Origin of the sequence: Ventrimonas sp. (assembly GCF_048380235.1) — a bacterium.
Taxonomy (GTDB): domain Bacteria; phylum Bacillota; class Clostridia; order Lachnospirales; family Lachnospiraceae; genus Brotaphodocola.
Genome location: NZ_DBFCCJ010000080.1, coordinates 1 through 52,837, shown reverse-complemented (window position 1 = coordinate 52,837; position 52,837 = coordinate 1). Strand labels below are relative to the sequence as shown.

General features: G+C 49.8%; 45 protein-coding genes. 33 read left to right on the top strand and 12 right to left on the bottom strand.

The window, feature by feature from the left end; all coding sequences use genetic code 11:
* Nucleotides 1–145 precede the first annotated feature (145 nt).
* Complete coding sequence (locus ACMP1L_RS13085; protein WP_418453283.1) at nt 146–1,930, bottom strand: S8 family peptidase; 1,785 nt, start codon at nt 1,928–1,930, stop codon at nt 146–148.
* Nucleotides 1,931–2,099: 169 nt separating this feature from the next.
* Between ACMP1L_RS13085 and ACMP1L_RS13080 the strand changes: the two genes are divergently transcribed.
* On the top strand, nt 2,100–2,609 hold the full coding sequence (locus tag ACMP1L_RS13080) for a signal peptidase II (protein WP_418453282.1): 510 nt from the start codon (nt 2,100–2,102) through the stop codon (nt 2,607–2,609).
* A 36-nt stretch (nt 2,610–2,645) separates the two neighbouring features.
* Nucleotides 2,646–3,959, top strand: a complete 1,314-nt coding sequence (locus ACMP1L_RS13075; RefSeq protein WP_177304437.1) for an HlyC/CorC family transporter — start codon at nt 2,646–2,648, stop codon at nt 3,957–3,959.
* Between the two features lie 159 nt (nt 3,960–4,118).
* Here ACMP1L_RS13075 and ACMP1L_RS13070 read toward each other — a convergent pair whose 3' ends face one another.
* Nucleotides 4,119–4,478, bottom strand: a complete 360-nt coding sequence (locus ACMP1L_RS13070; RefSeq protein ID WP_118733060.1) for a TIGR04086 family membrane protein — start codon at nt 4,476–4,478, stop codon at nt 4,119–4,121.
* Between the two features lie 245 nt (nt 4,479–4,723).
* Here ACMP1L_RS13070 and rpsL point away from each other — a divergent pair, with 245 nt between their 5' ends.
* The 5 genes from rpsL (at nt 4,724) to ACMP1L_RS13045 (ending at nt 11,053) form a co-directional block, all read left to right on the top strand.
* Nucleotides 4,724–5,149 carry a 30S ribosomal protein S12 gene (gene rpsL / locus ACMP1L_RS13065; RefSeq protein WP_118733059.1) on the top strand — a complete coding sequence of 142 codons (426 nt, stop codon included), beginning with the start codon at nt 4,724–4,726 and terminating at the stop codon, nt 5,147–5,149.
* Between the two features lie 167 nt (nt 5,150–5,316).
* Nucleotides 5,317–5,787, top strand: coding sequence for a 30S ribosomal protein S7 (rpsG, locus tag ACMP1L_RS13060; protein WP_118531413.1), 471 nt, complete (start codon nt 5,317–5,319; stop codon nt 5,785–5,787).
* 15 nt (nt 5,788–5,802) lie between these two features.
* Complete coding sequence (gene fusA / locus ACMP1L_RS13055) at nt 5,803–7,923, top strand: elongation factor G (RefSeq protein WP_418453281.1); 2,121 nt, start codon at nt 5,803–5,805, stop codon at nt 7,921–7,923.
* A 183-nt stretch (nt 7,924–8,106) separates the two neighbouring features.
* Complete coding sequence (gene tuf, locus ACMP1L_RS13050; RefSeq protein ID WP_118733057.1) at nt 8,107–9,300, top strand: elongation factor Tu; 1,194 nt, start codon at nt 8,107–8,109, stop codon at nt 9,298–9,300.
* A 235-nt stretch (nt 9,301–9,535) separates the two neighbouring features.
* Nucleotides 9,536–11,053: a S8 family peptidase gene (locus ACMP1L_RS13045; protein WP_418453280.1), complete on the top strand. Its 1,518-nt coding sequence runs from the start codon at nt 9,536–9,538 to the stop codon at nt 11,051–11,053.
* 129 nt (nt 11,054–11,182) lie between these two features.
* Here ACMP1L_RS13045 and ACMP1L_RS13040 read toward each other — a convergent pair whose 3' ends face one another.
* On the bottom strand, nt 11,183–12,592 hold the full coding sequence (locus ACMP1L_RS13040; protein ID WP_418453279.1) for a D-alanyl-D-alanine carboxypeptidase family protein: 1,410 nt from the start codon (nt 12,590–12,592) through the stop codon (nt 11,183–11,185).
* Between the two features lie 326 nt (nt 12,593–12,918).
* Here ACMP1L_RS13040 and nrdD point away from each other — a divergent pair, with 326 nt between their 5' ends.
* The 19 genes from nrdD to ACMP1L_RS12945 all read left to right on the top strand — a co-directional run bounded on the left by nrdD (nt 12,919) and on the right by ACMP1L_RS12945 (nt 37,252).
* Nucleotides 12,919–15,108, top strand: a complete 2,190-nt coding sequence (nrdD, locus tag ACMP1L_RS13035) for an anaerobic ribonucleoside-triphosphate reductase (RefSeq protein ID WP_177304435.1) — start codon at nt 12,919–12,921, stop codon at nt 15,106–15,108.
* Nucleotides 15,109–15,274: 166 nt separating this feature from the next.
* Nucleotides 15,275–16,189 carry a LysR family transcriptional regulator gene (locus ACMP1L_RS13030; RefSeq protein ID WP_418453278.1) on the top strand — a complete coding sequence of 305 codons (915 nt, stop codon included), beginning with the start codon at nt 15,275–15,277 and terminating at the stop codon, nt 16,187–16,189.
* 227 nt (nt 16,190–16,416) lie between these two features.
* Nucleotides 16,417–17,487 carry a tripartite tricarboxylate transporter substrate binding protein gene (locus ACMP1L_RS13025; protein ID WP_418453277.1) on the top strand — a complete coding sequence of 357 codons (1,071 nt, stop codon included), beginning with the start codon at nt 16,417–16,419 and terminating at the stop codon, nt 17,485–17,487.
* Nucleotides 17,488–17,503: 16 nt separating this feature from the next.
* Entirely contained in the window at nt 17,504–17,938 is a 435-nt protein-coding gene (locus ACMP1L_RS13020; RefSeq protein WP_118531399.1) for a tripartite tricarboxylate transporter TctB family protein, read from the top strand.
* A 28-nt stretch (nt 17,939–17,966) separates the two neighbouring features.
* A complete protein-coding gene (locus ACMP1L_RS13015) occupies nt 17,967–19,457 on the top strand; it encodes a tripartite tricarboxylate transporter permease (protein WP_118733052.1) in 1,491 nt (496 codons plus the stop codon).
* Between the two features lie 42 nt (nt 19,458–19,499).
* Nucleotides 19,500–20,699, top strand: a complete 1,200-nt coding sequence (locus ACMP1L_RS13010; protein WP_118531395.1) for a mandelate racemase/muconate lactonizing enzyme family protein — start codon at nt 19,500–19,502, stop codon at nt 20,697–20,699.
* Between the two features lie 258 nt (nt 20,700–20,957).
* Complete coding sequence (locus tag ACMP1L_RS13005) at nt 20,958–22,337, top strand: ABC transporter ATP-binding protein (RefSeq protein WP_118733051.1); 1,380 nt, start codon at nt 20,958–20,960, stop codon at nt 22,335–22,337.
* 74 nt (nt 22,338–22,411) lie between these two features.
* The gene (locus ACMP1L_RS13000; protein WP_418453276.1) at nt 22,412–26,398 is read left to right on the top strand and encodes a glycosyltransferase; all 3,987 of its coding nucleotides are present in this window, start codon (nt 22,412–22,414) and stop codon (nt 26,396–26,398) included.
* Nucleotides 26,399–26,414: 16 nt separating this feature from the next.
* Nucleotides 26,415–27,140, top strand: a complete 726-nt coding sequence (locus ACMP1L_RS12995; RefSeq protein ID WP_118733049.1) for a nucleotidyltransferase family protein — start codon at nt 26,415–26,417, stop codon at nt 27,138–27,140.
* Nucleotides 27,134–28,204, top strand: coding sequence for a GHMP family kinase ATP-binding protein (locus ACMP1L_RS12990; RefSeq protein ID WP_118733048.1), 1,071 nt, complete (start codon nt 27,134–27,136; stop codon nt 28,202–28,204). Before ACMP1L_RS12995 ends, ACMP1L_RS12990 begins: the two co-directional genes overlap by 7 nt.
* A 9-nt stretch (nt 28,205–28,213) precedes the next feature.
* On the top strand, nt 28,214–28,795 hold the full coding sequence (gmhB, locus tag ACMP1L_RS12985) for a D-glycero-beta-D-manno-heptose 1,7-bisphosphate 7-phosphatase (RefSeq protein WP_418453275.1): 582 nt from the start codon (nt 28,214–28,216) through the stop codon (nt 28,793–28,795).
* Entirely contained in the window at nt 28,761–29,414 is a 654-nt protein-coding gene (locus ACMP1L_RS12980) for a D-sedoheptulose-7-phosphate isomerase (RefSeq protein WP_418453274.1), read from the top strand. The genes gmhB and ACMP1L_RS12980 overlap by 35 nt, the downstream gene beginning before the upstream one ends.
* 4 nt (nt 29,415–29,418) lie before the next feature.
* Nucleotides 29,419–30,207 carry a glycosyltransferase family 2 protein gene (locus tag ACMP1L_RS12975; RefSeq protein ID WP_177304429.1) on the top strand — a complete coding sequence of 263 codons (789 nt, stop codon included), beginning with the start codon at nt 29,419–29,421 and terminating at the stop codon, nt 30,205–30,207.
* 84 nt (nt 30,208–30,291) lie between these two features.
* Nucleotides 30,292–32,169, top strand: coding sequence for a hypothetical protein (locus ACMP1L_RS12970; RefSeq protein WP_418453273.1), 1,878 nt, complete (start codon nt 30,292–30,294; stop codon nt 32,167–32,169).
* Nucleotides 32,170–32,198: 29 nt separating this feature from the next.
* Nucleotides 32,199–32,975, top strand: coding sequence for a glucose-1-phosphate cytidylyltransferase (rfbF, locus tag ACMP1L_RS12965; protein WP_118733043.1), 777 nt, complete (start codon nt 32,199–32,201; stop codon nt 32,973–32,975).
* 60 nt (nt 32,976–33,035) lie between these two features.
* The gene (gene rfbG / locus ACMP1L_RS12960) at nt 33,036–34,094 is read left to right on the top strand and encodes a CDP-glucose 4,6-dehydratase (protein ID WP_418453272.1); all 1,059 of its coding nucleotides are present in this window, start codon (nt 33,036–33,038) and stop codon (nt 34,092–34,094) included.
* A gap of 14 nt (nt 34,095–34,108) precedes the next feature.
* Nucleotides 34,109–35,446: a lipopolysaccharide biosynthesis protein RfbH gene (gene rfbH, locus ACMP1L_RS12955; protein ID WP_418453271.1), complete on the top strand. Its 1,338-nt coding sequence runs from the start codon at nt 34,109–34,111 to the stop codon at nt 35,444–35,446.
* 22 nt (nt 35,447–35,468) lie between these two features.
* The gene (locus ACMP1L_RS12950; RefSeq protein WP_118733040.1) at nt 35,469–36,314 is read left to right on the top strand and encodes a LicD family protein; all 846 of its coding nucleotides are present in this window, start codon (nt 35,469–35,471) and stop codon (nt 36,312–36,314) included.
* Nucleotides 36,314–37,252: a glycosyltransferase family 2 protein gene (locus ACMP1L_RS12945; protein ID WP_418453270.1), complete on the top strand. Its 939-nt coding sequence runs from the start codon at nt 36,314–36,316 to the stop codon at nt 37,250–37,252. Before ACMP1L_RS12950 ends, ACMP1L_RS12945 begins: the two co-directional genes overlap by 1 nt.
* A gap of 22 nt (nt 37,253–37,274) precedes the next feature.
* On the opposite strand, the gene ACMP1L_RS12940 is transcribed toward ACMP1L_RS12945, so the two are convergent.
* Complete coding sequence (locus tag ACMP1L_RS12940; RefSeq protein WP_418453269.1) at nt 37,275–38,831, bottom strand: BCCT family transporter; 1,557 nt, start codon at nt 38,829–38,831, stop codon at nt 37,275–37,277.
* 83 nt (nt 38,832–38,914) lie between these two features.
* On the opposite strand from ACMP1L_RS12940, the gene ACMP1L_RS12935 reads away from it, so the two are divergent.
* On the top strand, nt 38,915–40,102 hold the full coding sequence (locus ACMP1L_RS12935) for a ComEC/Rec2 family competence protein (protein WP_418453268.1): 1,188 nt from the start codon (nt 38,915–38,917) through the stop codon (nt 40,100–40,102).
* A gap of 20 nt (nt 40,103–40,122) precedes the next feature.
* Here ACMP1L_RS12935 and ACMP1L_RS12930 read toward each other — a convergent pair whose 3' ends face one another.
* From ACMP1L_RS12930 to ACMP1L_RS12920, 3 genes are all read right to left on the bottom strand, one after another.
* Complete coding sequence (locus ACMP1L_RS12930; RefSeq protein ID WP_118733036.1) at nt 40,123–40,482, bottom strand: type II toxin-antitoxin system RelE family toxin; 360 nt, start codon at nt 40,480–40,482, stop codon at nt 40,123–40,125.
* The gene (locus ACMP1L_RS12925) at nt 40,479–40,829 is read right to left on the bottom strand and encodes a type II toxin-antitoxin system Phd/YefM family antitoxin (protein WP_118733035.1); all 351 of its coding nucleotides are present in this window, start codon (nt 40,827–40,829) and stop codon (nt 40,479–40,481) included. The genes ACMP1L_RS12930 and ACMP1L_RS12925 overlap by 4 nt, the downstream gene beginning before the upstream one ends.
* 200 nt (nt 40,830–41,029) lie before the next feature.
* Nucleotides 41,030–41,818, bottom strand: coding sequence for a LuxR C-terminal-related transcriptional regulator (locus ACMP1L_RS12920; protein ID WP_418453267.1), 789 nt, complete (start codon nt 41,816–41,818; stop codon nt 41,030–41,032).
* A 200-nt stretch (nt 41,819–42,018) separates the two neighbouring features.
* Here ACMP1L_RS12920 and ACMP1L_RS12915 point away from each other — a divergent pair, with 200 nt between their 5' ends.
* From ACMP1L_RS12915 to ACMP1L_RS12900, 4 genes are read left to right on the top strand one after another with little or no spacing between them, the layout of a single operon-like run.
* Nucleotides 42,019–43,587, top strand: coding sequence for an acyl CoA:acetate/3-ketoacid CoA transferase (locus ACMP1L_RS12915; RefSeq protein WP_418453266.1), 1,569 nt, complete (start codon nt 42,019–42,021; stop codon nt 43,585–43,587).
* 32 nt (nt 43,588–43,619) lie between these two features.
* Nucleotides 43,620–44,387, top strand: a complete 768-nt coding sequence (locus ACMP1L_RS12910; protein WP_177304421.1) for an enoyl-CoA hydratase/isomerase family protein — start codon at nt 43,620–43,622, stop codon at nt 44,385–44,387.
* Between the two features lie 34 nt (nt 44,388–44,421).
* Entirely contained in the window at nt 44,422–44,751 is a 330-nt protein-coding gene (locus ACMP1L_RS12905; protein ID WP_418453265.1) for a YhdT family protein, read from the top strand.
* Between the two features lie 27 nt (nt 44,752–44,778).
* Nucleotides 44,779–46,269 carry a sodium:solute symporter family transporter gene (locus ACMP1L_RS12900; protein ID WP_177304420.1) on the top strand — a complete coding sequence of 497 codons (1,491 nt, stop codon included), beginning with the start codon at nt 44,779–44,781 and terminating at the stop codon, nt 46,267–46,269.
* Nucleotides 46,270–46,342: 73 nt separating this feature from the next.
* Here ACMP1L_RS12900 and ACMP1L_RS12895 read toward each other — a convergent pair whose 3' ends face one another.
* From ACMP1L_RS12895 to ACMP1L_RS12875, 5 genes are all read right to left on the bottom strand, one after another.
* Nucleotides 46,343–47,323 carry a zinc dependent phospholipase C family protein gene (locus ACMP1L_RS12895; protein ID WP_118733034.1) on the bottom strand — a complete coding sequence of 327 codons (981 nt, stop codon included), beginning with the start codon at nt 47,321–47,323 and terminating at the stop codon, nt 46,343–46,345.
* A gap of 108 nt (nt 47,324–47,431) precedes the next feature.
* Nucleotides 47,432–48,622: a MalY/PatB family protein gene (locus tag ACMP1L_RS12890; RefSeq protein WP_177304419.1), complete on the bottom strand. Its 1,191-nt coding sequence runs from the start codon at nt 48,620–48,622 to the stop codon at nt 47,432–47,434.
* A 15-nt stretch (nt 48,623–48,637) separates the two neighbouring features.
* The gene (locus tag ACMP1L_RS12885) at nt 48,638–49,498 is read right to left on the bottom strand and encodes a hypothetical protein (RefSeq protein ID WP_418453285.1); all 861 of its coding nucleotides are present in this window, start codon (nt 49,496–49,498) and stop codon (nt 48,638–48,640) included.
* Nucleotides 49,462–50,040 carry a hypothetical protein gene (locus ACMP1L_RS12880; RefSeq protein WP_418453264.1) on the bottom strand — a complete coding sequence of 193 codons (579 nt, stop codon included), beginning with the start codon at nt 50,038–50,040 and terminating at the stop codon, nt 49,462–49,464. Before ACMP1L_RS12880 ends, ACMP1L_RS12885 begins: the two co-directional genes overlap by 37 nt.
* A 180-nt stretch (nt 50,041–50,220) precedes the next feature.
* Entirely contained in the window at nt 50,221–50,733 is a 513-nt protein-coding gene (locus ACMP1L_RS12875) for a MarR family winged helix-turn-helix transcriptional regulator (RefSeq protein ID WP_418453263.1), read from the bottom strand.
* A gap of 134 nt (nt 50,734–50,867) precedes the next feature.
* On the opposite strand from ACMP1L_RS12875, the gene ACMP1L_RS12870 reads away from it, so the two are divergent.
* Both ACMP1L_RS12870 and tnpA read left to right on the top strand, forming a co-directional pair.
* Nucleotides 50,868–52,187: an alanine/glycine:cation symporter family protein gene (locus tag ACMP1L_RS12870; RefSeq protein ID WP_418453262.1), complete on the top strand. Its 1,320-nt coding sequence runs from the start codon at nt 50,868–50,870 to the stop codon at nt 52,185–52,187.
* Nucleotides 52,188–52,454: 267 nt separating this feature from the next.
* A partial coding sequence (tnpA, locus tag ACMP1L_RS12865) for an IS200/IS605 family transposase (RefSeq protein WP_418453284.1) occupies nt 52,455–52,837 on the top strand: 383 nt, incomplete at its 3' end.

The window sequence follows — 52,837 nt, the reverse complement described above, 5'->3', positions numbered from 1 at the left end:
ACGCAGGGCGTGCGAGTTTGGGTCGCAGGTCTGACAATAAGCGGCGCAGTGAACAAAGCGCAAAATTCCACCGTTTCTGCGTTTCTGTACGCGGTTTCCGGAACTTCGGACCTTTTAGTGGTTCCGTCTCAATATTTTTATATTGTTATTCCCGCATCAGCAGAAATGCCCGGTACAGATTCAATGTTCCGTACCCCCACTGGGAATTGGGATAGCGGAACGCTTCCTTGCGTTCTGCCCCGCGGATGAGAATGGATTTTACGGAAATGCTGGTGAGGGTTGTGTCATTTCCCTGGGTGAACCCCCAGGAGAAGAGGCAGGCCACAGCTCCGGCGGTGATGGCGGCGGCTATGGAGGAGCCTGTTTTCCGGGTGAGAGAAATGGAGCTGGACGGCGGGACATCTTCACGGACGGCGCTGTCTGTCTGCCGGGGCAGGCGGGAAGTGCCGGGCAAAATCCCCGGTCCCTGCACGTTGACGCCGGGGGCAGCAAGGTCCGGCTTGATCTGTCCGGTGGCGGTGAAGCCGCGGCTGCTGTGGATGTAGAGGATGCCGGTGACATGATTGTATGTGCTGACGGTCAGAAGCAGCGGCGCATTTCCCGGATCGGTGATGGTGATGTCCGGGTCCGGACGGAGAAAGCCGGTGTCCTCCGCGAGAAATCCCTGCATGGGGAGCCAGATATGAAATTGCCCGGAGATAAGCAATGTGGGATAGACCCGGATATGCCAGATACCGGGAGCCGGAGCGGTAAAGCGCAGGAAGGCTAAAAAGCGCCCGGAGGAGGATTCGGTGATCTGATAGCTGATAAAAATGCTGGAAGCATCAAGCTTAAAAGAGAATGTATTTTCCTCACCCACAGACATGGGAACCCGTTCGATGACTTCCCCGGAGGGCGAGATGAAGCCTAATGTGTAAAGCTCCGAGGCATCGGCCCACAGCTCCATGGAAAAGCCGGAGGTGGAATCAGCCACGCGAAGCTCTACATCATCATAGTTCTGATCCGGGGAAAGCTTCCCCAGATAGTGACGCCGGAATCCGGATTCATTGCCGGCCCCGGTGACGCAGGCGAAGCCCCGGGTTCCGCTTAAGGCCTGCAGCTGCATGGCAAGGGGAGAGATTCCGCTGTGGCTTCCCTGGCTGGTGCCTACACCGAGGCAGAGTACCAGAGGCATCCGGTACTGTCCGGCTACACCCAGCAAAAATGCGGCTGCGGTCATGATATCATTTTCCTGGTAAGCGTCAGCGTCAGCCGCCACTGCAAAGAATTCCCGCAGATACTGCTTGGCAGGCTTTAACCGGACCACCGCCAGCATGGCATCCGGCGCGGCACCGGAAAATGCGGACGGGTTCTGTATCTGGCGGCCTGCGGCAACTCCGGCCAGAAAGGTACCGTGTCCGTTGGTATCAGTGGATGGCACCAGCTCAAAAGGATTTTCCGAGGCCAGGGCACGGTTTATCTCTTCCCGGCGGTAGACGGTGCCGTAGAATGGCTGAAATCCTGCCACCGGCTCAGGCGGATTTTCGCTTTCCAGGGTCTGATCCCAGATGCGTAAGATCCGACTGGTGCCGTCCGGATTTTGAAACAGTGGATTTGTATAATCGATCCCGGTATCGATCAGCCCGATCAGGACGCCCTGGCCGGTGCTCATGAGATTTGGCTGGGAAAAGACCGGGAGGATTCCGGAGGCTTCCGGTGCCGTAGTATCCTGAAGACCGTAAAGCTTGGGAATCGCTGAGTAGGTGTGATGCGCGAAGCTTAAAGGGAGGACACCGGAAAGCGGCACATGGACAATGGCGTATTCCTGGCTTACCAGATTCACACACCGGGTCCGGGCCAGCTCATAGAGCGATTCTACAGCCCGCGGAGAATAGCGGACGATGAAATCGGCAACATCTTCTGAGGCGGGTGAAATATTGCAGGAAATCATGGAAACTCCCAGAGGTTTTTCCTGATAGTATATGACGAAAGATCAGAACTGTTACGGATAGATTGCGATTTGACGGCATTGCGTTTCAATAGTACAATAAGAGTAACTGCGCGGCAGCCTGCCGCTTTCAAAATCGCAGGAATTTTTGAAAATAAGGAGGAATCTGTCTATGCTCTATACAGGAATCATTGCAGCACTTTCATCACTGGATCTGGGGATCAAATGGCTGATCGAACAGGAAAAACCGGAAGAGTTCCCGAAGCCGCTGCCGCATACAAAAGGAAAAATCCTGCTGTACCGGAATCACAACGCCGGTTTTCCCTTCGGCTTTCTGGAGCAGCACGCAGAGCTTGTGCGGATGCTGCCGTTGGCGGTGATCTCAGGACTGGCCGGTTTTCTGGCTGCGATCCTTCCGCAGAAAGGAAAAATCGTACAGAAATTCGGCATTGCTGTCATTCTTGGCGGCGCTGTCAGCAATCTTTATGACCGCATGATCCGTCACTATGTGGTGGACTATTTCAGCATTCAGTGTGGAAAACTGAAGAAGGTTGTCTTCAATCTTGGGGATATCTTTGTATTTCTTGGCTCCGGCATTCTGTTCGGAGCGGAGATCGTAAAGGAAATCCGGGGGATGCTGCCGGAAAAAACTCCTGTTGACAGCAGTCGTGAAACCATGTAAAATCGAATGAAAATAAAAAAGGAGCGAAATATTTCTATGTTAGATTCTGGAGACAGTACGGGCATACAACTGGCGGCGGTTTTGATCCTGCTGATGCTGTCAGCGTTTTTCTCCTCGGCGGAGACTGCCCTGACTACGGTAAACAAGATGCGGGTGCGTACTCTGGCAGAGGGTGGTGACAAGCGTGCAGCCATGGTGGCGGCAGTCATCGAAGATCCGGCCAAGATGCTCAGCACCATTCTGATCGGCAACAACATTGTGAATCTGTCAGCCTCTTCCCTGATGACAACCCTGACCATGCGCGTGTTCGGCAATGCGGCGGTTGGCGTGGCCACCGGTGTGCTGACACTGCTGATCCTGGTATTCGGTGAGATCACGCCAAAGACCATGTCCACGCTGTATGCGGAGAAAATCTCTTTTGCCTATGCAGGTGCCATCCATGTGCTGATGGTGGTTCTGACTCCGGTGATCTTCATTGTCAATAAGCTGTCCATGGCAGTCCTCTTTCTTTTGCGTGTAGACCCCAACAAAAAGCAGGATCCCATGACAGAGGATGAGCTTCGGACGATCGTGGAAGTAAGCCATGAGGAAGGCGTTATTGAGAGCGAAGAAAAGAAGATGATCAACAACGTATTCGATTTCGGGGATGCTGTGGCCAAGGATGTTATGGTGCCGCGTATCGATATGGTCATGGTAGATGTGAACGCAACCTTTGACGAGCTCATGGAGCTGTTCCAGAATGAACGCTTTACCCGTATCCCGGTTTACGAGGAAAATACGGACAATGTCATCGGCATTGTGAATATGAAGGATTTTATTCTGTTTGATCATGAAAAGGAAAAGAATTTTTCCATCCGTGATTATCTGCGCCAGCCGCTCTATACCTACGAATACAAGAAGACGGCCGAACTGATGCTGGAGATGCGAAAAACCTTCAACAATATCGTGATCGTACTGGATGAGTACGGTGCTACGGCAGGTCTCATTACCCTGGAGGATATGCTGGAGGAGATCGTGGGAGAAATCCGTGACGAGTACGATCAGGATGAGGAAGACGAGGTCAGGGAGGTCAGTCCAGATGAATATCTGGTCAACGGTTCTGCCAAGCTGGATGACTTAAATGACCGTCTGGGGCTGGAGCTGGAGTCTGAGGATTATGATTCCATCGGCGGTCTGGTGATCGGCCTGTTAGATCATCTGCCGGAAGAGGGCGAGGAAGTCGATTACGGGAATCTTCATCTAAAAGTAGAGGAGATGGACAAAAACCGGATCGGAAAGATCCGTCTGCAGATCCACCATCCGGAAGAGACAGAAGATGGAGAACCGGAAAAAACAGAGGAACACGAATAAAACAGCGAAAAAGAAGAGGATGCAGCAAACTGGTTCCGACACGTAACGGATCCGGATTTGCGGCATCCTTTTTTTGTTTCATAGGAAATTGCGTCCTATGAAACAAAAAAGCGCTCCGCAGGGATGCGCACTCGGCGCAAAGGCATATTCTTTTTCGTGTCAGCTTAAAATTCCGCCTATCATGCCGCCGGCCGCGCAGCAGGCCAGAACCGGGAGCATTCTGGTAAGTTCCGGCATCTGACCGTGGCGCAGCAGGACAGACGCGGCAAGGAGGGCTAGAAAATAAAGCATTCCAGTGAGCAGCCCCCAGAAAAATCTCCGTGTACGCAGCGCCTTGCCGCAGAGCAGGCCGCCTGCGAGGCAGGAGATGACATAGAGGGCGTAGACGGCTGGAGTGATCTGGGATTCCTTTAGCTTGAGCCGGTACAGGACGAGGGTCAGGATGAATAAAAGCAGGGCAGATAAGAGATAAGAGGCAAGCAGGGAAATTAAAACGGCTTTCGGGCGGGATGGAAGCATAAAACTCCTCCTTTTCGGGAATACTCTGATTGCTTCATTTTATTCCGGGCTGTCCTCAGATATACGCGATATAAAATGGCTTAAATACTAAGAAAATCAGGCGGAAAATTACAAAAATATCCTTGACATGCCATCATCAAACGGATATAATGATATGGCGTGCGAAAATCGCAGGATTTTTTGATGCGCAAAAAGCTGAAAAGAATTACAGCAACCAACAGACAATATCACAGGAGGTGAAAGGAATGCCAACATTCAACCAGTTAGTGAGAAAGGGAAGACAGACCGCAGAAAAGAAGTCTACCGCACCGGCTCTGCAGAGAGGATACAACTCCTTACAGAAGCGTGCAACCAGCACTTCTTCTCCGCAGAAGAGAGGTGTCTGCACCGCAGTTAAGACTGCAACCCCGAAGAAGCCGAACTCTGCACTTCGTAAAATCGCCAGAGTACGTCTTTCTAACGGTATCGAGGTAACCAGCTACATCCCGGGCGAGGGACACAATTTACAGGAGCACAGCGTAGTATTAATTCGTGGTGGTCGTGTTAAGGACCTTCCGGGTACCAGATACCACATCATCAGAGGTACTCTTGATACCGCAGGCGTAGCCAACAGAAAGCAGGCTCGTTCCAAGTACGGCGCTAAGAGACCGAAAGACGCTAAGAAGAAATAATAAGTAACAGCTTACACTAGTAGTACCACTAACGTAAGTAAAAGTAGTTAGTGCCGGGATGATATTGCCTGTGGTTGCAGGAATAGATAGAACCGTGCGCGAACACATTTTTATGGAAACATGTGAGTACCTATGAATTAATTTCTATAATTAAGGAGGGAAGTAACGTGCCACGTAAAGGACATATTCAGAAAAGAGATGTATTAGCAGATCCTTTATACAACAACAAGGTTGTAACCAAGCTGATCAACAATATCATGCTTGATGGTAAGAAGGGTGTTGCACAGAAAATCGTATACGGTGCATTTAATCGTGTAGAAGAGAAGAGCGGCAAGCCGGCTCTGGAAGTCTTCGAAGAGGCTATGAACAACATCATGCCTGTTCTGGAGGTTAAGGCAAAACGTATCGGTGGTGCTACCTATCAGGTGCCGATCGAGGTTAAGCCGGAGAGACGTCAGACTCTTGCACTTCGCTGGATCACCATGTTCTCTCGTAAGAGAGGCGAGAAGACCCAGGAAGAGAGACTGGCAAACGAGATTATGGACGCAGCAAACAACACTGGTGCATCTGTAAAACGTAAAGAAGACATGCATAAGATGGCAGAGGCTAACAAGGCCTTCTCCCACTTCAGATTCTAATAGGAGGAAAAAGCTTTGGCTGGAAGAGAATATCCGTTGGAGAGAACCAGAAATATTGGTATCATGGCTCACATCGATGCTGGTAAGACCACTTTGACTGAGCGTATCCTGTATTACACTGGTGTAAACTACAAAATCGGTGATACTCACGAAGGTACTGCTACCATGGACTGGATGGAGCAGGAGCAGGAGCGTGGTATTACCATTACTTCAGCAGCTACTACCTGTCACTGGACCATTCATGGCCAGGACAACCGTCCGATCAAAGGACAGCCGGAGTATCGTATCAACATCATCGATACCCCAGGTCACGTAGACTTCACTGTTGAGGTAGAGCGTTCCCTTCGTGTACTGGACGGCGCTGTCGGCGTGTTCTGTGCAAAGGGTGGTGTAGAGCCGCAGTCCGAGAACGTATGGCGTCAGGCTGATACCTACAACGTACCGCGTATGGCATTCATCAACAAGATGGATATCCTGGGTGCTAACTTCTACGGCGCAGTAGAGCAGATCCGTACCAGGCTTGGTAAGAACGCTATCTGCTTACAGCTCCCGATCGGTAAAGAGGACGAGTTCAAGGGCCTCATCGATCTGTTCGAGATGCAGGCTTACATCTACAACGATGATAAGGGCGACGACGTTACTGTTTGCGAAATCCCGGATGATATGAAGGATGATGCAGAGTTATATCACACCGAGCTGGTAGAGAAGATCTGCGAGCTGGATGACGATCTGATGATGCAGTATCTGGAAGGCGAAGAGCCATCTATCGAGGAACTGAAGAAAGTATTAAGAAAAGCTACCTGTGAGTGTACCGCTGTTCCGGTATGCTGCGGTAGTGCATACAGAAACAAGGGTGTTCAGAGACTTCTGAACGCAGTTATCGAGTTCATGCCGGCTCCGACCGATATCCCGTCTATCAAGGGTACCGATATGGACGGCAATGAAGTATTCCGTCATTCTTCCGACGAAGAGCCTTTCGCAGCTCTGGCATTCAAGATCATGACTGACCCGTTCGTAGGTAAACTGGCATTCTTCCGTGTGTACTCCGGTACCATGAATTCCGGTTCTTACGTTCTGAATGCTACCAAGGGCAAGAAAGAGCGTGTTGGCCGTATCCTTCAGATGCACGCTAACAAGAGACAGGAAATTGACAAAGTTTACTCCGGCGATATCGCTGCAGCAGTAGGCTTTAAGATTACCGGTACCGGTGATACCATCTGTGATGAGAATCATCCGGTTATCTTGGAGTCCATGGAGTTCCCGGAGCCGGTTATCGATATCGCTATCGAGCCGAAGACCAAAGCTGGTCAGGGCAAGATGAGTGAGGCACTTGCAAAACTTGCAGAGGAGGATCCGACCTTCCGTGCATCCACCAACCAGGAGACTGGCCAGACCATCATCTCCGGTATGGGTGAGTTACATCTGGAGATCATCGTAGACCGTCTTCTGAGAGAGTTCAACGTAGAAGCAAACGTTGGTGCTCCGCAGGTTGCTTACAAAGAGACCTTCACCAAAGCCGTAGACGTAGACAGCAAATATGCGAAGCAGTCTGGTGGTCGTGGTCAGTACGGTCACTGTAAAGTTCACTTCGAGCCGATGGATGCGAACGCAGAAGAAACCTTCAAGTTCGAGTCTACCGTTGTCGGCGGTGCTATCCCGAAAGAGTACATCCCGGCAGTTGGCGCTGGTATCGAAGAGGCTGCTAAGTCCGGTATCCTTGCCGGATTCCCGGTACTCGGTGTAAAAGCTACTGTATACGATGGTTCTTACCATGAGGTCGACTCTAACGAGATGGCATTCAAGATCGCCGGTTCCATGGCGTTCAAGGAGGCTATGCAGAAGGCAGGCGCTATCCTGCTTGAGCCGATCATGAAGGTTGAGGTTACCATGCCAGAGGAGTACATGGGTGATGTTATCGGTGATATCAACTCCCGTCGTGGCCGTATCGAGGGTATGGATGACTTAGGCGGCGGTAAGATCGTAAGAGCATACGTTCCGCTTTCCGAGATGTTCGGTTACTCTACCGACCTTCGTTCCAAGACTCAGGGACGTGGTAACTACTCCATGTTCTTCGAGAAGTACGAGCCGGTTCCGAAGTCCGTACAGGAGAAGGTTATCAACGAGCATAAGAAATAAAGTAATCTAATTTCCGAAGCAGAAGCTCCGCGGTTGTTTTTATCAGAAAACATGCCGCGGGGCGGCTGGCCGGAGTAGAGAAAAGGCTTGAAAATATTGCGTAAATAGCATATAATAAAGAACAGCCTAACCATATAATCAATCGCCCGTACTAGGCGGGCAAATCAAGGAGGACGTTATAAAATGGCAAAAGCAAAGTTTGAAAGAACCAAACCGCATTGTAACATTGGTACCATCGGCCACGTTGACCATGGTAAAACCACTCTGACCGCAGCAATCACCAAAGTTCTGGCTGAGAGAGTTGCTGGTAACACCGCTACCGATTTCGAGAACATCGATAAGGCTCCGGAGGAGAGAGAGCGTGGTATCACCATTTCTACCGCACACGTTGAGTATGAGACTGAGCACAGACACTATGCACACGTTGACTGCCCAGGACATGCTGACTACGTTAAGAACATGATCACCGGTGCAGCTCAGATGGATGGCGCTATCCTTGTAGTAGCAGCAACCGATGGTGTTATGGCTCAGACCAGAGAGCACATCCTGCTTTCCCGTCAGGTAGGCGTACCGTACATCGTTGTATTCATGAACAAATGTGATATGGTTGACGATCCGGAGCTGCTTGAGTTAGTAGACATGGAGATCCGTGAGCTGCTGAACGAGTACGAGTTCCCGGGCGATGACACCCCGATCATTCAGGGTTCCGCTCTGAAGGCTCTTGAGGATCCGCACGGTGAGTGGGGCGACAAGATCATGGAGCTGATGGACGCAGTTGACAGCTGGATCCCGGATCCGCAGCGTGAGACTGATAAGCCGTTCCTGATGCCTGTAGAGGATGTATTCACCATTACCGGTCGTGGTACCGTTGCTACCGGCCGTGTAGAGCGTGGTGTTCTTCATCTGAACGATGAGGTTGAGATCGTTGGTATCCACGAGGAGACCAAGAAGACCGTTGTTACCGGTATCGAGATGTTCCGTAAGTTACTGGATGAGGCTCAGGCTGGTGATAACATCGGTGCTCTGCTTCGTGGTATCCAGAGAACTGAGATCGAGCGTGGACAGGTTCTGTGTAAGCCGGCATCCGTAAAGTGCCACAACAAGTTTACCGCACAGGTATACGTTCTGACCAAAGACGAGGGTGGTCGTCATACCCCGTTCTTCAACAACTATCGTCCGCAGTTCTACTTCAGAACAACTGACGTAACCGGCGTTTGCGAGCTCCCGGAAGGAACCGAGATGTGCATGCCTGGTGATAACGTAGAGATGACCGTTGAGCTGATCCATCCGGTAGCTATGGAGCAGGGTCTTCGTTTCGCTATCCGTGAGGGTGGTAGAACCGTAGGTTCAGGCCGTGTTGTTTCTATCGTTGAGTAATCACTGATCAGAAATTAATCGAAATTTTTATATAATGTAGATGCGCCTGGTGCGCCTACTGTGTCCAAACGTAAGATGACCCGTGGAGATTTTCTCCACGGGTTTTTCTGTTGTGTGGATTTTTGGAATTTCACACAAAGTTCAAACTAAAGTGCTGGCAGATATGCTATAATGTAGCGAGTGCAAGAGAACCGAAAGCGTGCTCGCACGGTTGCGGTGAACGGAGGAAGTGATTATGAAAATGAAATGGAAACAGCAGGCGGTTACTGCTCTGATGGCGTTGTTCTGCGGAGCAGGTCTTCACATTGCCGCATCGGCAATGCCTGGTGCCCGTTATACCTTCCATGCGGATGTATATGGGCCGGGGGTGATAAACCTTTCTGCTTCAGACAGCTATTCCAGATACCAGTGGGGACTGAAAAATGATGCGGAGCTGCAGTACAGTGAGATCACAAACCGCTTCCGCGACAGTAATCCGAAGCTGGCAAACTACATTGATCTGGCAAATTATTTTGGCATGCCTGCTCCGGTAGCCGGACCGGATGCGTACCGCATTAAGGAGATACGGGCGCGAAGAGGTGTAGATATTAACATTCTGCCGGCGTGGAATCTTTATGACTCCAGCACGGAGGAACACCGTCATGTGGTTGTTGCAGTGATTGATACCGGAATTGATATCAGTCATCCGGATCTGAAAAATGCGATCTGGACCAACGAAGACGAGATTCCGGGAGATGGCATTGACAATGACGGAAACGGTTATATAGATGATGTTCACGGCTGGAACTTTTTTGATGGAAACAATGAACTCTGCAAGGGCAGAGAGGATGACCATGGCACCCATGCGGCGGGCACCATTGCTGCGGCCCGCGGAAATGGCGGCATTGCAGGTATCACGGACAACAACTATGTTAAGATCATGGTGCTCAAGGCGCTTGGAACCCGGTACGGCGTGGGAGAGGAAAAGGCTATCATCGAGGCCATCCGCTATGCGGAAGCCAATGGAGCCACCATCTGCAATCTCAGCTTTGGCACCACGGAGTATTATCCGGAGCTGGAGAAGGTGATGCGGGATTCCAAAATGCTGTTTGTGGTATCGGCCGGAAACGGAAATGCAAAAGGAATCGGGGAGGATACGGATCAGAAACCGGATTATCCCTCATCCTTTGATCTGGATAATGTGATTTCGGCAGCAAACCTGATGTTTGACGGAAATCTTGCAGAGAGCTCCAATTACGGGGCAAAGAGTGTGGATATCGCAGCACCGGGTACTTATATCGTCAGCACCATCGCAGATAACGGATACGGCTTCATGACCGGCACCTCCATGTCGGCCCCCATGGTGACCGGTGCGGCGGCAATGCTGTATTCCTATCGCACGGATCTGCAGCTTTCAGACATCCGGAAGGTTCTTCTGGAAACAGCAAGAAAGCTTCCGACCCTGAATGGAAAGCTCAGCAGCAACGGCATGCTGGACCTGTACGCAGCGCTGAACTATGGAAGAACGACAGAGACAGCGGACAGCGCGCAGACAGAGCAGACTGCAGCAGATGGACAGAATGAGGAAGACAGGCAGGATACAGAGCAGACTACGGCAGGTGGTCAGAATGTGGAAGACAGGCAGGATGCAGAGCAGACTGCGGCAGATGACCAGAATGCAGAACAGGATCCGGAGGCCGGACAGGGCACAGCATCTGCTGCCTCCAAAACAATTACAGCGGGAGGCGGAGAACCGGTCAGCCTGGGGTGGTAAGCGTGTCAGAAAGTAAGCGCTTATGTCAGAAGAGCATTAAAAAAGTATCAGAAAAGCCCATGAAAACAACGAAACAGTTTTCATGGGCTTATTTGATTGCGATCTGTGGTAAAACCTGCCAGATCCGGGTTATTTCTTTCTGGTTTTGTTTTTGTATTCGGATAGAAGACGCTCAAACTCTTCTTCGTCACCAGAGCGCTGGAGTCTCTGTCTGCGGCGTTCGCGGCGCTCGGCAAGTGCCCTGGCTTCTTTCTTTTTCGAATAGATAAGCCAGCTGATCAGACTGATCACTGCAAGAACGAGCAGAACTATGAGGATTGTGACCAGAACCCCTGCCAGGGAAAAATGGCTGCGGGCAGGACGGGGGGTGTCTGTGTCAGCACCGTCTGACGGTTCAGACGGAGTCGAAACATCCGTGGAAGACGGGGCATCTGCAGCAGAATCATCGCTGTCGATGGTGACACCATCTTTCGCCAGCAGATAGGCAGTTCCCACTACCCGGTCGTTGTAGCTATATGTGAGGAGGGCTACCGCGTTTTCGGGGCTGATTTCCGGCAGGGCACCGAGGGAAATGTCAGCATCCTCAAAGGAGGCGCCATTTGGCAGCGTAACAACGCTGTCCGGGTCGATCATCAGGTCTGATGCCCGGAAGGAACCCTTATCAAGGCTGATGGTCTCGTCACCGGTGACATACCGGCTCTCGTAATCTGCAATGGTATAGTTCTGGAAAGACCGGAAGCCGAATTCCAGAAGTGCCTTTCCGTCTACAAAATACTGTCTTGGCTGACCCTTCAGGATAACGGATACCAGACGGCGGTTATCCTTGACGGCGTAGGTGACCAGCGTGTTTCCGGCCTTGATCAGATACCCGGTTTTTCCGGCGATTGCCTCCGGATAGTAATACGGGCTGGTGGAATCTTCGGTCACGCAGAGCCGGTGCTCTCCGCGGATGGTGAAGCCATCCGGGTTCTGGGTGGTCGGCGCGATCCTATGGGTGGTGGCAGAGCTGATCTCTACCAGGGTTTCATTGTCGTAGGCAGCCTGGGCGATCAGGGCCATATCGTAAGCGGAAACATACTGATTATCGCCGTTTAAGCCGGATGGGTTTTCGAAGTGACTTTCCTGACATCCAAGCTCCGCCAGTTTTTCATTCATCATGTCCACAAAGGCAGAAATACTGCCTGCCGTATGCTCGGCCAGAGCATTGGCGGCCTGGTTGCAGGATACTAGCAGCATGGAGTAGAGACAGTCTTCTACGGACAGCTGGTCACCTGCCACAACGCTGATTTTATTTCCGCTGTCGGCCTCAACCTGGTTGACAGCCGTTGTAGAAAATGTTACAGTATCATCCAGATTGCAATTTTCCAGGACGATGAGTGCTGTGAGGATTTTGGTGATACTGGCCGGCGGGTAGGTCAGGTGGATATTCTGACCATACAGAATGGCACCGGAATCCATATCCATGACAATGCCTGCCTCAGCCATGATGCCGGTATCGGAGGGCCAGTCCGGTTTTGCCCAGACTGTCAGAATGAACAACTGGCATGTTAGGACAAAACATACAAATTTTGATATCGTTTGTTTCCATTTATTTAGCAATGTGCAAACCTCCCGTGTTCTTTTTCCGTTTGCCGGTTCGAGTGAAAAGCAAGGAACTCTGCGGAAATATCCGTATTTTGGCAAACCGGACCTGTCTAATCATACCTTATGTAAAATAAATATTCAACCAAATATTCCATGAAATATTCGTGAAATTGCCACTTCCATTTTCCCTGTATTTGTAGTATCATAGTCTCTGCTACGATATATAGTTGTTTATAAATGATAAAAATACAAGATATAGTATATTTGAGAGGGGTTTAGGCATGACTACGGATGTTAAGACAAATGTCATCAAGAGAAACGGCAAGGAAGTTTCTTTTGATGTCTCTAAAATCGTGAATGCGATCACAAAGGCAAATGCCAGTGTGGATCATCTTCATCAGCTGAATGAATATCAGATCAATGCAGTGGCAGATATGATCGCTAAGCAGGTGGAAGAGGCTACGCATGCGGTAAATGTAGAAGATATTCAGGATATGGTAGAGACCGGCATCATGGAGATGCGCGGTTATGAGGTGGCACAGAAATATGTGCGTTACCGTTATAAGAGAGAGCTGACCAGAAAGTCCAATACCACGGACAATGGCATTCTTGCTCTGATCGAGCATCTGAATGAGGAAGTAAAGCAGGAAAACTCCAATAAGAATCCGGTCATCAACTCTACCCAGCGTGATTACATGGCCGGCGAGGTCAGCAAGGACTTAAGCCGCCGTGTCCTGCTTCCGGAAGAGATTGTGCGCGCGCATGAGGCCGGTATCATCCATTTCCACGATACCGATTATTTTGCGCAGAAGGAGCATAACTGCGACCTGATCAATCTGGAAGATATGCTCCAGAACGGTACAGTTATCAGTGAGACCATGATCGAGAAGCCGCACAGCTTCTTTACTGCCTGCAATGTTACCACCCAGATCGTGGCGCAGGTGGCCAGCAACCAGTACGGCGGACAGTCCTTCTCCCTGGCTCATCTGGCACCGTTTGTGGATATCAGCCGCCAGAAGCTGCGTAAGAACGTGATCGAGGAGCGCAAGGAGTGCGGAGAGGCTCTGGATGAGACCATCATCAACCGTGTAGTAGAACGCAGACTGCGTGAGGAGGTCAAGAGCGGTATCCAGACGATCCAGTATCAGCTGATCACTCTGATGACCTGTAACGGACAGGCACCGTTTGTGACCATGTTCATGTATCTGGACGAGGTCCCGGAGGGACGCACCCGTGATGATCTGGCTATGATCATCGAAGAGGTTCTGATCCAGAGAATGCAGGGTGTAAAAAATGAAAAGGGTGTCTGGATCACTCCGGCCTTCCCGAAGCTGATCTACGTTCTGGATGAAGATAATATTACAGAGGATTCCAAATACTGGTATCTGACGGAGCTGGCTGCAAAGTGTACTGCAAAGCGTATGGTTCCGGATTATATTTCCGCAAAGATCATGAAGGAATTAAAGGGCGGAAACGTATATACCTGTATGGGCTGCCGTTCTTTCCTGACTGTGGAGGATTCCCAGAGAAACGCAGACGGAAGCCACAAGTTCTACGGACGTTTCAATCAGGGTGTTGTCACCATCAACCTGGTGGATGTAGCCTGCTCTTCGGAAGGTGATATGGACCGCTTCTGGGAGATTTTTGAGGAGCGCCTGGAGCTCTGCCACCGCGCGCTGCGCTGCCGTCATGAGCGTCTGCTTGGAACCATCTCCGATGTAGCCCCGATCCTGTGGCAGAACGGTGCCCTGGCAAGACTGAAAAAGGGTGAGACCATCGACAAGCTTTTGTTTAACGGCTATTCCACCATCTCTCTGGGCTACTGCGGTCTGCATGAGATGTGCGTACGCATGACCGGCAAGTCCCATACAGATCCGTCTGCAAAGCCGTTTGCCCTGGCTGTTATGCAGAAGATGAACGACAAGTGCAGGGAGTGGAAAGAGGCCGAGAACATCAGCTACTCCGTATACGGAACCCCGATGGAGTCCACCACCTATAAGTTCGCGAAATGCTTACAGAAACGTTTCGGTATTATTCCGGGCGTAACCGATAAGAACTACATCACCAACAGCTATCATGTTCATGTCAGTGAGGAAATCGATGCCTTCAGCAAGCTGAAATTTGAGTCCGATTTCCAGAAGCTGTCTCCGGGCGGTGCGATCAGCTATGTGGAAGTACCGAACATGCAGCAGAATATCCCGGCAGTCCTGTCTGTCATGAAGTTCATCTATGAGAACATCATGTATGCAGAGCTGAATACCAAGAGCGATTACTGCGAGTGCTGCGGCTACGACGGTGAGATCAAAATCGTCGAGGATGAGGCAGGTAAGCTGATCTGGGAGTGCCCGAACTGCGGCAACCGTGACCAGGACAAGATGTCTGTTGCACGCCGTACCTGCGGCTATATCGGAACCCAGTTCTGGAACCAGGGACGGACGCAGGAAATTCGCGACCGCGTGCTGCATCTGTAAAAACGGAAATAATATATTGTATGCCAGGCGGACAGAAAAACATAGCAGTTGTTTTTCTGTTCGCCTCTTCACATTTTTTGCGAAAGATAACGGTCATATTTTGTTGATTTTGTGGTAAAATAGACGTCATGCGAGAGAGAATCGACATAATTGGGGAGGGGATACAATGCAGCTACGTGATATCCAGTATGTAATTGCGGCTGCGGAAGCTGGCAGCTTTTCTAAGGCAGCGCTTGTGGTGCACGTAAGCCAGCCTGCGTTGAGCCAGATGATTCAGCGTCTGGAGGATGAGCTTGGGGTGAAGCTTTTTATAAGGAAGAGCAACAAAGTAATCCTCACAGAGGAGGGTGCTATTTTCTGCGAAGAGGGGCGGGAAATCCTGAATCGCAGTCAACATCTGATTAGCCGGATGCGGGAATTTAAAGAGCTGACCCAGGGAAAATTGTCAATTGCCATTGCGCCATTTTACCAGAAGAATTTTCTGCTTCCGTTTCTGGCGGAATTCCGAAAAAAATATCCGGGAATCATGGTGCAGGTGGTAGATGCGTTTTCCAATTACTCGGAGGAACTGCTGATGAACGGGGAAGTGGATCTTGCACTGGTTATGCTGCCGTTCCACAGCGGTACGATTCGGTATGAACCGCTTTACCGGGAGCAGATTTATCTGGCGGTTCCGAAGCATTCGGATGTATGTCAGAAGTTGGGGGGATCTGAATCACGGGAACTGGAGACGGAAGATCTGCGGAAGCTGCAAGAGGAGCCATTTATTCTATATAAACGTGGACGGCGTATGTATGAAAGTTCTCAGAAATTGTGCAGAAGTGCCGGATTTGTTCCGAAGGCGGCATTTTTATCCAATTCCTGCGAAAGCCTGAATGCGATGGTGGGAAATGGCATGGGAATCGGGTTTGTACCTTCCTCGGTAGAAAAAACAGCGAACCATGAAGAAATCGTATATTACTCCATCAACAGCCCAGATGCAATCCGGACACTGGCGGTCGGATATTTGGAGAAGAACTTATCGGCGGCTGCACAGGAGTTTGTGAAGATGGCCAAAAAACAGAATAGGATTACTGGATAACAGGAAATCTGAAAGGAAAATGCGATAACCTTTCAGATTTCTTTTTTTATTGCGATAAGTTTATGTTATAGGCATATTGTTTATGGATATTTCCCAATAAAAGCGCGGTGTGTTAAAATGGTGATAGTTAAAAGAGACAAAAAAAGATAAAAATAATGAAAAAAATAAACAAAACAAACAAAAGCCTGAGCGGCAAAAAATAACATTAAGAAAAGAGAGGGATCGCTATGAAAAAAAGAAATCTGAAGGTAATGGCTATGATGGCAGCAGCAGTTCTTGCATTATCCGGATGTTCTGGTGGGGGAAACACTGCGACAGAGGCACCGAAGTCAGACAGCAGCGCAGCTGCTACAGAAGCAGCCGCAGATACCAAGGCAGCCGATGACAGTAAAACGGCCGACAGCGGAAAAGCAGCAGCTCCCACAAATTACCCGACCAAATCCATTGACCTGGTTGTACCGTTTACCGCAGGCGGCAACGTAGACCTTTCCTGCCGTATCCTGGCTCAGGAGATGGAGAAAGAACTGGGACAGCCGGTCAGCGTTCTGAACAAAGAGGGTGGCGGTGCCGTTATTGGACAGACTTATGTAGCAAACTCCAAACCGGACGGCTACACGCTTCTGGCTATGACCTCATCCTTCGTTACCAACGTTCTGAGCGGAACTACTACTTATGATATGGATTCCATTATCCCGGTTGCAGAGTACTGCTTCGACCCGGAGATTATCGTAGTATCCGCAGATTCCGGAATTGAGACTATCGATCAGTTCGTAGAAGAAGGAAAGAAGAGAGAGTTACTGAATACCACACCTGGTTTCTCTACCTCCCATCACATTGCAAGCCTGTTATTCTCCCAGAAGACCGATGTTCAGTTTGAGTATATGCATACCAACGGATCATCTGAGCAGACTGTACAGCTGGCAGGCGGACATGCTGAGGTTGGCTTTACTACTTACGCAGGTGCAGCTTCTCTGATCGATCAGGGCAAGATCAAGGTTCTGGCTATCTGTTCCGATGAGAGAAGTGAAAACCTTCCGGATGTTCCTACCTTAAAGGAAAGTGGTATTGATTTCACGTATGGTTCCTACAGAGGTATTGGTGTTCCAGCCGGCACTCCGGATGAGATCGTTCAGTACCTGTCCGATACCATGGAATCTGTTATGAACTCTGACGAAGTAAAAGACCAGTTTGCAAACAGCGGACTTCCGATTACCTATGCAAATTCATCAGACTTTAAGGCTATGCTGGATGAAGACTACAAGAATATGGAATCCATTCAGGATCTTTTGAAGGAATAAGAAGGGGGAGTACACTGTGGGTAAGAAAGACTGTGGACTTGGAATTGGCGCGATCGTCTTAGGTATTGCAGTATTTGTATATTTTCAGGGCCTTCCTGGTGCTGCAGGATCATACCCGAAGCTGGTCAGCGCGGCTATTGTAATTTTAGGAATTCTGATTCTGGCGGGTTCTTTCAAGGCTGCAAAGCAGGAAGAACCGGCTCAGAAGGAAAAGAAAAATATTTCCTATAAAACCGTGGCTTTGATTGTAGTGTATCTGTTTGCATACTATTTCCTGTTCCAGTATGTGGGCTATGTAATCCCAACGTTTCTGATGATGTTAGCCACATCGGTAACACTGGGATACCGGAACTGGAAGGTTCTGATCCCAACCGATCTGTTGATCAGCATTGGTTTGTATCTGGCATTTACACAGTTATTCCATGTAAGATTCATGGGTCTGTTTTTCTAAAATCATGTGAGAAAGGAGTGGAGAGAAAATGTCCAGTATTTTCTTGGGATTTCAGACGGTAGCTTCACCGATGGTGCTGCTGTTCCTGGTTCTGGGCTGTGTAGTCGGACTGGTAATCGGAGCTCTTCCGGGTCTGACCGGTAATATGGCGATTGCGCTGATGGTACCGATGACCTTTGGCATGCAGCCGAGTGTGGGGCTTGCGTTTCTGGCAGCAATCTACTGTTCTTCCATTTATGGCGGTTCGATTTCCGCAATTTTACTTGGTATTCCGGGAACCATCTCCAGTTTCGCGACAACACTGGATGGTTATCCACTGGCGAAACAGGGGAAGGCAGGCCTGGCCCTTGGAACTTCCACCATGGCCAGTGTCTTTGGCGGACTGTTCAGTGCCCTGGTGCTGATGTTTTTAACCCCGGTACTTGCAGATTTCGCGTTAAAGTTTGGTCCTGGTGAGTACTTTGCAATTTCTCTGTTAGGTATTGCCTGCATTACCAGCATCAGCGGTGACAACATTCCGAAAGGACTTCTTTCCGGCATGATCGGTCTTCTGATCGCAGTCATCGGTATGGATCCGCAGAATGGTACTCCGCGTCTGACCTTTGGCAATGTAAACCTGTTAAGTGGCATCAGCCTGGTAGCTTCCCTGATCGGTCTGTTTGGTATCGTATCCGTTATGAAGACTGCGGAAGCCTGCAAAAATGTGAAAACAACAAGTACTATGCCGACAGTCGATAATGTCTGGATTGGCTGGAAAGAATGTATGCGTCAGTTCCCGGTATGGCTGAGAGCTTCCGTAATCGGAACCATCGTCGGCATCATCCCGGGTGCAGGAACCAATGTAGCGACTTTCATGGCCTACGATATTGAGAAAAAGCTGTCCGGTGATCCGGATTCCTTCGGAAACGGAAACGTAAACGGTGTTGCGGCTCCTGAGGCAGCCAACAATGCAGTAACCGGCGGTTCCCTGGTGCCACTTTTGGCACTGGGCGTTCCTGGAAACTCCACATCCGCATTGTTCCTTGGCGCAATCATGATTCACGGCATGAGAACCGGCCCGGTATTCTTTACCGAGCATCCGGATATCATTTATGGCCTGTTCATTTCCATCATCATTGCGAACATTATCATGGCGCCTCTCGGAATCTTTACCCTTCGCTATATGAAGACCATTCTTTCCGTTCCGGAGGAACTGCTGGCAGGAATTATCTTGGCATTTTGTGTAACGGGTGTATTCGCACTGGCCACCAACCCGTTTGATGTGCTCGTGCTGATCGTATTTGGCCTGATTGGCTACTTCTGCTACAAATTCAAGATTCCGACCGCACCGATGATTGTGGCTATGGTGCTGGGATCCATGACGGAGAACAACTTAAGACAGGCGCTGATCGCAAGCAAGGGTTCTTGGAATTTCCTTTATACCCAGCCGCTTACCCTGACCATCGTAATCATTGCCCTGTTAAGCTTCTTCTTCCCGTTTATTGCAGCTCTGATTAAGAAAAGAACAAAGAAAGCGTAAAAGGCGCAGTATGAAATAACGAATGTACAGGAGGATTGTCAGATGAAAATTACAAAAGTAGATGTGTTTATGCTGGATGCCGGTTCTCAGAGATGGCAGAGAAAACCGATCGTGTGCCGTATTTATACCGATGAAGGCATTTACGGTGACGGCGAAGCCGGTATCGCATTCGGAATCGGAAGCACCGCAGCGTTTGGCATGGTAAAAGACCTGGCCGGCCTGATTGTTGGCATGGATCCGATGAATATTGAAGTAATCTGGAATAAGATGTTTAAGTCCAGCTTCTGGGGCATGGGCGGAGGTGCCATCGTATTTGCTGGTATCAGCGCGATTGATATTGCACTGTGGGACATTAAGGGCAAGGCATTAAATGTTCCATGCTATCAGTTAATGGGCGGCAAGTTCAGAAGTCAGATGCGTTCCTACGCTTCCCAGCTGCAGTTCGGCTGGTGTGACAAAATCGGACCTTATGGCAAACCGGAAGAGTACCGCATGATTGCAAAATATGCTCTGGATGACGGCTACGATGCCATCAAGATCGATTTTACCCAGATCGGACCGGACGGCACCCACCTTCCGAAGAGCGAGTGCGAGGGCATTCCGTCCAGAACCTTCATGAAGATGGTAGAGGATCGTATGAAAGCAGTCCGTGATCTGGGATATGATTTTGACCTGATTGTGGAAAACCACTGTCGTACCGATGCGGTCAGCGCGGTTATGATCGGCGAGCTGTGTGACAAGTATAAAGTTATGGCTCTGGAAGAGCCGGTTATCCCGATGAATCCGATGATGCAGAAAGCGGTTCACGACAAGGTGAAAACTCCGATCGCCAGCGGTGAACGTCTCTATGGACGCTGGCATTATATGAACAATTTTGCGGAGAACAATGTACAGCTGTTACAGCCGGATATCTGTAACTGTGGCGGTCTCACCGAGTCCAAGAAGATCTGCGATATGGCACAGGTATTTGATGTAACGGTACAGGCTCACTGCGCAGGCTCCCCGATCTCTACTGCAGCAGCACTCCATATCGAGGCAGCAATTCCGAATTTCTGCATCCATGAGCATCACTTCCGCAGCACCCAGCCGGATTTGACCAGACTGTGCAAGTACGATTACCAGCCGGTTAAAGGTATTTACACCGTTCCGGAGCTTCCGGGACTTGGCCAGGAAATGACCAAGGACGCAATGGACAATGCATTGATGCATGTAACCGTAGACAGAAACGAAAAAGGGCTGTAATTCTCTCTTATGTAACATATAGCAAAAACACGGCAGACTGTGAAATGCAGGCTGCCGTGTTTTTGTTGTTCTCTTGGCTAATTCTGACGATTTTATGAAAATTATGGTGTGCACCCTCACGTGCCTTGCACCTGATGAAATTTAATGGTATACTGTCGTGGTAAATTACCCGTATTGCGGCCAGCAGGGCCGGAAAAACAATAAAATGCCCCGTTTGTGGGCGGTTTTCGGGTCAAAAGGACGGATGAAAGGAATCCTATGTCTTCAAATAACGAATACGCGATCCAGGTACAGGATGTGAGCAAGATATATAAGCTGTATGACAAGCCGATCGACCGGCTGAAGGAGTCTCTCAGCTTAACCCATAAAAACTACCATAAGGACTTCTTTGCACTGAGTGATATTTCATTCAATGTAAAGAAGGGTGAGACGGTAGGCATCATCGGAACCAACGGTTCCGGAAAATCAACGATATTAAAGATCATCACCGGAGTGCTGACCCCGACAAGCGGACAGGTCCGGGTGAGCGGAGTTATCTCGGCGCTTCTGGAGCTGGGAGCGGGCTTCAACATGGATTACACCGGCATTGAGAATATTTACATGAACGGAACCATGATGGGCTTTTCCAAAAAACAGATGGATGAGAAGCTTCCGGATATCCTGGAATTTGCGGATATCGGAGACTTTGTTTACCAGCCGGTGAAAACCTATTCCAGCGGTATGTTTGTACGGCTGGCTTTTGCATTGTCAATCAATGTGGAGCCGGAAATCCTCATTGTGGATGAGGCCCTTTCTGTGGGAGACGTGTTCTTCCAGTCCAAGTGCTACCGCCGCATGGAGGAGATCCGGAAGAACGGAACCACCATTCTTATGGTTACCCACGACATGGGCAGTGTCATCAAATACTGTGACCGGGTGGTGCTTTTAAACAAGGGTCATTATGTGGCTGAGGGCGCGCCGGGCAAGATGGTGGATCTGTACAAGAAAATCCTGGCCAACCAGATGGATGATCTGGAAGAGGAGCTGCTGGAGATGAATGATTTCTCCGGTGGGATGGATGAAGAAGACAGTATAAAAAATACTGCTCCGGCAGAACATGCTGAGGCAAAGCTGGTCCACAGCGGTCTTATGAAGGACAAGATCACCATTAACCCGAACCGTACCGAGTATGGCAACGGCAAGGCGGAGATCTATGATCTTGGCATGTTTGATGAGCGGGGCAACTTAACGAACCTGTTGTTAAAGGGTGAGTATTTTACCATCAAAGAGAAGATCCGTTTCCATGACAGCATCCAGGCCCCGATCTTTACCTACACCATTAAAGATAAGAAGGGCGCGGACTTAACCGGTACCAACACCATGTTTGAGGGGGCGGAGATCCGTCCGGTCAAAAACGGTGACGAGTACGAGGTGAACTTCCGCCAGAAGATGACCCTTCAAGGCGGCGAGTATCTGCTTTCCATGAGCTGCACCGGCTTTGAACAGGGCGAGCATACTGTGTACCACCGTCTGTATGATGTGGCGAACATCACGGTTATTTCCAATAAGAATACCGTGGGTGTTTATGATATGGAGTCTGAGGTGGAGGCGGTGCTGAAACCGGCGGGAGCCGTGAACACGGAAACCGGGAATGCGTGAGACGGAAACTGGTTTGATCGGAACACAAACATGGCGAACAACGAACGTGAACATAAGAAAGAGGTTTTTTGAGCATGAGAAAGATCGATGATGAGATACAGGCGCTCCTCTTAGAGCATCGCGGAGATATCCGGTCCATCCTGAAGGACAACCACAGGCTGGATCTGTTGTATGCACTCTCTTCCCAGCGTGAGCTGCTGCTTGAGTGGTATGACTTTGAACCGGAGGCAGAGGTCCTGCAGGTGGGAGCCGATTACGGTGCGCTGACCGGGCTTTTTCGATCCAGCGTGCGCGCAGTGACGGTGCTGGATGACACGGAAAGTGCTTTGGAAACGGTGCACCAGCGCTATCCGGGCGCAGCAAATATTTATTACCGAAAGGACAGTCTGGCCGGTTATGCGGCAGAGGCCTGTGCGGAGGGCAAAAAGTATGACTATGTGATCTTTGCGGGAACTCTGACAGCTCCCTATGAGAAACACATTCATGAGGCAAAGTCCCTGTTAAAGCCGGAGGGAATTCTGATCGTGGCTTCAGCCAATGCCCTTGGCATGAAATATTTTGCGGGAACAGTGGAGGAAGAAAATGCACTGACCAAACGTCAGCTGACGGAGCTGCTTTGCGGGGACAGGGAAACCCAGAGCATGGCCGATGAGAGCGGTGCATTGAAATTCTATTATCCGATGCCGGACTATAAGACTCCGGTCAGCATCTATTCCGATGCCTATCTGCCAAAGAAGGGTGATTTAACCCGTGTAACTCCGGCTTACGATTATCCACCGTACCGCATGATGGAGCAGGGGGAGAAGTTTGACACGGTCTGCGAGGCAGGCCTTTTTGACCTGTACGCCAACTCCTATCTGGTATTCTGGAGCGCAGATCCGAAACAGCTTCAGAAGGAAGATGAGCGGATCTTCATGAAATACAATAAGACAAGACGAGAAGAGTTCCAGATCAAGACCTGCATCTGCGAGCGGAATGCAGCCGGTGCGGAAACAGGAAATAAAGAGCGTTATGTTGAAAAAGCGGCGCTGAGTCTGGACGGCAGCGCTCACATTGCTTCCTTCAAAGAGAAATATGAGAAGCTGACAAAGCAGCACCGTACCTTAAAGGTGGCAGAGCCGAAGTTTGCCGAGCACCGCAATTCCGTATTCTTTCCGTATCTGGTGGGAGAAACCTGCGCGGAGAAGCTGGGCGAGCAGTTAGAGGGCGGACAGCTTCCGCTGGATGTGCTGCAGATTGTCATGAACCAGATCTACGATATCAGTCCGGAATGCCGCAGCGCGTTTATCCGCACGGAAGAGTTTGATGAGGTGTTCGGCGCAGACCTGACGGAGGAGGAGCAGAAGCTGCTGCTTTCCGATACGTCCTGCGAGGTTTCCAACATCGACGCATTGTTTGAAAACATGCTGATGACCCGGGAAGGCATTTACTGTCTGGATTATGAGTGGGTATTTTTATTCCCGGTTCCGGAGCACTTTGTGAAATACCGTATTCTGTACTACTTCTATGAGCAGTACAGCAGTGTGTTAAAGCAGCTGACCTTAGATCAGATCCTGGGTTACTTCGGCATCACACCGGAGATGGCTGAGGTGTACCGCAGGATGGAAGAAAACTTCCAGAGCTATGTACACGGCGAGAACCAGGAACTGTATCTGGGCAACTACATGGTTTATTCTCGCACGGTCCGGGACATCCGCCAGACCGAAAGCGACCTTGCAAGAGCGAGAGAGCGCATCGAGCAGATGAAGATCCACAGCCGGGAAAAGGACGTGACCATCCGCAAGATCACCGAGGTGCAGCGTCTGACCAACAATCATGTCACCAACCTGGAAGCCATCATCCACAACCATGAGCATGAGATCGGGGAGATGGCAAAGACCTTAAATTACTTAAACAAACATGAGGCTATCCTCTTTAAGATCCGCAGGAAGCTGGGCGACAAATTCAACCAGAAGTATCCGAAGGGGTCTGTGAAGCGGAAAAAGCTTCATTATAAGAAGGAATATATGCTGCATCCGCTTCGTTCCATGAAGCTTTACTCCACACCGGAGGGAAGAAATTTACGGGACGGCGATTTCAACATTGGTGAGATCTACCGGGAGCATGGACGCCTGAAATTTGAACAGGTGGAGAACCCGACGGTTTCCATCATTATTCCGGTATACAACCAGATCCACTATACCTATGCGTGCCTGCTTTCTATTTTAGAGCACACGAAGGATGTTTCTTATGAGGTCATTATTGCGGATGACGTATCCACAGATGCGACAGAGCATCTTTCCGAGTATGCGGAAGGACTTGTGATCTGCAGAAACAGTACAAATCAGGGCTTTCTGCGCAACTGCAATAATGCAGCACGCCATGCCCGCGGCAAATATGTGATGTTCTTAAATAACGACACCCAGGTGACGGAGAACTGGCTGTCTTCCCTGGTCCAGCTCATTGAGTCGGACCCGTCCATCGGCATGGTAGGCTCCAAGCTGGTGTATCCGGACGGACGGCTGCAGGAGGCAGGCGGTATCATTTGGAGCGACGGCTCCGGCTGGAACTATGGTCGTCTGGACAACCCGGACAAGCCGGAGTACAACTATGTCAAGGATGTTGATTACATTTCCGGAGCGGCTATTTTATTATCCAATGAATTATGGAATCAGATCGGCGGCTTTGATACCCGCTTTGCACCGGCCTACTGTGAGGATTCCGACCTGGCCTTCGAGGTCAGAAAAGCGGGCTACCGCGTGGTATACCAGCCGAAGTCCAGGGTCATTCACTTTGAGGGCGTTTCCAACGGCACCGATGTGCAGGGTACCGGCTTAAAACGCTATCAGGTGGCAAACAGCAGGAAGCTGAAGGAAAAATGGGCCGATGAGTTCGCAAAGCAGTGCGAGAACGACGGCAATCCGGATCCGTTCCGGGCAAGAGAGCGCAGCATGGGCAAGCCGATCATCCTGGTGGTGGACCATTATGTGCCTACCTATGATAAAGATGCGGGCTCCAAGACCACGTACCAGTATTTAAAGATGTTCTTAAAGAAGGGCTATGTGGTAAAATTCCTGGGTGACAATTTCATGAATGAAGAGCCCTACACCAGTGAGCTGGAGCAGATGGGTATCGAGGTGTTATACGGACCGGAATACCAGGTCAAGATCTGGGACTGGCTGCGGGATCATGGCGATGACATTGCGGTGGCTTACTTAAACCGCCCGCATATCGCGTCCAAATATATTGATTACATTTTAGACAATACCGATATCAAGGTGATCTACTACGGACACGATCTGCACTGGCTGCGGGAGAGCCGTGAGTATCAGATCACGAAGGATCCGAAGATCCGCGAGGATGCGGAATACTGGAAGTCCATTGAGTTTACGCTGATGAGCAAGGCGGCAGTCTCCTACTATCCGTCTTATATTGAGCGCGATGCGATCCATGAGATCGATCCGACCATCAACGTCAAGGATATTACAGCATATGTTTTTGATGAGTTTAAGTCTGACATTCAGGAGGACTTTGCGAAGCGCAACGGACTTCTGTTTGTCGGCGGCTTTGCGCATCCGCCGAATGCAGATGCGGTGCTCTGGTTTGCAAAGGACATTTATCCGCGCATCCGTCAGAAGATGGAGGCAGCAGGCCAGGTTCCGCCGGAATTTATCGTAGTCGGTTCCAAGGTAACCGATGAGATCAGGGCGCTGCAGCAGCCGGACAACGGCATCATCATCAAGGGCTTTGTATCTGAGGAAGAGCTGAGTGAGCTTTATGCCACCTGTCGTGTGGTGGTGGTTCCGCTGCGTTATGGTGCAGGTGTAAAGGGCAAGGTGGTAGAAGCCATCTACAACGGTGCCCCGATCGTCACCACCTCCATTGGAGCGGAGGGAATTCCGCAGGTAGAGGATGTTCTTCTGGTAGAAGACGAGCCGGAGGCATTTGCCGAGACCGTGACCAGACTGTACCAGAGCCCGGAGGGCTGCAGGTCACTCTGCGAGAAGACCCAGAGCTACATCCGCACCCATTTCAGCATGGATGCGGCATGGAAGGTCATTGAGAACGATTTTAAGAGATAGCTAAGGAGAATATACAATGCAGGCAATTTTACTGGCCGGTGGTCTGGGAACCCGGCTCCGGAGCGTGGTAAGCGACCGCCCGAAGCCTATGGCCCTGATCGGAGAGAAGCCATTTATGGAGTATGTGGTGCATGAGCTTTCCCGCCATGGCATCACAGATATCATCTTTGCCGTGGGCTACAAGGGTTCCATGGTGGAGGAGTATTTCGGGGACGGAAGCGGCTTTGCCGCACCGGACGGAACTCCCATCACGGTTCATTATGCTTACGAGGAAGAACTTCTCGGCACAGCCGGAGCCATCAAAAATGCCGGCAGATTTGTCACGGAGGACAGCTTTTTTGTCCTGAACGCGGATACTTTTTATCAGATTGACTACAGCCGCCTGGTGACCATGCAGCAGGAGTCTGATCTGGATATGGCACTGGTGCTCCGGGAGGTGCCGGATATTTCCCGGTACGGGGCAGCGGTTCTGACAAATGGCCGCCTGACCGGTTTTAACGAAAAAACTGCCCAGGCGAAGCCGGGCACCATCAACGGCGGCGTGTATCTGATGAAGCGCGCCCTGCTTGACGAAATCCCGGCAGGAAAGGTTTCCCTGGAAAATGAGATGATCCCGAAGTGGCTGTCTGAGGGCCGTCCGTTAGGCGGTTTTGTAAATGATGGTTACTTCATTGATATTGGTATTCCGGAGGCTTATTATCAGTTTATTGAGGATGTAGAGAGAGGAGTAGTGGTATGGTAATCAGGGGACGGGCACCGCTTCGCGTCAGCTTTGGCGGCGGCGGTACGGATGTGGCACCCTTCTGTGTGGAGCAGGGCGGCGCCATCATCGGCAGCACCATCAACAAGTATGCGTACTGTTCCATCGTTCCGAGAGAGGATGATCAGATTATCGTACACTCTCTGGACTTTGACATGACAGTCAAATATAACGCGAAGGAAAATTTTGTCTACGACGGACGGCTGGATCTGGTCACCGCTGCTTTAAAGGCCATGGATATCAACCAGGGCTGTGAGGTTTATTTACAGTGTGACGCGCCGGCCGGTTCCGGCCTTGGAACCTCATCTACCGTTATGGTTTCGCTGCTGACGGCTATGGCGCGCTGGAAAGGCGTAGAGATGGATGCATACCGCCTGGCTGACCTGGCTTACCAGGTTGAGCGTGAGGATTTAAAGATTGACGGCGGTTATCAGGATCAGTATGCTGCTACCTTCGGCGGCATCAATTTCATTGAATTCCATGGCCGCAACAATGTGGTGGTCAACCCGCTGCGCATTAAGAAGGACATTCTGCATGAGCTGCAGTATAACCTGCTCTTATGCTACACAGGCAATATCCATGTGTCTGCGAATATCATCAAGGACCAGGTGAAAAACTACGAGAAGAAGGATGCCTTTGATGCCATGTGCGAGGTGAAGGCTCTGGCCTATGCCATGAAGGATGAGCTGTTAAAGGGAAATCTGCACAGCTTCGGAAAACTGCTGGATTATGGCTGGCAGAGCAAAAAACGCATGAGCAGCAAAATCACAAACCCGCAGATCGATGAGCTTTACGATGAGGCCATCAAGGCCGGGGCTTTGGGCGGCAAGCTGCTTGGCGCGGGCGGCGGCGGTTATCTTCTGATGTACTGCCCGTACAATGTCAAGCATAAGGTGGCAGCCCGCATGGAGCAGATGGGCGGCCAGATGGCAGACTGGAACTTTGAGCTGCGCGGCGCCCAGTCCTGGATCGCAGATGAAAACCGCTGGAATTATAATGAGGTGAAGGTACATCTGCCGAACGGAGATTACGAATTTAAATTATAAGGATATTTTATGGAAAAAGTAATATTTCTGGACCGGGACGGTACATTGAATGAAGAGGTCAATTACCTGCACCGGAAAGAAGATCTGGTGCTCCTTCCGGGAGTGGCGGAGGCCTTGAAGGCTTTTAAGGACCAGGGCTACAGGCTGGTGGTGGTCACCAATCAGGCAGGCGTGGCCCGCGGCTATTATACTGAGGACGATGTAAAAGAGCTGCATCGTTATATGAACGAACTGCTGGCCGGACAGGGAGTGAAGATTGATGCGTTTTACTACTGCCCGCACCATCCGGAGCATGGAATCGGAAAATACAAGGTCCGGTGCCACTGCCGCAAACCGGAAACAGGCATGTTCGAGATGGCAGAACAGGATTTTGCGGTTGACAAGGCATCCTCCTGGATGATCGGTGACAAGCTGATCGATATGGAAGCGGGCCGCAATTACGGAGTCCGTACTGTGTTAGTGGGAACCGGCTACGGTGCCGGAGTCCATGAGGAACAGAAGAAAAAGGGAGACTTCCCCTATGACCTGTACGCAGACGATTTACTGGAGGCATACAATGAAATTAACAGAGAAACAGCAGGAAATCTTTGAGGAGCTGTTTGTACGCTATCCGGTTCTTGAGAAGAACCGGGAGGATATTTTAAAGGCATATGAGGTTCTGGAGACCTGCTACCGCACAGGCGGAAAGCTTCTGGTAGCCGGAAACGGCGGAAGCTGCGCAGACGCGGAGCATATTGTCGGGGAACTGATGAAGGGCTTTAGAAAGCGCCGCCCGTTAGACGAAGCACTGCAGCACAGTCTGGCCATGGAAAACATAAGCCATGGGGCAGATCTGGCCCGCAGTCTTCAGGGCAGCCTGCGGGCCATTGCACTGGATGGACATCCGGGACTTTCCACGGCCTTTGCCAACGATGTGGACGCGGATATGATCTTTGCCCAGCAGGTTTGTGGATATGGGGACAGGGATGATGTATTCCTGGGGATATCCACCTCCGGAAACTCTAAAAATGTGGATTACGCAGTGACCGTTGCGAAAGCAAAGGGCTTAAGCATCGTCGGCCTGACCGGAAAGGATGGCGGCCTGCTCGGAAAGCGGGCAGATGTGGCTGTCATCGTTCCGGAGACGGAGACCTTTAAGATCCAGGAACTGCATCTTCCGATTTATCATGCACTGTGCCTGATGCTGGAAGAGGCCTTCTTCGAGGAGTAGGAATATGATGAGTCATACTTTTGCAATCTGTGCCTATAAGGATTCGCCTTATCTGGATGCCTGCATCCATTCCCTGAAGCGCCAGTCGGTGAAATCAAAGATCATTCTCTGTACCTCTACACCAAGTCCGTTTCTGGAGGCTATGGCAAGGATCCACGACATTCCGCTGTATGTGCGGGACGGAAAAAGTGACATTCAGGATGACTGGAACTTTGCCTGTGAAAAGGCGGATACCCGCCTGGTGACCATTGCTCATCAGGATGACTGCTACCACCGGGATTACGCGGCCTGGGTGCAGCGGTGCTGGGAACGATACCCGGACACCACGGTGTTCACCACAGACTGCGCGATCTTAAAGGGTGAAGAGCTGCAGAGACCGGGCATGATCCAGTTTATCAAGATGCTTCTGCGTCTGCCGCTGCGCCTGCATGGACTGGCAGACCGGACCTTTGTGAAAAAGGCAGCGCTGGTGTTTGGCAACCCGATCATCTGCCCTTCCTGTACTTATGATAAAGAGGCGCTCGGCACGCCTCTGTTTGACTCGCCCTATAAATTTGCGCTGGACTGGGATACCATGTGGAAGCTGGCGGCGCGGCCGGGCCGTTTTATCTGCGTGGAACGTCCGCTGATCCGTTACCGGATCCATGACGGAGCTACCACAAAGGCCTGCATTCAGGATCACCGCCGCGGGGCAGATGAGACAGCTATGTATGAGAAAATCTGGCCAAAGCCGGTGGTGAAGGTACTGATGCACTTTTACCGGAAAGCGTATGCGGCTTACGATAACGCGTAAGAGCCTGCAATGACCGGAACGCAGCAAAGGAAAGCGCCGTGCTTCAGGGCCATCCGGACTGCAACAAAAAATTGGAGTATAATTATGGAAAAGATGGAATTTAGCGGAAAGCAGAGGGCGGAGGCCATGCAATACCGATGGACGAAACGGGCAGATGTCTGGAAGACGGAAGCCCTGGTCCTGATCCTGCTGACTGCCTTTACGTTTGTGATCAACCGTCACATGGAGATCAAGGGTCTTTACATGGACGATCTCTATCAGTGGTTCTGCTTTAACGATAACCCGTTCTTCGCGGCGGTGTTTACCAGCGGCGGGACACGTTTCCGTGCCCTTTACAATCTGGCGGCATGGACAGAAATGAAACTTTTCGGCACCCATGTAAACTGGTATGTGCCCTTTAACATTGTGCTGAACTCCTGTCTTGCGTACAATCTTTACCGCATGGCAAAACGGTTCAGCCATTCTGCGTATGTGGGAATTTTATGTGCGGTCATGTTTCTGATGTCCCGTATGTCCTACTACCAGATCGGCCAGGCGCTGGGGCTGATGGAGACCATGGCCATGTGGATGGCGCTGGGAATCCTGTATTTCCTGCTGGAGTTTCTGGGCGAAGCAGATGAGGCGGCTGCGAACCGGAAGTTTTACCTGGCGGTGGTTCTTTATTTCTGTGTCTGCCTGGTGCATGAGCGCTATATGGTGCTGCTTCCGCTGTTTTATTTTTCCCTGATCTTTCGGCTGTCAAGGAACTGGAAGCTCTGGGCGGCTCCAACTGTTGGATTTGCCCTGATCCAGCTTCTGCGGTTTGTTTTTATCGGCACCATCTCCCCTCCGGGGACCGGCGGAACCGACGTGGTAGATACCATTTCCGTGAGCTCTGTGCTGCACTTTGTGTTAAGCCAGATTGCCTATATCTTCGGAATCAATGCAGGACCGGAGCACTTAAATGGACAGAACTTCCGGGAAGCGCCGCTGTGGGTGATCATTCTCATTGCCCTGGCAGATCTGATGATCGCGATGCTGGTGCTGGCCTTTCTGATCCGTGTGATCCGGAAGGGAAAGAAGATGGTTCCGTACTTGCAGAAGGCATTCCTGTTTGTGGCATTTATCGGAGCCTGTATCGTCTGCTCCAGCGTGACCATCCGCGTGGAGATGCGCTGGGTCTATGTTTCCCTGGCGGCAGCGCTGCTATTCCTTTCCTGGATGTACGGCAGTCTGACGGAGCAGATGGCAAAGCGTGGGCGCTGGATCCAGGCACTTCCGTACTTAAGCCTGTTCACGCTCTATGTGCTGTTCATGCTTCCGGTGGAGCATTATTACCGCGGCCTGTTTCCGAACCTTTATTACTGGGCTGACCAGGAGCACTATAATGCTCTGGCAGAAGAAACCTACGGACAGTACGGTGTCGGGATCTTTGGAAAGACCATCTACATTGTAGGGGACAAATTCGAGATGGATGATTTCACCCAGGCGGAGTTTTTCCGGGTATTCGACCGGTTAAACCGCGATGACTGTGTGAGGGTCGTTCATATTAAGGATCTGCGTGACATTGGTCTGATTACCGATGACATGCTGGTGATCCAGGAGGATCCGGAGAACAACCGGTTTCAGGATATCACCCATGCGGCATCCCTGTTTAAGTGCCGCCCGATCTACGGCTTTTATGATGATGGCTGGTTAGATGAGAGGGCATCCGTCCAGGTGATGGCCGGAAGCACAGGAGAAATCCATTTAAGCTTCAACTATCCGCGGGATCTCACGGATGACCAGTGGCTGACCGTGTATGTGGACGGTGAGCCAGCCGAGTACATTAACTTTACGGAGCAGAATGAGGAGTGCACGATCCAGACAGATCCGTACCAGCCGGTGACCCTGCGGTTTGAGAGCAATTTCTATGTGCCGAACGCGCTGGAAAAACGCGGTGTGACACGGCTGGCCGTGCTTCTGAAGATGACTGCGGATTAAAATGCAATGAAACATACGGAGGAAAGAAGATGAAGGTTGTAATTCTGGCAGGCGGTCTGGGAACCCGGATCAGCGAAGAGAGCCATTTAAAGCCGAAGCCAATGATCGAGATTGGCGGACGTCCGATCCTGTGGCACATCATGAAATATTATTCCGAGTTCGGATTCCATGATTTTGTGATCTGTCTGGGCTATAAGCAGTATGTGGTAAAGGAGTTCTTTGCAGATTATTTCCTGCATACCTCCGATGTGACCTTTGACCTGGCTAACAACAGGATGGAGGTTCACAACAACTATGCGGAGCCGTGGAAGGTAACGCTGGTGGATACCGGTTTAAATACTATGACCGGCGGCCGTGTAAAGCGTATCCAGCCTTATATTGGCGATGAGCCGTTTATGCTGACCTACGGTGACGGTGTGTGCAACGTGGATTTAAAGGGACTGGTGGAGTTCCACAAGTCTCACGGAAAGACCGCGACCATCACGACCGTCAGCATTGACCAGCAGAAGGGCGTGCTGGATATCGGTCCGGACAATACAATCCGCTCCTTCCGAGAGAAGGCAGCATCCGACGGCGCCATCATCAACGGCGGTTTCATGGTGCTGAATCCGGAAGTTTTCTCCTATCTGAAGGATGATACCACTGTGTTTGAACAGGAGCCGATGACCCGCCTGGCAGCAGAGGGACAGCTCATGTCCTTCTATCACGATGGTTTCTGGCAGTGCATGGATACGCAGCGTGAGATGCAGCTTCTGGAGACGTTGTGGCAGTCCGGCAACGCACCATGGAAGATCTGGAAGGAATAAAGAAAGCTTGCTGAAATATCTGGCTGTCGGAACAAGCGGCAGCAGCAGGGAGAGAATACAATGAAGTATGATTTGAATACATGCAGGGATTTTTATCAGGGAAAGCGCGTTCTGGTGACCGGTCACACCGGCTTTAAGGGCTCCTGGCTGTGCCGGATCCTGACACTGGCCGGTGCGCAGGTGACCGGTTATGCGGCCGAGGCACCGACCGACCCGGCCCTGTTTTCGATTGCCGGGCTGGCGGATACCATGGACAGTGTGATCGGAGATATCCGGGATTTGGGGCATCTGAAAGAGGTCTTTGACCGGGTACAGCCGGAGATCGTGCTGCATCTGGCTGCACAGCCCATCGTGCGGGATTCCTACAAGGATCCGGTCTACACCTATGAGACCAATGTGATGGGCACGGTGAATGTGCTGGAGTGCGTGCGCCTGACGCCTTCCGTGAAGTCCTTTTTGAATGTGACCACCGACAAGGTGTATGAGAACCGGGAGTGGGAGTATGGATACCGGGAGTGCGATCCGCTGGATGGCTATGATCCGTATTCCAACAGCAAATCCTGTTCCGAGCTGGTGACTCACAGCTATCAGAAGTCCTTCTTTGCGGACGGATACTGTGCCATTTCCACTGCCAGGGCCGGAAATGTGATCGGCGGCGGTGATTTTGCCAACGACCGGATCATCCCGGACTGTGTGCGGGCCATGGAGGCAGGCAGGGAGATCGTGGTGCGCAATCCCTATTCTACCCGTCCGTTCCAGCATGTGCTGGAGCCGCTGTTTGCTTATCTGGAGATTGCCCAGAAGCAGTACGAGGATCTGGCATACCAGGGCTATTACAACGTGGGCCCGGATGAGTGCGACTGTGTGACCACTGGCGAGCTGGTAACCCTGTTCTGCGATCTCTGGGGCGAGGGCGCTTCCTGGGTAAACCGCCATGACGGAGGTCCGCATGAGGCAAACTTTTTAAAGCTGGACTGCTCAAAGCTCAAGAAGACCTTTGGCTGGAAGCCCAACTGGCACATTCAGGATGCCATCGGGAAGACCATTGTCTGGTCGAAAGCGTACCTGGCCGGTGAGGATATGCGGAAGGTGATGGATCGGCAGATCGGAGAATATTAAAGGAGAGTAATAACATGGAAAAAACACAGGAGCAGGCACGCCAGGAAATTCTTGACCTGGTAGCGGATTACTGCAGAACCTATCATATCAATAATAAAAAACCTTACAAGCCGGGCGATCGCATTCCGTATGCGTCCCGTGTGTACGATGAAGCCGAGATGGTGAATCTGGTGGACAGTGCTCTGGAGTTCTGGCTGACCTCCGGCCGCTATACTGATGAGTTTGAGGCGAAGCTGGCTGAGTATCTGGGCGTGCGCTACTGTGCCCTGGTAAACTCCGGCTCCTCCGCAAACCTGGTGGCCTTCATGACTCTGACTTCTCCGCTTCTAAAGGAGCGTCAGGTAAAGCCTGGAGATGAGATCATTACCGTGGCAGCAGGCTTTCCGACTACCGTAACCCCGGCTATCCAGTATGGTGCGGTTCCGGTGTTTGTGGATGTGACCATTCCGCAGTACAACATTGATGTGACGAAGCTGGAAGAGGCCTATTCTGAGAAGACAAGGGCAGTCATGATCGCCCATACTCTGGGCAACCCGTTTGACTTAAAGGCTGTAAAGGAGTTCTGTGACCGCCATAACCTGTGGCTGATCGAGGACAACTGTGATGCCCTGGGAAGCCGCTACACCATTGATGGCGTGGAGAAGTTTACCGGCACCGTGGGCGATATCGGAACCTCCAGCTTCTACCCGCCTCATCACATGACCATGGGTGAGGGCGGAGCTGTCTATACCGATAACCCGCTGCTGAACAAGATCATCCGCTCCTTCCGTGACTGGGGACGCGACTGTGTCTGCCCGTCCGGCCGGGATAACCTGTGCGGACACCGCTTCGACCGCCAGTACGGCGAGCTGCCGCTGGGCTACGATCACAAATACGTGTATTCTCATTTCGGCTACAACTTAAAGGCCACCGACCTGCAGGCATCCATCGGATGTGCGCAGCTTGACAAGTTTCCGGGCTTTGTGGAGCGCAGACGTCACAACTTTGACCGGCTGAAAGCTGCTCTGGCGGATACCACCGGCAAGCTGATCCTGCCGGAGCCGTGCGAGAACTCCAGACCGAGCTGGTTTGGTTTCCTTATCACCTGCCGGGAAGGTGTGGACCGCAACGCAGTAGTTCAGTACGTGGAGAAGAATGGCGTACAGACCCGAATGCTGTTTGCAGGTAATCTGACCAAGCATCCGTGCTTTGACCAGATGCGTGCAGAGAAACGAGGCTATCGTGTGGTGGGCGAATTAACCAACACCGACCGTATCATGCAGGATACCTTCTGGGTAGGCGTTTATCCGGGCATGAGCGATGAGATGATCGATTATATGGCAGCAACGATCCGCGAAGCCATCAACCAGTAATACACGGAAAAGAGGTCGGACAATGCAGTACGATTTAACAAAGGTCCATGAGATCAACCTGAAGATTTTAAAAGAGATTGACCGGATCTGCAGAAAATACAAGATTAAATATATGCTGGATGGCGGCACATTACTTGGTGCGGTCCGCCACAAGGGCTTTATCCCGTGGGATGACGACGCGGATATCGCCTTTACGAGAAACAACTATGAGGCATTTTTAAAGGTAGTAAGACGGGAGCTTCCGGATACCATGGAGCTTCTGATGCCGGAGGATTTCCAGGGTGGAAGGGCTTTCTTCGATTTTACGGCCCGGGTCATCTACAAAAACAGCCGCCGTCATGAGGATTCACCTGAGGTACAGTATTACGAGGGAAAGCTGAACCATCTGTGGGTGGATCTGTTCATCATTGACGAGCTTCCGCAAAGCAAGGCGGCAGCAGGCTTTACCCGGCTGCTTCACAAGAGCATCTATCTTCTGGCCATGGGACACCGGTATCATCTGGATTTCTCCAAGTACAGCCTGTTCCATAAGCTGGCGGTAGGCGGCGGTTCCGCAGTCGGAAGACTGGTTCCGATGAAGCTGATCTTTAAAATGCAGCATGCGGCAGCTCTGAAGGACAAGCATGGCTGCAGCAGCCTGCGCTATTACAGCAATTACCAGCCGGATTACCTGTATGTGACCATTCAGAAGGAATGGTGCGAGGAGATTACCGACATCGAGTTTGAGGGCGAGACGCTGATGGCATCGAAGTATGCTCATGAGGTTCTGACCTGGGTGTACGGCGACTACATGAAGCTGCCGCCGGAGGCAGAGCGGGTACCGGCCCATTCCACAATAGACATTCAGGTATTTGACGAGGAAGCATAATGGAAAAGAAATTATCGGTAGTCGTATCGGTATACAACGAAGAACAGGCACTGCCTATGTTTTACGAGACAACAAAGCTGATCCTGGAGATCCTGCCATGGGATTATGAGCTGTTGTTTGTCAACGACGGAAGCCGGGATGACAGTCTTTCCATCCTGCGGGAGTATGCAGCCCGGGATGAGAAAGTCAAGTTCGTATCCTTCTCCCGCAACTTTGGCCATGAGGCAGCGATGATAGCAGGCATTGATTACGCGGACGGAGATGGCATCGTCTGTATGGATGCGGACCTGCAGCATCCGCCGGAATGTCTGCCGGAGATCGTGCGGAAATTTGAGGAGGGATGCGGAGTTATCAGCATGGTGCGGACAAAAAACAAGTCTGCCGGACTGATCAAGAACATCACCTCTGCCGGATTTTACCGGGTTATCAATGCCCTTTCGGATGTGAAATTTGAGCCTAACGCATCGGATTTTTTCGCGATATCAAAGGAAGCAGCCGAGGTGCTGCGGAAGAACTACCGGGAGAAGGTGCGGTTTTTGCGCGGCTATGTGCAGAGCATTGGATTTCAGAAGACGACGATTACCTACGAGGCCCATGACCGGGTAGCGGGAGAGAGCAAGTACAGTATCAAAAAACTGCTGGCCTTTTCTCTGAACACGATCATGTGCTTCTCCAATCTCCCGCTGAAGCTTGGTATCTATGCCGGGGCTTTTGCGGGACTGCTGGGGGTGGCGGTAATGATCTACACACTGTTCACCCGTCAGGGTGCGCCCAGCGGCTACGCTACCATCGTGATCTTAAACTGCTTTATGTTTGCGATCCTGTTTCTGATCGTGGGCATTATCGGAGAGTATATCGCGATTCTGTTCAGCGAGCTGAAGGACCGGCCAATTTATATCGTGCAAGAAACACAGAATGTGGAGAAAAAATCTGTGTGAGGGAAAAGAAAATCCGCCGGAGTTATTCCGGCGGATTTGCCTGCTCTTTCAGGTATGCATCGGCATCTTTAAAGAAGGATGAGATAATCAGCAGCATGATGATCCCCACCGGGAAGGCCGCGATGATGGATACGGTCTGCAGATTGGACATGGAGTTTTCCGAGAAGATCAGTGCCAGCGGCAGCAGGATCAGGAAAATGGCCCAGAACAGCTTCACATTCCGGTGCGGCTCCTCATCGCTCTGCAATTTCTTATAGGTGTAGGTAGAGGCTACCATGGTGATGGAGTCAAAGGATGTGGAGTAAAAGGTGATCATGCACAGCACCAGAAGAACGAGCACGGCCTTGGAGAGCGGAAGCTGCCCCAGGATATCCAGGATGGCATGATACAGGTTCCCGTCTGCGGCATAGGAGGAGAGCACATCCAGCTTTCCGTGCATCTGCAGGCCGAGACCGTAGTTCCCCATAATAATGAAAGAAGTAAAGGTTCCGGAGAGGCCAAATACATAGCCGCCCAGGATGACCTGGCGAAGGGTACGGCCTTTGCTGATGGAGCCGATGAAGAACGGAACAGCTACACACCAGACCATCCAGTAAGCCCAGTAGAAAATAGTCCAGGTCTGCGGGAAGGATGAGGTCCGGAGGGAGTCGGTCCAGGTGGCAAGGCCGATAAAGTTCTGGGTCATGTTTCCCAGAGCGGTTATGCCTTCTTCAATGATGAAGCGGGTCTGGCCGCCGAAGAAAAAGACATAGGCCAGCAGGCCGAAAAACAGCCAGGTACAGGTGGCAGCGGAAAGCTGCACGCCCTTCATGCCGAAGTAGACACTGAAGGTATAGATTGCGCAGACGATCACCAGGATCACCAGAGTGAGTCCGGTGCTCTGCGGAATGCCGGTTACGCTGCTGATGGCGCCGGCCAGGAGCGGTGTTGCCAGGGAAAACGTGGTGGCAGTTCCTGCCAGAAGCGCAAAGACCGCAATCAGGTCAATAAGCTTTCCGGCAATACCGTCTACTTTATTTCCAAGAACCGGACGGCAGGCCTCGGAATATTTCTGTCTGGTCCGTTTGCGGACATGAAGCATGAAGCCGAAGGCTGCAGACAGCACCAGATAAAAGCCCCAGGGGATCGGCCCCCAGTGAAACAGGGGATAGGTGGCAGCCCATTCGTGGAGTGTGCCCATCTCAGCCGTGTGCGGGTCTGAAGCGTACAGGATCCACTCACAGCAGGAATAGAACAGGATGTCGGCAGCAAGGCCGGCAGTGAAGATCATGGAGCCCCACTGAAAGCCGGAGTAAAGTGGCTTATCCGTTTCACCCAGGCGGATTTTTCCAAACCGGGAAAACGCGATATAGAGGGAGCAGACAAAGACACCAAGTCCAATGATGAGGTAATAGCTACCCATCTCATCACCCAGGAAATTGCGGATGGCGCTGATGGTGTTAGTGGAGCTCTCAGGACTTACGACAAACCAGGCACAGAGCGCCAGAATGCATAAGAAAGGAACCAGTGTGGTGAACCAGTCAATCTGCCGGAACAGAGATGTCTGTCTGGCAGCAGTGGGGTTAGTGTGATGTTTCATAACGGCCTCCTGTTCAAAAAAACTTAAAATTGAATTATATTGAACATAATAGCACCGCAATGCGGAAAAAGCAAGGGGATTTTATGAGAAGATTTGGCAGAAGACACAGATTTAGAAGAAGCGGCAGCCGGAAAATCGGATGGCAGATGGAGATGTCCATCGACCGTGCCGCATCCAGAAGATACCGCAGTTACCGGCGTCACAGGAATATGTGGTTTGTAATCCTGGGCGTATTGCTGGTGCTGCTTCTTACCTTTGGCTGCGTGTTTGCGGTTAAGCGGACAGCTCACAAAAAAGGCGCAGATGCTTCAGAATCAGCCCACAAAACGGAGCAGACCGGAAGCACCGGAGCTTATGAAAATGTGGAGCTGGTGACAGAGGGCGAGAAGGCAAAAGAGCTGGAGGCCCAGGGAAAGACAGAAAAAGAAATTGCAGATCGGACGGAGCCGATCCTCGGCGGAGCAGAGCTGACCATGCTGGCCGGACAGACGAAAGCCCAGATGATGTCGTTTCTTCTGGAGACGAAGAAAGGCAGTCTGATCGTAGTGGACGGCGGCTGGTGGGACGATGCTGACTACTTAAAGGAGGAAATCAAAAAACGGGGCGGCCATGTATCAGCATGGTTTCTGACCCACGCCCACACCGATCATGTGGGAGCACTCTTAAACCTCCTGCAGAGTGAGGCTGATGGGGAAGATACCGGCATCACCATCGATCACATTTACTATAATTTTGCTTCCCTGGACTGGTACAAGAAGCATGAGCTTGGCGATCTGGGAACTGCGGACGCCATTCTCACTGCACTGGCCGGACTTCCGAAAGGAGAGGCATGCCCGGTGAAAAAGGGTGACGAGATCCTAGTGGATGATGTGTGCATCACCGTGTTAAACGACCGCTACGAGCCGGATGACGATCATGTCGGCGAGCGGGACGGAAACGATGCCAGCATGGTATACCGGATGCTGGTAAACGGTGTTACCATTCTGTTTACCGGCGATCTGCAGGTGGACGGCGGCAACCATGTGCTGGAAACTGTGGCGAAGGAAGATCTGAAAGCTGACATTGTACAGATGGCACATCACGGACAGCATGCCGTGACAAAGGAATTTTACGAGGCAGTCAGCCCGAAAATCTGCCTGTGGCCGACACCAAAGTGGCTGTGGGATAACGAGGATGGGAAGTATACAACGCCGGAGACCAAGGCGTGGATGAAAGAACTGAATGTAGAAAAGCATTATTGCATGAAAGATGGAAACCAGGTGATCCGATAAGGGATCCCTGGTTTTTTCTATTAAAAATCAAAGAAAATATTTTCAAAAAGCTTATCTCCGTATTTCTGATATAGCTTAAACGCAAGGTCATAGCAGTAATTATCATCACGCTCAGAAATTACAACGATATTCATAGTGATATCGGCGAGTACAAGGGTATATACAATGCGGATGCCGATTCCTTTGTATTTAATTTTGAAAAAACCGGTTAGATTTTTTCCGTTTTTGTTGCCGAGAGGCTTTCCATAGCCGTGTGGACTGGGAAGTGGGGCCCTGGCCACTTTGATGATACCGGCGGCTACCTGCTTTTTCAGGCTATTGTCGAGCTGTTGAAAATCTTTTTTCGCCTCTTTGGTAATTTTTATATTCCATCTTTTCATTCGATTTCTACGCTTTCTGCGAGCTGTTCTAATTCTTCCATGGAAAATCCCTCTTCCGTTATAAAGGATTCAAACGAAGTGGTGTCATCTAAAGATCTGGACTGGGCAAGCTTCAGCAGACGTATATTCTCAATGGCCTCCATAAATTTTTCAAGGCGGGCCAGCTTTTTCTGGGTGTCCTGATATTCTTTGACAGAGATAAGGACAGCAGTAGGCTGGTTGTTTTTCAAAACAATATATTCACTGTTATTCTGTGCGACATCATTAAAGATTTTGCCAGCTTTTCCCTGGCTGAAATCAGAAATGGGAATTAATTTTTCGGTCATATTGGCAAATGCGAAACTCATAAGAAAACCTCCTTTCATCTATATAAGTATTATATGATACATTAAAATAATATGCAAGATTTTAACTGAAATATTAACTTGTATTTACATGAAAATACTGGGAGAAAATAACAAATCGCCACTACCCGTAAAATGGATGGCGGCGACTTAATCTTTGGTAACGCTTGCGATATCCTGCACATCGCAAGCTAATTTGCCTGTCATATTTTTTTAAGTGACTGCAACAGTTGAACGCGATTTTTAACTTCCAGTTTCTGATAAATGTTATGAATATGTTTTCTCAGCGTAGAATCACTGATATAAAGCTGCTCACAGATATCAGGCCCGTTTTTGCCGTTGTTTATAAGCTGGAGAATTTCCAGTTCTCGTTTGGTAAGCCCTTTTTCCTCTGCGAACTGAGTAAGGTTGGAGCGCTTGGAATATGCGGAAAAGGTCTTGGGCGTTACTTCAAAGTTTAGAAGATAGAACAGCTTTAGCTCAATATGAATTTTCAGCATTTCCAGCATAAACAATTCCCGGTCACTGAAATCCTCCTGTCCATTCTTTCGCCATATGGCAATGGCTCCAAGCGGCTGGTCACGATGGACGAAAGTCATATAGATTGCATAGTATAAATTCTGTGGTTTTAAAATATCTATATAAATCGGAGTATCAGTCCAGGAATTGTCCGGTGTAATGTTGGAATAACGGAATACACTGCTCCATGGACTGTTTAGATAGGAAATCCAACGTGGAGAATAGGATCCTGTCATATATTTATCAACATAATACTGCAATTCCGGACTTTGGGGAACGATAGCGGCATTGCTCAAGGTAATAGCGTTGTCTGTTCTGGATGCTTTAAAAACAAGTCCCTGGGAGAAGGGAATAATACTCTGAATTTGTTCAAGAATTGTTCTGGAAAATTCCATATAATCTCTACAGCGATTCATGCGGTAGATAAGCTGCGAAAGTGCCTGCCATTCATAGTTTAGTAAATTTTCTGCCATAAAGACCATCCTTCTATAAACACTGTATATAATATAGCACAAAACTGCTATTTTGTCAAAAAAACTGCTAGTTTTGCAGTATAAACGCACAGAAAATAGAACCGGAATTCCGTGGAAAGAAACAGAAAATCCATATAAATTTTTCTGAGATTTAGTATAATTGTGATAAATGATAAAAAAATAACGAAGGAGGAGCGGAATTGAAAGGATTTGTTACAGCAAAGGAAGCGGCACACCTCATCAAGAATGGTGATACGGTTGCTTCTGCAGGAATGGCACTGATGGGACTTTGTGAGGACGTGATACGCTCCACGGAAGCCAGATTTCTGGAAACCGGAGAACCGAAAAATCTGACCCTTTTCTATGGCGCGCACCAGGGCAATAACCCGATCACCGAATATGGGTGGGATCACTGGGCACATGAGGGAATGCTGAAACGCTGGAATGGTGGATTTTTAGGAGCATCCCCGAAAATTATGGAACTGTGTAATACAAACAAGATTGAGGCGTACTGCTGGCCGATGGGAAATATTCTTCATATGTATCATGAGATTGCGATTGGTCGCCCGGGTCTGATGACTAAGATTGGATTAAAAACCTATGCGGATCCACGTCTGGAGGGCAGCAAGGTGAACCAGGTGTCTACAGAAGATATCTGTAAAGTAATTAATTTTGAAGGAGAGGAATATCTGTTCTATCCAAAGCCGGTGTTGAATGTAGGACTGATTCGTGGAACTACCGTCGATACTCACGGAAATCTGACTTTCGAGGAGGAGAGTATCAACAGTGAGGCCCTTTCCCTGGCTATGGCTGTGAAGCAATGTGGCGGTATTGTCATCGCACAGGCAAAATATAAGGCAGCAGCTGGAACTATCCACCCAAGAACCGTTCATGTACCGGGAATTTTTATCGACTATGTAGTCATCAATGAAGATATTCATACTCACCAACAAAATGAGGCATCTGCTTATAATCCGGCTATGGCAGGCAATATAAAGGCAGATTTGGCTGAATTTCCAAAGCTGCCTTTAACGGAAGCAAAAGTGATTGCGCGCCGTGCGGCTATGGAGTTAAAGAAGGGAACCAGCATTAATCTTGGCATTGGTATCCCGCAGAATATTGCTTCTGTCGTAAATGAAGAAAAATGCGGAAAATATGTTACCTTAACCAGTGAATCTGGAACCGTAGGAGGTGTTGCCATTACCGGAAAAGCATTCGGAAACTGCTGGAATCCGGAGTGTTTCCTGGATGAGGATGTACAGTTCACCTGGTACTGCGGTGGCGGACTTGGAGCAGCATTTCTTGGACTTGCCGAGACAGATGAACGCGGAAATGTCAATGTCAGCAAATTTGGACCACGTTTTAACGGACCGGGTGGTTTCATAGATATTACCCAACCGACAAAGAAAGTTATTTTCTGTGGCGCCTTTATGGCAGGTAAGCTTCAGACCGAAGTAAAAGACGGTAAGATTCACATTATAAATGAAGGAAAGTTCCGAAAGTTTGTTTCCAAAGTCGGGCAGGTTACCTTCAGTGGTGATTATGCGGTAGAGTCCGGACAGGACGTTATGTATATCACTGAACGAGGTGTATTTGAACTGACAAAAGATGGACTGATGCTGACCGAGATTGCACCGGGCATTGATCTGGAGAAGGATATTCTGGCAAACATGGATTTTAAGCCGGTCATCTCTCCGGATTTAAAAGAAATGGACGCAGCACTGTTCCAGGAAGACTGGGGCGGCTTAAAGGCGATTATGAAAGGCTGAACACAACAATAACAAAAAACGGAGGAAACAACATGTCGGATATTTTAATGGAAGTAAAAGATAAAATTGCTTATGTAACCTTAAATAGAGGACCGGCAAACGCATTTGTAAACGAGATGTACGTAGAGTTTGCAAATACCCTTCTGGAATTGGGTGAACGCGATGACGTTGCGGTTGTGGTAGTTCGTGCCAATGGAAAAATTTTCTGCGGCGGAAATGATATCAGCGCATTTGATTCCTTTGATTCCCGCACCAAGGCCAACTACTCCGCAGAGTGCTGCGGCAAGGCAGCTGGTGCCGTATGGGATTGCAAGAAGCCGGTTATCTGTGCGGTACAGGGTGCGGCAATGGGGGCAGGCATGTGCGTTGCGGCAGCCAGTGACTTTATCATTGCAGGAGAGGGTGTGAAATTTGGTATCCCGGAAGTAAAGCTTGGAATTCCGGCGGCAGGCGTATTTGCCCGCATGATCGTTCCATTACATAAGGCGAAATGGATGGCATTTACCGGCAATCCGGTTACGGCGGAGGAGCTGTATCAATATGGTACTGTCATGAAGGTAGTTCCGAAGGCAGAGGTTTGGGATGAGGCAGATAAATTTGCTCATGAGATGGCCGCATCCTGCTATCGCGCAGTCAGCATCTTCAAGCAGAATTTCTGCCGCAACATGGATGCCCGACTGTATGATCAGTTTATGGTAGAGCAGAACAGCTTCATGGACAACATGATGTACTCTCATGATTTCAAGGAAGCCATTGCAGCGTTTACTGAGAAGAGAGTACCGGAATTTAACGGAAAGTAGTTTGTAGAGGCCATGATGGCAGAGGGGATTACATATGAGAAAAAGAGAAATAGATCCGAATAGCCGCGATTATGAGTTTTCTGAGATTGAGCCGGATGAGCGTTTTGTCCAGACTGCAAAAGAATTCTGGGTTACCATTGGAACCTTTTGTGTCTTTACGGTTCTGATGATCCTGAATCTTTACATGGTAAACGGACCTGATCCGCAGCATTATACGTATGTCTTTGGTTTTCCGCTCTGGATTTTCTGTGAAATCTGCATTCTGATCGGTATGGTAGTCGCAGTAATCCTGATCACTACCTTTGTTTACCGGGATATGGACATTACAGAGCGTGGAACTGTAAAACCGAGAGAAAAGAAATAATGCCGGGTAGAAAGGGGGCAGTCTTTTATGGAAATGTCAAGTAGTACAAGAACTACAATTGTAGCTGTGTTTGCAATTTATACGATTCTGTTGCTGGGATACAGTCTTTATTCCCGGCGGGCCATGAAGGAAGGCAAGGGAGACTATATCAGCAAATTCTATACCGGTGGCCGTGATGGTGGTATTCTGATGACTGCTATGATGGTTTCTGCAGGTGTTGCGGGAGCTGGTGTGTTCATGGGTGTGCCGGGTTTTACCTATACCTTCGGCGCTATCTGGATGGTATGCTGTTTCTGGTCTATGTGTTCCAATTTCATGGTACTGGGACTAATCGGCAAACGTGTAGGCATTGTAGCCCGCAGAACAAATTCCCAGACCTTTGTGGAACTTCTGATGCACCGTTATAACAAAAATAAGCTGGTTGGCTTTTTGTGCAGCTTTGTCGTACTCTTCTTTCTGGGAGCATTTGCGGTTTCGACTATTACGGGCGGCGGACGAATCTTCCAGATTCTGACCGGTCAGGATTACCGTATCGGTCTGGCAATCTTCACCGTACTGGTTATCATTGCAGCTGTGACAGGCGGCATTAAGGGTGTAGCAACAGCAATCGTGATTCAGGGCATTGTTATGACGGTATCTGTTATAATCCTGTTTTTCATGGGAATCCGCAGCACCGGCCTCAGTTATACCGGGACCATCCAGGCGCTGATTGAGCAGCAGCCGGAGTGGTTTATGCCGGTAAAGGGTGTTGGAATGGTATTCTCCTTCGCGTTCCTCTGGGGTATGGCTACGTTTACCTTGCCGCATGTTACGATGACGGCACTGACTTATAAAGATTCCCGTACCCTGCATCAGGCAATCAAGGTCGGAACCGTAGTTGTGGCAATCTGGCTGTTAGGCTTAAATGGACTCTGTTTTACAATCAAGTATCTATTCCCGGAGGGAAGTCTTGCAACCGCAGATCTTGGTATCCCGACACTGGCTGTTACGGCAATGCCGCCGTGGGCAGCAGGACTGGTTCTTGCCGGTGTGTGCGGCGCGGTTCAGTCTTCTGTAGGCGGTATGGTTGTATCTCTTGCAGGTACCTTTGTGAGTGACATATACAGCAAGCTGATTAATCCGAACGCAAAGCCAGAGACAGTCAAGAAGCTGAATATGTGTAGTATCATTGTAGTTGCAATTATTGTATTCCTGTTTGCATGTGACCCGCCGGAACTGCTGGCCTCCCTGATTACTTATGCAAGTGGTGGTATGACGGTAGCATTCTTCCATGTATTGCTGTTAGGTCTGTTTTGGAAACCGGCAAATGAGTACGGCGCAGTAGCCGGAATCATCAGCGGTATTGCGCTGTTCCTTCTGATTGATAAGGGCATCCTTCCGTTATCTCTTGGAATGAACGCGGCAGTTATGGCAACGCTTCTTTCCACCATCATTATGGTGGCCGTTTCGCTGGTAACGCCAAAAACGCCATATGGCATCATTGCCACCTGGTTCGGAAAAGATTACCCGGAACAGTAAAATCTGCATATAAATAAGCAGCGCCGATACGGAACGAAATGGTTCTGTATCGGCGCTTGTCTATTTGGGATTATTAATCCGGAACAAAAAGTCCACTGTGGTAGGAGTAGCTTCCAAGCTCATCCAGCAGCCGGTCCATGTTTTCTTTGGTGTTTGGCAGTTCGCCGGTCAGATAGGAATTGATGATGGCGTAGACATTGTTGCTCTTGTGCAGGCATTGCCGGAACAGGTCAGGGAAGGAGGCTTTTGAGGCAAGTCTGCGGTCCCAGGGGTTGCACCAGATGTCATGGTCGATGTTCAGGACTTCACGTGGGTTATTGATCTCATCGGTGACCAGCTTCTGGGATGCCACTGGATTTTTCAGGACCAGCTTCTCCACGAAGGCAATCTTATTGCGTTTGGATCCCTTTGGATCTGCCAGGGTCCGGCAGCCGAAGCGCAAAGCCAGAATGGAACGGTGGATCATGGCAGGGGTTACCTGGAAGTTGTTGCTGTAGGTGATGGGATAATATGTCTCATTGATACAGTCGGCAAGGAAACGGGAGATAAACTGGGTTTCCATGCCGTTTAAGCAGATGGTTGCTGCCTGGTTGAACTGGGAAGGCTTTTTGTGCTTGTATTTCCACAGGAGTATGGCATCAATGTCATTCTCCAGGGAAGCGTGGCGGCCATGGGCCTGGCTGTTTGGAGCTTTGGCATCGTAGCCGATGCGTCCATACACATAAGGATGACAGATGGAGTCTCCGATGTAGTGATTTAAATAGCCACAGAAGTAAGCCAGTCCTTCTTCTCTCTGTTGACGGGATTTCACTTCGCTTAAATGCTGCAGATAGCAGACAAAGAACTCCTGGATGTGATGCTCATGCATATAGGAGCCAACGTTGCGGTAGTCCCGGTGGCGCAGAACGGGAATATTGTAGAAAAACATATCCGGCCCCTGCAGGCCCAGCTGGTAGAGCCAGCGGTATTTGGCAATGATGTATTTTAACTGATTGTTGGGAAGGTCGTTGTAGGCCTTCATTCCTAAGATATAGTGTGTAGTAAATCCGGGCATAAGAATACCTCCTATAGCTGGATTATAGCACAAGATGAGGTAAAATACAAAAGGCACGCAAAGCAAGGGGGAAGAAGCTATGCGTACCTTTCGGGCGTGATTAAAAAATTATATATGATTGTGCAAGGTGTTTTTTAAACGTTTCAGTCCTTCTTCAATGTATCTGGTCGGGCAGGCTAGATTCCAGCGTTCGAAGCCTTCTCCGGATTCTCCAAAAATGAAGCCTTCATCGAAGAATAGGTACGCTTCCTCTTTCAGAATTTTAGCAAGCTCATGACATTCAATGCCAAGACCGTTGAAATCCATCCAGAGAAGATAGGTACCTTCCAGTTTCATAATTTGGATTTGCGGGAACTCTTTTTTTATGAAATCTGTGATAATTTGGCGATTGCGCTCAATTACGGTTAATACCTGCTCCAGCCAGTCTTCACATTCAGTGTAGGCAATTTTGCAGGCCTCCAGCCCCAGAATATTACATTTCGGATTGCCGTCATCTTTCTTCTGCTCATCATAGAAACGTTCCCGAAGCTCTGGGTTTGGAATAATGATGTTTGCGGTCTGGAGACCAGCCAGGTTAAAGGTTTTACTTGGTGCGGTACAGGTAATGGAATTCATTGCGAATTCCTCACAGATGGAAGCAAAGACAATATGTTTATATCCCGGACTTATCAGATCAAAGTGGATTTCATCAGAAACCACCAGAACATGATTGTCCATACAGATACGGCCAATACGTTCCAGCTCTTCTCTGCGCCATACACGTCCGCTTGGGTTGTGGGGACTGCAGAGAATCAGGAGTTTGGTGTTTGGATCCTTTGCTTTTGCTTCAAAATCATCAAAGTCGATTTCGTAGGTATCACCGGTGCGGACTAGCTTGTTTTCCACCAGCTTGCGGTTGTGGCGGGATACCGCAAAGTACATGGGGTAGTAGACGGGGGTCATCAGCATGACTCCTTCTCCCTCTTTGGTAAATGCCTTGACTGCGGTGAAGAATGCGTTGATGACACCCGGAGTATCACGGATCCAGTCTGTCTCGATGTTCCAGCCGTGGCGGCGTGACAGCCAGCCTTTTACCGCTTCCTTGTATTCCTCTGTAGGCTGGGCGTAGCCGAGTACACAGTTCTTTAAGTAGTTCTGGAGTCCTTCGGAAATTTCCGGAGCAAGAACAAACTCCATATCCGCAACGGAGAAGGGAATCACATCCTCCGGGGTATAGCCAAGAATTTTCTGAATTTCATCCCATTTTCCGCTGCCTAGACCGACGCGGCGGATCACGGTTTCAAGATCGTACTGTTTCATAGTGTTTTTACCTCTTTATTTATTTTCAATAACGATGCCATCAGCGGCAAGCTCTTCATCGGTCTCATGACGGAGTCCCCATCCGGTGAGAATTGCGAACCAGAAGACAACAGCCAGAGCCATGCTGTGGAAATTGTATCCTACAAAAGAAATTGCGCTGTAACCATCTGTCACAACTCCGCTTGCTATGGCAATTGCAGCCAGATTTAAACAGCCTGGGTTGGTTGGAACCAGATAGCCGACGCCACATCCAAGGCCATCCAGAAGGTTTGCCGCGCGGGCACGGTCAATTTTGAATGGGCGCAAAAGCTGGCGGATGATCGGACCGCAGAAGGAGATTGCGGAAGTACCGCTGCTGATTGCAATGCCGACCAGGCTGACCATAGCGCCGGCTGCAATCTCTGCGGAACGTTCGGACTGTGCATGTTTTCTCATGAAATTCAGAATAGCGTCAAGTACGCCGGCTTCCTGGATCAGGCTTACCATGATGAAGATGAACAGGATAAAGATAATGGAGCCGATCATGCCTTCAAATGCGGTGGCAATCAGGCCGTCGGTAGCGACAAGCTGCATCGGAGTCAGATAACCAAAGCAGAATAACATGATGATGCCAACTAATTCACTGATCAGCAGGGCGGTAAAAAGACCACGTCCGGTCAACATCAGGACAACAACGAGAACCGGAACAATCAGAAATACCAGGCTGGATGCGTAGGTAGCATCTACCGTTGCTGCTTCGACCGTGCCGTTCCCATTCTGCATAAAGCCAAACGCGATAAAGAGCACAGTGGAGATACCACCTGCAATCAGTGCATATTTCAGTCGGGAACGAACTACCTTCATGACATCAACTTCCTGGGAAAGAGAAGAAGCAATAGTTGTGTCAGATATTGGTGCCAGGTTATCGCCGAAGCAGCTTCCTGCCAGGATGGCCCACAGATAAGATTGACATTACAGCCCATACCAACTGCCAACGGAATCATAACCGGACCGGCTGTGTTCATGGCACCTGCTGCGCTTCCTGTGGCGCTGGATAGAATCACGCACATGAAGAAGCAGAGAATCGGCATAAAGGCCGGAGAAAGATTGATTTTTGCAAGTACATAAAGCAGAGCATTTACCAGATGAGACGCAGTTAGAATTTTGGACATAACACCTGCGAACAGGAAGCATGCAATCATAAATGCAAAGATGTTATCGCGCACACCGTTGATTAGAGCCTTCTGAAAGACTTTTTTGTCTTTATATACAAGAAAGCCACTCATAGCTGCAAGATACCCGGCTGCCCAGAAATTCTTAGTGGAGCGCATCCCAAATGCAACCATCACGAGCATGGAGCCAATCATGACGATCAGTGGCGTGACTGCTCCGAGCATGCCCCCATAAGTTTCCGCATAGCGTTTTGATTCTTGTGACATAGTACCATCCTCCTTTTTTGATAATTAGTTTCACTGTGAAACTAATTGATGAGATGAGGATAACATATATTAAAAAAAACGTCAATAAAATGGCGATTTTCTTAAAAAAGATTAGCAATATGCATAAAAAATGGAGAAAAATATTGTATATAGTTTCTGTATGAAACTATATGCAGAAGATTATAAAGAGTTTGAATTATTCTGCCGCCGCTTCTCTAAGAATAGGGTCCGCAGTGCGGTAATTTTGTAGAAGCTTTCGATTTCTTCTATAGTGCTGTCTTTGAGGAGCGCTTCCAGCATTTCCAGTGTTTTCACGCGGTCATAGGAACGGTGAAGTTCATTGGCGCGCAATCCCTTTTCAGTTGGTTTAAAATAGACCCATTTTTTATTTCCGTCTCTCTGTATGCGGGCAATGAGTCCTTTTTCCTCCAGCCTTGCCAGAAGCTTGGAAATAGTTCCCTTGGTGCGGAAAAAGGTTTCTGCAAGATGCGTCACGGTGACCTCGTGGTTATCGCAAATGTACCCTAGGGTGTGGGCTTCAGTTTCTGTCATCAGATTGCCCTCACCGTAGTCGTGAACCTGACGGGAATATTCTTCCTGCAGTAAGCCGTGGCGGTAGATAGCGTCAATTTTGTGGTTCAGATCCTGAATGGTAAGATTCAGAGTGCCAGATAAAGGTTCTTCATTGCTCATAGTAACGTTTGTCCTTTTTGGGATAATCTTCAGGCACAGAGCCTGAGTCTGATTATCAGTATACAACATTCACTGACAAATATCAAATTACATGTGCATAAGTTAGAATGAATAGCATGTGTATGGAGATAACCATGCAGCAGACATTGCAGCTGTTACACGAAATCGTCTGGGGGCCGTGGACGATGCTTTTGTTTCTGGGGACAGGACTGTTCTTTACCGTGAAGTCTGGTGGATTCCAGATCCGGAAACTGCCATACTGGTGGAAAAAGACGGTGGGAAGTCTTGGAAACGGTTCGGTTTCTTCATTCCAGACCTCCTGCACTGCTCTGGCTGCTACCATCGGCACAGGCAATATTGTCGGCGTGGCGACGGCATTGACTGCCGGTGGTCCCGGTGCCGTGTTCTGGCTCTGGATTTCAGCCCTCATCGGCATGGCCACGGCTTATACGGAGACCAGCCTGGGACAGAAGTACCGTTATCGCAGGCCGGATGGCGCGTGGCAGTGCGGTCCCATGGTGTCCATGGAGCGGGGCCTGGGCTGCCGGAGCATGGGACTGATTTATGCGCTGTTTGCGGTACTGGCTTCTCTGGGGATGGGATGCATGGTACAGGCGAATGCGGTAAGTGAAACACTTTGCTATGAAGCCGGTATGAAGCAGGAAATTGCGGCGCTTCTGGTAACGGCCCTGACAGCTGCAGTGGTGTGGGGAGGAATCCGGCGCATTTCCCGGATGACTTCCTGGTTTGTGCCGCTGTCTGCGGGGATTTATTTTTTCTTTTCCGTGTGGGTTCTGGTGGTGTGCCGACGCAGCATTCCGGTGGTGCTTGGACAGATTCTGAAAGAAGCCTGGACGCCTGGGGCGGCCGGAGGTGGAATTGCCGGATTTCTGTTTTCACGAAGTGTGCGTTTTGGCCTGGCCCGGGGCGTGTTTTCTAACGAAGCGGGACTTGGAACGCTTGCGGTGCTGCATGGCGCGGCGGAGGATACCACACCGGAGGAACAGGGGATGTGGGCCATGTTTGAGGTGTTTGTTGATACGATTGTGATCTGCACGCTGACGGCTCTGGTGATTTTGTGCGCAGGAATGGAGTCTGGTTTGGATGGCGCTGCCCTTACCTCCTTCTGTTTTACCAAAATTCTCGGCGGTTTTGGCGGATTTCTGGTGTCCGCCAGCATGGCTGCGTTCGCTTTTGCCACTATTGTTGGCTGGTACTATATAGGAAGACAGATGTTTTCTTATCTGGCAGAGTACCTGTGTCCTGGTGTAAATACGGAATATCTGTATACCATCCTTTATCTTCTGGCCGTCTGGCTGGGGTGCATCTGCCGTCTGGAGCTTGTCTGGATCGTGTCGGATCTGGTGAATGGCCTGATGGCATATCCAAATCTTCTATCTCTGTGGCTCCTGGCAGAGCATGTGCAGTTTCCGAAAATAAAAGCTAACAAATAGTTATATAGACAAAAATAAAATCAGTCATGAGACCTGAAAAAAAGAGGAATCAGACACTATGGAATCAAACAAACAATACGCAAAGGTAACAGAATTTGACGGAGTGCCGAAGGATAACGGAGAAGAAACGGAATAAACAGATTTTCGATAAGTGCATGGAGAAAGCCGGCACCGCCTTGACAAGTACATCAAAACCACCTATACTGTATTTCACTTTAGGATAATAAGCGAGAATCCTCGGTTATTCAATTGCCGAGATGAAAGCGTCTGAAACAGAATTTAATACATTCGAGAACTTGTGTATACAATATCAACTACCATGTGGTGTGGTCTGTGAAATATCGCAGGAAGATTTTATCGGCAGAGATTGAGACTTATCTAAAAGAACTGGTTCAGAAAATAGCATCCGATAAAGGTTTTACAGTTCATCGTTTTGAAGCTGGTGAAGGTGATCATATCCATTGCTTTGTGTCTGCACCACCGAAAATGTCAGTGACTGATATTGTAAAGTATTTAAAAGGAATTACAGGAAGAAAACTCTTTGAAAAATATCCGGCGATTCGCCAGAAACTTTGGAAAGGTCAACTTTGGAATCACTCATATTATGTAGAAACAATCGGCTCGGTATCGGAAGAAAATATCCGACGATA

Coding starts and splice junctions, on each gene's coding strand:
- ACMP1L_RS13085 (WP_418453283.1), bottom strand. CDS start 1,930: ATGATTTCCTGCAATATTTCACCCGCCTCAGAAGATGTTGCCGATTTC.
- ACMP1L_RS13080 (WP_418453282.1), top strand. CDS start 2,100: ATGCTCTATACAGGAATCATTGCAGCACTTTCATCACTGGATCTGGGG.
- ACMP1L_RS13075 (WP_177304437.1), top strand. CDS start 2,646: ATGTTAGATTCTGGAGACAGTACGGGCATACAACTGGCGGCGGTTTTG.
- ACMP1L_RS13070 (WP_118733060.1), bottom strand. CDS start 4,478: ATGCTTCCATCCCGCCCGAAAGCCGTTTTAATTTCCCTGCTTGCCTCT.
- rpsL (WP_118733059.1), top strand. CDS start 4,724: ATGCCAACATTCAACCAGTTAGTGAGAAAGGGAAGACAGACCGCAGAA.
- tuf (WP_118733057.1), top strand. CDS start 8,107: ATGGCAAAAGCAAAGTTTGAAAGAACCAAACCGCATTGTAACATTGGT.
- ACMP1L_RS13045 (WP_418453280.1), top strand. CDS start 9,536: ATGAAAATGAAATGGAAACAGCAGGCGGTTACTGCTCTGATGGCGTTG.
- nrdD (WP_177304435.1), top strand. CDS start 12,919: ATGACTACGGATGTTAAGACAAATGTCATCAAGAGAAACGGCAAGGAA.
- ACMP1L_RS13030 (WP_418453278.1), top strand. CDS start 15,275: ATGCAGCTACGTGATATCCAGTATGTAATTGCGGCTGCGGAAGCTGGC.
- ACMP1L_RS13025 (WP_418453277.1), top strand. CDS start 16,417: ATGAAAAAAAGAAATCTGAAGGTAATGGCTATGATGGCAGCAGCAGTT.
- ACMP1L_RS13015 (WP_118733052.1), top strand. CDS start 17,967: ATGTCCAGTATTTTCTTGGGATTTCAGACGGTAGCTTCACCGATGGTG.
- ACMP1L_RS13010 (WP_118531395.1), top strand. CDS start 19,500: ATGAAAATTACAAAAGTAGATGTGTTTATGCTGGATGCCGGTTCTCAG.
- ACMP1L_RS13005 (WP_118733051.1), top strand. CDS start 20,958: ATGTCTTCAAATAACGAATACGCGATCCAGGTACAGGATGTGAGCAAG.
- ACMP1L_RS13000 (WP_418453276.1), top strand. CDS start 22,412: ATGAGAAAGATCGATGATGAGATACAGGCGCTCCTCTTAGAGCATCGC.
- ACMP1L_RS12995 (WP_118733049.1), top strand. CDS start 26,415: ATGCAGGCAATTTTACTGGCCGGTGGTCTGGGAACCCGGCTCCGGAGC.
- ACMP1L_RS12990 (WP_118733048.1), top strand. CDS start 27,134: ATGGTAATCAGGGGACGGGCACCGCTTCGCGTCAGCTTTGGCGGCGGC.
- gmhB (WP_418453275.1), top strand. CDS start 28,214: ATGGAAAAAGTAATATTTCTGGACCGGGACGGTACATTGAATGAAGAG.
- ACMP1L_RS12980 (WP_418453274.1), top strand. CDS start 28,761: ATGAAATTAACAGAGAAACAGCAGGAAATCTTTGAGGAGCTGTTTGTA.
- ACMP1L_RS12975 (WP_177304429.1), top strand. CDS start 29,419: ATGATGAGTCATACTTTTGCAATCTGTGCCTATAAGGATTCGCCTTAT.
- ACMP1L_RS12970 (WP_418453273.1), top strand. CDS start 30,292: ATGGAAAAGATGGAATTTAGCGGAAAGCAGAGGGCGGAGGCCATGCAA.
- rfbF (WP_118733043.1), top strand. CDS start 32,199: ATGAAGGTTGTAATTCTGGCAGGCGGTCTGGGAACCCGGATCAGCGAA.
- rfbG (WP_418453272.1), top strand. CDS start 33,036: ATGAAGTATGATTTGAATACATGCAGGGATTTTTATCAGGGAAAGCGC.
- rfbH (WP_418453271.1), top strand. CDS start 34,109: ATGGAAAAAACACAGGAGCAGGCACGCCAGGAAATTCTTGACCTGGTA.
- ACMP1L_RS12950 (WP_118733040.1), top strand. CDS start 35,469: ATGCAGTACGATTTAACAAAGGTCCATGAGATCAACCTGAAGATTTTA.
- ACMP1L_RS12945 (WP_418453270.1), top strand. CDS start 36,314: ATGGAAAAGAAATTATCGGTAGTCGTATCGGTATACAACGAAGAACAG.
- ACMP1L_RS12940 (WP_418453269.1), bottom strand. CDS start 38,831: ATGAAACATCACACTAACCCCACTGCTGCCAGACAGACATCTCTGTTC.
- ACMP1L_RS12935 (WP_418453268.1), top strand. CDS start 38,915: ATGAGAAGATTTGGCAGAAGACACAGATTTAGAAGAAGCGGCAGCCGG.
- ACMP1L_RS12930 (WP_118733036.1), bottom strand. CDS start 40,482: ATGAAAAGATGGAATATAAAAATTACCAAAGAGGCGAAAAAAGATTTT.
- ACMP1L_RS12925 (WP_118733035.1), bottom strand. CDS start 40,829: ATGAGTTTCGCATTTGCCAATATGACCGAAAAATTAATTCCCATTTCT.
- ACMP1L_RS12920 (WP_418453267.1), bottom strand. CDS start 41,818: ATGGCAGAAAATTTACTAAACTATGAATGGCAGGCACTTTCGCAGCTT.
- ACMP1L_RS12910 (WP_177304421.1), top strand. CDS start 43,620: ATGTCGGATATTTTAATGGAAGTAAAAGATAAAATTGCTTATGTAACC.
- ACMP1L_RS12905 (WP_418453265.1), top strand. CDS start 44,422: ATGAGAAAAAGAGAAATAGATCCGAATAGCCGCGATTATGAGTTTTCT.
- ACMP1L_RS12900 (WP_177304420.1), top strand. CDS start 44,779: ATGGAAATGTCAAGTAGTACAAGAACTACAATTGTAGCTGTGTTTGCA.
- ACMP1L_RS12895 (WP_118733034.1), bottom strand. CDS start 47,323: ATGCCCGGATTTACTACACACTATATCTTAGGAATGAAGGCCTACAAC.
- ACMP1L_RS12890 (WP_177304419.1), bottom strand. CDS start 48,622: ATGAAACAGTACGATCTTGAAACCGTGATCCGCCGCGTCGGTCTAGGC.
- ACMP1L_RS12880 (WP_418453264.1), bottom strand. CDS start 50,040: ATGTCACAAGAATCAAAACGCTATGCGGAAACTTATGGGGGCATGCTC.
- ACMP1L_RS12875 (WP_418453263.1), bottom strand. CDS start 50,733: ATGAGCAATGAAGAACCTTTATCTGGCACTCTGAATCTTACCATTCAG.
- ACMP1L_RS12870 (WP_418453262.1), top strand. CDS start 50,868: ATGCAGCAGACATTGCAGCTGTTACACGAAATCGTCTGGGGGCCGTGG.